This is a genomic window from Aeromonas sp. R5-4 (assembly GCF_040908215.1).
GTDB classification, from domain to species: Bacteria; Pseudomonadota; Gammaproteobacteria; order Enterobacterales; family Aeromonadaceae; genus Aeromonas; species Aeromonas veronii.
Genome location: NZ_JBFODG010000028.1, coordinates 56,476 through 114,146 on the forward strand (window position 1 = coordinate 56,476; position 57,671 = coordinate 114,146).

General features: G+C 53.8%; 46 protein-coding genes, 3 tRNA genes and 2 pseudogenes (2 of these 51 only partly in view). 27 read left to right on the forward strand and 24 right to left on the reverse strand.

Translation table 11 applies throughout. From position 1 onward, the window contains the following. On the forward strand, positions 1–556 hold the 3' portion of the coding sequence (locus AB5Y83_RS13995; protein WP_368175356.1) for a hypothetical protein. It extends 206 nt beyond the left edge of the window; 556 of the gene's 762 nt are visible here — the last part of the coding sequence; its start codon lies beyond the left edge, outside the window; its stop codon occupies positions 554–556. A gap of 140 nt (positions 557–696) precedes the next feature. On the opposite strand, the pseudogene AB5Y83_RS14000 reads toward AB5Y83_RS13995, so the two are convergent. After that, positions 697–1,236: pseudogene (locus tag AB5Y83_RS14000) on the reverse strand (IS5 family transposase); the annotation flags it as partial. 543 nt (positions 1,237–1,779) lie between these two features. Here AB5Y83_RS14000 and AB5Y83_RS14005 point away from each other — a divergent pair. Continuing rightward, positions 1,780–2,256, forward strand: a complete 477-nt coding sequence (locus tag AB5Y83_RS14005) for a hypothetical protein (RefSeq protein ID WP_201923109.1) — start codon at positions 1,780–1,782, stop codon at positions 2,254–2,256. A gap of 1,250 nt (positions 2,257–3,506) precedes the next feature. Here AB5Y83_RS14005 and AB5Y83_RS14010 read toward each other — a convergent pair. From AB5Y83_RS14010 to AB5Y83_RS14035, 6 genes are all read right to left on the reverse strand, one after another. Next, positions 3,507–3,995 carry a hypothetical protein gene (locus AB5Y83_RS14010; protein WP_368175357.1) on the reverse strand — a complete coding sequence of 163 codons (489 nt, stop codon included), beginning with the start codon at positions 3,993–3,995 and terminating at the stop codon, positions 3,507–3,509. Between the two features lie 7 nt (positions 3,996–4,002). Beyond that, a complete protein-coding gene (locus AB5Y83_RS14015) occupies positions 4,003–4,746 on the reverse strand; it encodes a transcriptional regulator (protein ID WP_368175358.1) in 744 nt (247 codons plus the stop codon). A gap of 1,427 nt (positions 4,747–6,173) precedes the next feature. After that, the gene (gene afaD / locus AB5Y83_RS14020) at positions 6,174–6,647 is read right to left on the reverse strand and encodes an AfaD family invasin (protein WP_368175359.1); all 474 of its coding nucleotides are present in this window, start codon (positions 6,645–6,647) and stop codon (positions 6,174–6,176) included. After that, the gene (locus tag AB5Y83_RS14025) at positions 6,622–9,153 is read right to left on the reverse strand and encodes a fimbria/pilus outer membrane usher protein (RefSeq protein WP_368175360.1); all 2,532 of its coding nucleotides are present in this window, start codon (positions 9,151–9,153) and stop codon (positions 6,622–6,624) included. The genes afaD and AB5Y83_RS14025 overlap by 26 nt, the downstream gene beginning before the upstream one ends. Before the next feature lie 35 nt (positions 9,154–9,188). After that, entirely contained in the window at positions 9,189–9,935 is a 747-nt protein-coding gene (locus AB5Y83_RS14030; RefSeq protein WP_368175361.1) for a fimbria/pilus periplasmic chaperone, read from the reverse strand. 94 nt (positions 9,936–10,029) lie between these two features. After that, positions 10,030–10,536, reverse strand: a complete 507-nt coding sequence (locus AB5Y83_RS14035) for a hypothetical protein (RefSeq protein WP_368175362.1) — start codon at positions 10,534–10,536, stop codon at positions 10,030–10,032. Between the two features lie 1,290 nt (positions 10,537–11,826). Between AB5Y83_RS14035 and AB5Y83_RS14040 the strand changes: the two genes are divergently transcribed. Then, on the forward strand, positions 11,827–12,480 hold the full coding sequence (locus tag AB5Y83_RS14040; protein ID WP_368175363.1) for an EAL domain-containing protein: 654 nt from the start codon (positions 11,827–11,829) through the stop codon (positions 12,478–12,480). A gap of 153 nt (positions 12,481–12,633) precedes the next feature. Here AB5Y83_RS14040 and AB5Y83_RS14045 read toward each other — a convergent pair whose 3' ends face one another. Then, the gene (locus tag AB5Y83_RS14045) at positions 12,634–13,065 is read right to left on the reverse strand and encodes an antitoxin Xre/MbcA/ParS toxin-binding domain-containing protein (RefSeq protein WP_368175364.1); all 432 of its coding nucleotides are present in this window, start codon (positions 13,063–13,065) and stop codon (positions 12,634–12,636) included. A gap of 136 nt (positions 13,066–13,201) precedes the next feature. Continuing rightward, positions 13,202–14,446, reverse strand: a complete 1,245-nt coding sequence (locus AB5Y83_RS14050; RefSeq protein ID WP_368175365.1) for a Fic family protein — start codon at positions 14,444–14,446, stop codon at positions 13,202–13,204. A 106-nt stretch (positions 14,447–14,552) separates the two neighbouring features. On the opposite strand from AB5Y83_RS14050, the gene AB5Y83_RS14055 reads away from it, so the two are divergent. The 20 genes and pseudogenes from AB5Y83_RS14055 to tssI form a co-directional block, all read left to right on the forward strand. Then, positions 14,553–14,849 carry a hypothetical protein gene (locus AB5Y83_RS14055; protein WP_368175366.1) on the forward strand — a complete coding sequence of 99 codons (297 nt, stop codon included), beginning with the start codon at positions 14,553–14,555 and terminating at the stop codon, positions 14,847–14,849. Positions 14,850–14,991: 142 nt separating this feature from the next. Beyond that, positions 14,992–15,435, forward strand: a complete 444-nt coding sequence (locus tag AB5Y83_RS14060; RefSeq protein ID WP_368175367.1) for an antitoxin Xre/MbcA/ParS toxin-binding domain-containing protein — start codon at positions 14,992–14,994, stop codon at positions 15,433–15,435. A gap of 143 nt (positions 15,436–15,578) precedes the next feature. Beyond that, positions 15,579–16,496, forward strand: a complete 918-nt coding sequence (locus AB5Y83_RS14065) for an IS5 family transposase (protein ID WP_368175368.1) — start codon at positions 15,579–15,581, stop codon at positions 16,494–16,496. A 1,837-nt stretch (positions 16,497–18,333) separates the two neighbouring features. Next, positions 18,334–18,837 (forward strand): type VI secretion system contractile sheath small subunit, encoded by a 504-nt coding sequence (gene tssB / locus AB5Y83_RS14070; protein WP_021230530.1) that lies wholly within the window; start codon positions 18,334–18,336, stop codon positions 18,835–18,837. A 37-nt stretch (positions 18,838–18,874) separates the two neighbouring features. Then, positions 18,875–20,356, forward strand: coding sequence for a type VI secretion system contractile sheath large subunit (gene tssC / locus AB5Y83_RS14075; RefSeq protein ID WP_064336282.1), 1,482 nt, complete (start codon positions 18,875–18,877; stop codon positions 20,354–20,356). Positions 20,357–20,362: 6 nt separating this feature from the next. After that, positions 20,363–20,794, forward strand: coding sequence for a type VI secretion system baseplate subunit TssE (tssE, locus tag AB5Y83_RS14080; protein ID WP_005299981.1), 432 nt, complete (start codon positions 20,363–20,365; stop codon positions 20,792–20,794). A gap of 3 nt (positions 20,795–20,797) precedes the next feature. After that, entirely contained in the window at positions 20,798–22,564 is a 1,767-nt protein-coding gene (gene tssF, locus AB5Y83_RS14085; protein WP_019444948.1) for a type VI secretion system baseplate subunit TssF, read from the forward strand. Then, positions 22,528–23,526: a type VI secretion system baseplate subunit TssG gene (tssG, locus tag AB5Y83_RS14090; protein ID WP_042053054.1), complete on the forward strand. Its 999-nt coding sequence runs from the start codon at positions 22,528–22,530 to the stop codon at positions 23,524–23,526. Before tssF ends, tssG begins: the two co-directional genes overlap by 37 nt. Before the next feature lie 39 nt (positions 23,527–23,565). Beyond that, positions 23,566–24,801 (forward strand): type VI secretion system-associated FHA domain protein TagH, encoded by a 1,236-nt coding sequence (tagH, locus tag AB5Y83_RS14095; RefSeq protein WP_368175369.1) that lies wholly within the window; start codon positions 23,566–23,568, stop codon positions 24,799–24,801. Next, positions 24,801–25,316, forward strand: coding sequence for a type VI secretion system lipoprotein TssJ (tssJ, locus tag AB5Y83_RS14100; protein ID WP_019444945.1), 516 nt, complete (start codon positions 24,801–24,803; stop codon positions 25,314–25,316). Before tagH ends, tssJ begins: the two co-directional genes overlap by 1 nt. Positions 25,317–25,318: 2 nt before the next feature. Then, complete coding sequence (gene tssK, locus AB5Y83_RS14105) at positions 25,319–26,653, forward strand: type VI secretion system baseplate subunit TssK (protein ID WP_368175370.1); 1,335 nt, start codon at positions 25,319–25,321, stop codon at positions 26,651–26,653. Positions 26,654–26,676: 23 nt separating this feature from the next. Next, positions 26,677–27,456 carry a type IVB secretion system protein IcmH/DotU gene (icmH, locus tag AB5Y83_RS14110; protein ID WP_368175371.1) on the forward strand — a complete coding sequence of 260 codons (780 nt, stop codon included), beginning with the start codon at positions 26,677–26,679 and terminating at the stop codon, positions 27,454–27,456. Between the two features lie 20 nt (positions 27,457–27,476). Then, complete coding sequence (tssH, locus tag AB5Y83_RS14115) at positions 27,477–30,119, forward strand: type VI secretion system ATPase TssH (RefSeq protein WP_252413494.1); 2,643 nt, start codon at positions 27,477–27,479, stop codon at positions 30,117–30,119. A gap of 2 nt (positions 30,120–30,121) precedes the next feature. After that, positions 30,122–31,660 carry a sigma-54 interaction domain-containing protein gene (locus AB5Y83_RS14120; RefSeq protein WP_368175372.1) on the forward strand — a complete coding sequence of 513 codons (1,539 nt, stop codon included), beginning with the start codon at positions 30,122–30,124 and terminating at the stop codon, positions 31,658–31,660. Beyond that, a complete protein-coding gene (vasI, locus tag AB5Y83_RS14125) occupies positions 31,660–32,265 on the forward strand; it encodes a type VI secretion system-associated protein VasI (RefSeq protein WP_219263750.1) in 606 nt (201 codons plus the stop codon). The genes AB5Y83_RS14120 and vasI overlap by 1 nt, the downstream gene beginning before the upstream one ends. Positions 32,266–32,273: 8 nt before the next feature. Then, entirely contained in the window at positions 32,274–33,701 is a 1,428-nt protein-coding gene (gene tssA, locus AB5Y83_RS14130) for a type VI secretion system protein TssA (protein ID WP_368175373.1), read from the forward strand. A gap of 41 nt (positions 33,702–33,742) precedes the next feature. Further along, positions 33,743–37,240 (forward strand): type VI secretion system membrane subunit TssM, encoded by a 3,498-nt coding sequence (gene tssM / locus AB5Y83_RS14135; RefSeq protein ID WP_368175374.1) that lies wholly within the window; start codon positions 33,743–33,745, stop codon positions 37,238–37,240. Between the two features lie 43 nt (positions 37,241–37,283). Then, the gene (locus AB5Y83_RS14140; RefSeq protein WP_368175375.1) at positions 37,284–38,711 is read left to right on the forward strand and encodes a VasL domain-containing protein; all 1,428 of its coding nucleotides are present in this window, start codon (positions 37,284–37,286) and stop codon (positions 38,709–38,711) included. A 294-nt stretch (positions 38,712–39,005) separates the two neighbouring features. Further along, the gene (locus AB5Y83_RS14145; protein ID WP_042023025.1) at positions 39,006–39,293 is read left to right on the forward strand and encodes a type VI secretion system PAAR protein; all 288 of its coding nucleotides are present in this window, start codon (positions 39,006–39,008) and stop codon (positions 39,291–39,293) included. A gap of 11 nt (positions 39,294–39,304) precedes the next feature. Beyond that, positions 39,305–41,218 (forward strand): annotated as a pseudogene (tssI, locus tag AB5Y83_RS14150) (type VI secretion system tip protein TssI/VgrG); the annotation flags it as partial. Here tssI and AB5Y83_RS14155 read toward each other — a convergent pair. The 8 genes from AB5Y83_RS14155 to AB5Y83_RS14190 form a co-directional block, all read right to left on the reverse strand. After that, positions 41,157–41,918: an AcvB/VirJ family lysyl-phosphatidylglycerol hydrolase gene (locus AB5Y83_RS14155; protein ID WP_368175376.1), complete on the reverse strand. Its 762-nt coding sequence runs from the start codon at positions 41,916–41,918 to the stop codon at positions 41,157–41,159. The pseudogene tssI and the gene AB5Y83_RS14155 overlap by 62 nt on opposite strands. Positions 41,919–41,929: 11 nt before the next feature. Beyond that, positions 41,930–44,479, reverse strand: a complete 2,550-nt coding sequence (gene mprF / locus AB5Y83_RS14160; protein ID WP_368175377.1) for a bifunctional lysylphosphatidylglycerol flippase/synthetase MprF — start codon at positions 44,477–44,479, stop codon at positions 41,930–41,932. Between the two features lie 153 nt (positions 44,480–44,632). Further along, positions 44,633–44,815, reverse strand: coding sequence for a hypothetical protein (locus tag AB5Y83_RS14165; RefSeq protein WP_005337116.1), 183 nt, complete (start codon positions 44,813–44,815; stop codon positions 44,633–44,635). A 54-nt stretch (positions 44,816–44,869) separates the two neighbouring features. Further along, positions 44,870–46,195 carry a two-component system sensor histidine kinase RstB gene (gene rstB / locus AB5Y83_RS14170; RefSeq protein WP_368175378.1) on the reverse strand — a complete coding sequence of 442 codons (1,326 nt, stop codon included), beginning with the start codon at positions 46,193–46,195 and terminating at the stop codon, positions 44,870–44,872. A gap of 21 nt (positions 46,196–46,216) precedes the next feature. Then, positions 46,217–46,927, reverse strand: coding sequence for a two-component system response regulator RstA (rstA, locus tag AB5Y83_RS14175; protein WP_108542678.1), 711 nt, complete (start codon positions 46,925–46,927; stop codon positions 46,217–46,219). Between the two features lie 315 nt (positions 46,928–47,242). Continuing rightward, positions 47,243–47,318, reverse strand: a tRNA-His gene (locus AB5Y83_RS14180). A gap of 52 nt (positions 47,319–47,370) precedes the next feature. Further along, positions 47,371–47,447, reverse strand: a tRNA-Arg gene (locus tag AB5Y83_RS14185). 37 nt (positions 47,448–47,484) lie between these two features. Further along, positions 47,485–47,561, reverse strand: a tRNA-Pro gene (locus tag AB5Y83_RS14190). A 213-nt stretch (positions 47,562–47,774) separates the two neighbouring features. On the opposite strand from AB5Y83_RS14190, the gene folD reads away from it, so the two are divergent. Then, on the forward strand, positions 47,775–48,629 hold the full coding sequence (gene folD / locus AB5Y83_RS14195; protein WP_279487821.1) for a bifunctional methylenetetrahydrofolate dehydrogenase/methenyltetrahydrofolate cyclohydrolase FolD: 855 nt from the start codon (positions 47,775–47,777) through the stop codon (positions 48,627–48,629). A gap of 117 nt (positions 48,630–48,746) precedes the next feature. On the opposite strand, the gene cspD is transcribed toward folD, so the two are convergent. Further along, positions 48,747–48,965, reverse strand: a complete 219-nt coding sequence (cspD, locus tag AB5Y83_RS14200; RefSeq protein WP_005300025.1) for a cold shock-like protein CspD — start codon at positions 48,963–48,965, stop codon at positions 48,747–48,749. A gap of 229 nt (positions 48,966–49,194) precedes the next feature. Here cspD and clpS point away from each other — a divergent pair, with 229 nt between their 5' ends. Both clpS and clpA read left to right on the forward strand, forming a co-directional pair. Then, positions 49,195–49,512: an ATP-dependent Clp protease adapter ClpS gene (clpS, locus tag AB5Y83_RS14205; protein WP_005337111.1), complete on the forward strand. Its 318-nt coding sequence runs from the start codon at positions 49,195–49,197 to the stop codon at positions 49,510–49,512. A gap of 59 nt (positions 49,513–49,571) precedes the next feature. Then, positions 49,572–51,827, forward strand: a complete 2,256-nt coding sequence (clpA, locus tag AB5Y83_RS14210) for an ATP-dependent Clp protease ATP-binding subunit ClpA (protein WP_005337110.1) — start codon at positions 49,572–49,574, stop codon at positions 51,825–51,827. Positions 51,828–51,895: 68 nt separating this feature from the next. Here clpA and infA read toward each other — a convergent pair whose 3' ends face one another. The 3 genes from infA to aat form a co-directional block, all read right to left on the reverse strand. After that, positions 51,896–52,114: a translation initiation factor IF-1 gene (gene infA, locus AB5Y83_RS14215; RefSeq protein ID WP_005300033.1), complete on the reverse strand. Its 219-nt coding sequence runs from the start codon at positions 52,112–52,114 to the stop codon at positions 51,896–51,898. Positions 52,115–52,182: 68 nt separating this feature from the next. After that, positions 52,183–52,899 carry an arginyltransferase gene (locus tag AB5Y83_RS14220; RefSeq protein WP_005351203.1) on the reverse strand — a complete coding sequence of 239 codons (717 nt, stop codon included), beginning with the start codon at positions 52,897–52,899 and terminating at the stop codon, positions 52,183–52,185. Next, positions 52,896–53,603, reverse strand: a complete 708-nt coding sequence (gene aat / locus AB5Y83_RS14225; RefSeq protein ID WP_368175379.1) for a leucyl/phenylalanyl-tRNA--protein transferase — start codon at positions 53,601–53,603, stop codon at positions 52,896–52,898. Before aat ends, AB5Y83_RS14220 begins: the two co-directional genes overlap by 4 nt. A 19-nt stretch (positions 53,604–53,622) precedes the next feature. Here aat and AB5Y83_RS14230 point away from each other — a divergent pair, with 19 nt between their 5' ends. Continuing rightward, positions 53,623–54,093 (forward strand): glycine zipper 2TM domain-containing protein, encoded by a 471-nt coding sequence (locus AB5Y83_RS14230; RefSeq protein ID WP_005337104.1) that lies wholly within the window; start codon positions 53,623–53,625, stop codon positions 54,091–54,093. A 108-nt stretch (positions 54,094–54,201) separates the two neighbouring features. Here AB5Y83_RS14230 and AB5Y83_RS14235 read toward each other — a convergent pair whose 3' ends face one another. The 3 genes from AB5Y83_RS14235 to ald form a co-directional block, all read right to left on the reverse strand. Further along, positions 54,202–55,449, reverse strand: coding sequence for a diguanylate cyclase (locus AB5Y83_RS14235; RefSeq protein WP_368175380.1), 1,248 nt, complete (start codon positions 55,447–55,449; stop codon positions 54,202–54,204). Positions 55,450–55,511: 62 nt separating this feature from the next. After that, positions 55,512–56,462, reverse strand: a complete 951-nt coding sequence (trxB, locus tag AB5Y83_RS14240) for a thioredoxin-disulfide reductase (RefSeq protein ID WP_019445530.1) — start codon at positions 56,460–56,462, stop codon at positions 55,512–55,514. Positions 56,463–56,647: 185 nt separating this feature from the next. After that, positions 56,648–57,671, reverse strand: the 3' portion of a protein-coding gene (gene ald, locus AB5Y83_RS14245; RefSeq protein WP_058059143.1) for an alanine dehydrogenase. The gene runs 92 nt beyond the window's last position; 1,024 of the gene's 1,116 nt are visible here — the last part of the coding sequence; its start codon lies off the right edge, out of view — the gene reads right to left on this strand; its stop codon occupies positions 56,648–56,650.

Here is a 57,671-nt window from a genome sequence, read left to right on the forward strand (position 1 = left end):
ATCCTATAACCAACCCATTTTGCTGGCTAAACATTTCAACCAACTGCGACGTGACAGCGTCGAGGCTGGTTTTAATTCTGGCAGTGGTAGCGCCGACGTTCGACACTGCCTGATCACCCAACTGATCCTGCTGGGTCATCCCGATCTGCCGCATCTCGAGTTTATCCCGCAGCCACCCCGGGAGCAGTGCTATACGCAGCCAGAGGATGGGCATAGATGCCAGGAAAACAGACTACTACGGGCTCGTACCTACACCTATCAGGTCAGCGGCTATATCATCGACCCGTCTAGCCATCCACAATCGTTTATGGAGCTGATTCGATTGGACACCCCCCTGTTATCGGGCAAGGACTTTTTCCAGATGACCCAGTATCTGCGTAACCACCTGCTGGGTGCAATCCCACACCATCTGCTGGATCGACTGGATCTACTGGTGACTGAATTTAATTTGCTCCACGATCCGGTTTACGACCTCAGCGATGTGTTTCACTCCACTGTCGCACGGTGTTCGGATGGAATGTTGCGGGATAGCGGGATTTGTGTCGCAAGCAGTTAGTCTAGGGAAGGTGCGAACAACTGGATCGCACCTTCACCACGAGCTCTTTGTCCGCATTTGAAATGCCCATCACTCCAAAAACCTAACTTTTGGCCGCAAGTATTCGGCTATTAAGCGCCATTTAGCCTCATTTTCGAGGCTTATCTCGATTTTGGGGCACAGCTATCCCATGCCCGTATCATCTGGTCCACGCGAAACAGATTCACCAGCGTAAACAACATCGCCAGTTGGTTGTCGTTCTTGCGCAGCCCCTTGAACCGCGCCTTCACAAAGCCAAACTGACGTTTGATGATCTGAAACGGGGGCTCCACTTTGGCGCGGATGCTGGATTTGAGCCTCTCAAAGGCAATCACAGCCTTATTTTTTCGCGGATGCTTGTTGAGCTCCTTGAGCCTGCCAGGTCGCATCGCAATCGCCCATTGTGCCTTTACATCCGCCAGCTCTTCACGATTTTCCGCACCCTGATATCCTGCGTCAGCGAACACAAATGCCTCCTCGCCATGGAGCAGATTTCCCACTTGATTGAGGTCATGCTCATTGGCTGCCGTGGTCTCCAGACTGTGCGTAAGGCCACTCTTGGCATCGACACCTATATGAGCCTTCATGCCGAAGTACCATTGATTGCCTTTCTTGGTCTGGTGCATCTCACCGTCACGCTCGCCACACTTGTTCTTGGTCGAGCAAGGGGTAGTCTGTTAGTAATCGATTTTTTGCTCATGTAGGTTCATAGAAATCTCAGTTTACACACGTAAAAAAGCCACGGTTTTTTTCCAGAACATCTAAGCTTTTTTTTCATGAACTCATGATTTTTTGGCGAGATTTTTATACTGTTTTTTTACTTTTTATGTTGGAAATAATTATGTGAAACCCCATTATTTTTTTTCCACGAAAAAGACTTTTCTCCGTGTGATTTTTTTTGATTTTCATTGTTTTAAACTTCTCACTATAGACAATGAAAAGAGAGCGAAAAATCAGTTAAAATTTAATGGAAAAAATATTTTAGATATTTTTGATAATTGCTATTGCCATTTGCATGAAATCAACCTAAATTAACTGCAACTAGGCGCGCGCTATACATTTACACCTACAAATAGTGAATGTGTTTTGCGTTAACCTATAAGTTTTTATTTGGCAATAAACTCATTGCTTTGGGGTAGGTCTTCAACCTACCAATAGATAAACACAAGTGCTGAAAAATCTTCGTTAATATATGAGGTTGTATTATGATTGAAAAAGTTAATGATGACGTCTGTGCGATTGAATCTGAGGTTATTAATAATGCACTCGTCCTTTTGATGGGGGCCTATAACCTGAATGAAAACACCTGTGCCCTTGATAAGCATGTGGTGCTCAAAAATAGTAACTATATGTATGAACTTCATGATTTTCCCCCGTTTGTCCTTGTAAATAAGGACATTGCAACGCATGTTGCAAGAGCATTAGATGATGTGTCTATTAAGACATATTATGATGATCTCGCTGATGCATTTTACAATGATGAGAATGGTAGTACTGTTACTTATGATCAAGTACATTCTGATTGGGCCCGTAGCAACATGCCTAGTTACTATATGCCAGGTGGAGACTACCAATCTGCTGAGAATTTCCTCGCAGAGATGGGGGCTGACAATGTGAATGAATCTACTATTATAGAAAATTACAAAATGGCGATAAATGTACTCTCAAGAGTAAAAGTATAGCCATTATTGATGTTGGTTCGAGCAAAACTAACTATTGAAAGTTAGTCTGGCTTGCTCCATCAATCTTATTGATGTGTAAGAAGTTTGAACATGATATGTATGAGGTTAAAACACCTTCACCAATAACGTGAAATGCACATCTGATGAAAGTAGTAATCTTAAAATAAGCGGGACTGAAAGCGCAGCGCGTTTGCAGTCCCTTTTTATTTGTTAGATTTGGTATAACGCCTCGATTTTTTTACGAGGCCAAACATTGTCTATCTAGCATCGATTTTCAGTTAATTTGGCTTGATACATTAGCCCCTTTATTGTCTGCCGTTGCCATCAAGAAAAGGCATTGCCCACCACTGGTTTTCTCCCAATGTGCTCCAACTGCTGCTTTCTCCCGACTATCCGCGTTATCTTGCAGGTGTTGACCTTTGTATTCGACAACCAGCAAACGACCATCAGTCAATTCACACACAAAATCAGGATAGAAATAGCCACATGCCACAGGAAGTTTGAAAGAGAGTCGAGGTTCGGCCTAACCAAGTGTCCGGATTTAGTTGACCACTACAATTGTCAGGTGAATACCATCTCCATACAAATAGATTGCATCCAGAATTACCACCCTTACATATCCCCCTTTCATGTACAAGAGCGCCTAGTGCTTATTTTAGAAATTGCATTTAAAATGCATTATGATTCTTAAATAAACAACAGAGCCTTTGTTTTCAATGTAAAATGTGAATCACATTGAAAACAACTAGAACGTGTCATTCAAGCATTGATGTCATTATTTACAATAGAATCAATCAGTTGATTTTCCGTATCAGAATCATATCTATAAAATAGAAGGACAAGAATTGATGTTTATTTATATTGCTCTGCGAGCATATGATCCATATTTGATGGTAGCTTCTTTTATTGGTGATTTATAGTCCCTGCAAGCATTAAATTTCCATGCTTTGATGTTGCAGCTGAATATTTTCCAGTTTACTGACAGCGCAGAGCGTCAGAAAACGGATATGCAAAACCCGAGATCTTTTTGCACCGATATTTTCGATTAGATTGAAGTTCTCTATAAAAGAGAGCGACGCCATAATTATTTTGTTGGTGTAATTAATGAGGCCTTAGAAATAACAGAGTATGTCTAACGTCTTGGGGCTAGTCCACCTTTGCGACAAAGTAACTTCTCTGGAAGATATGAGTCCACATGCATGACCAATTTTCAATCCAGCTTAGCTGTATGAACTTTCTCTTATGTCCCGCTATGGAGTAATAAAAGCATTACCTAGCAGATGACTTATAAAACTCAAATTACCTTCGTAAGTCATCTCATAGACATTTTCTATAGGATTTCCTGTTATAACTAGACACTTTCCATCTATTATACAAATGTTCTTGTTTATATATAGCATATCTCCATCATACAGACTAAACATGTGATGGTGATCTTCAAATGAGTTTTTAACTGACTCGTGGGAGAGTCGTTGTTCAAGACGCTCTTTATTTATTCTTATTAGATATGATGTATTTCCCAAAGTACCATATACGTAACGATTATAAGATGACTTGCCATAACCGGGCACCTGATAAAAGGTAGTTAGTACACCCGCCTTACATTTTCCAATTTGCGTAATGTGCTCTCCTTTTGCTTGAAATGTAAAGTTACAGCCCAAACCATTGATGAATGGTAGGATGAGATAAATGGAAAATGTAATTATTAAACAACCAAGGAGCAATTTAACTTTTTTCATGTAAAGCTCACTCTATATCCCATAAATAAAACTTATAACCATTTTCATGGTGTGGGTTTTTTTCTGCAAAAATGCCACGAACATCATTAAAATCTGACTTTGATAAATATATCTTTATTGCATCTCTCAAATTATCATCAAAGCTATTGGCGCAAACTATAGTCTTACTATAAAATGTATCACATACCAGCCTAGGTGTGTGTGAATTATACGTTGATAAAACGAAAAAATTAAATAGGCATAGAGAAACAATAACCGCATATTTTAATTTTTGTTTGCTTTCTCTTATCACATCAGTTTTTTGAGATGACAAGCCTATCGGCTCTGTAATATGCAATGGATAAGTTTCATGATTTTTTTTATCAACTGTTAATAAATTACTGTAAATTATAGCGTCAGCGTCAGCGTCAGCGTCAGAAATAATGTTTTCATGAACATTAACACATTGGAATAAATTGTGTTGAGCCAAGAGAAATCCAAACCGAGGAACTGTAACTACATGTTCCGATAGCCCTAAAGCATCAAGAGACCTTCTAAGAGATAATACTGCCATGTTCAACGAGTTAGGCACAACAATTTTACCTGGCCACCCAAGAGAAATCAAAATGTCGCGACTTACAGGCTCTCCTTTCGCATCGATCAAAGCCGTTAGTATGGCTATTTCAGCATAACTGAGTCGCTTAACTAATTTACCATCAAGGGACTTTATTTTATTGCCTTCAATAAGAAACTTGACGTTATCACTTAACATGATGAAACCCTCTAGCTTCTGAATTTATTAACATAAAATCATTTTTGGTTGATTGCATTGTCATTATAGTATAGTAAAAAATAAATTATAATGGTAATAAATACAATTCATGCAAAGTAACGGATTGTAACAGGCCTGAAAAAATCAACAATATACATGAATAGTTCTTTCAATAAATGATGAAAGCTGTTTGCATCATAAAATGCCCCCTATTTATATTATGATGTGGCTAGGGACTACCTAATTTATGTAAATCTATATTACAACATCATTAAAATGATGAAATAATATCTCACATTAACCCTTTTAAAAAATTGGTTGGATTTAGTTGTGGTGAACATGTTTTGTTAAAATAACTGGCTATTCAAATTCATATCTAAAAATTAGGATAGATGCTATTTTCTGAATGCGATATATAATTTACATATATTATATCACACACAATGCATGTCTATTGAAAAATGCCTTTGCAATCATCAGGCTGGATTCTTGGTGATGATATGACATTATCTTTTGACTTATTAAAGGAAGAAGGATTATTGATTTTCTTCCCAGAAGATCCAAAAATTTATTTTTTCTAGGCTAACTGACTTTCACATATCATCCCGGTTGCTACGATAAATTTTTAATAAAATCAAGATAATTCTATTATACTAGGCTTCACGTAAGTTAGTTCGGGTGGTGTTGCATCAAGGCTTCAGCTTAGCTGAAGCAACTAGAAGAGAGAGAGAGTCTCTTTCTAAAGATATGATTGTCAATTGCGCCCACTAGATCGAACGAAGCCTAAATGATAGGTATCACCTATATCGTCACCAACGAAGGTTTTCTCCGTCTACCAGATCTCAAGGATATGCATACATGTGAAATAGTTGATTATGCAATGAAAGTTAATGATCGTCTGGTTGATCTGATGAGCCTTTTTCGCAGCAGAAAGCAGAAGCCGGGCACCCATAACACAGACCAGTGTAGTAAATAGTGTGCCAAATCTTACCTAGCTATCAAAGAATAAGACATGTAGACCTCCATATCAGGCAAGGGGGACGTTTAGATGATACCTTACAGGACAACGCCTTATAGAAAGTTTGTGGTAGTCTCTTAAAGACTAATTAGTATACCACAATCGATTCAAGATGAGAACATAGGCCAAGACTGCGATTCAGAAGTACATAAATTTTTCAACGTGCTGACGTCAGTACTTACCTACCGGAAAATCTCAGACTCCTCAAATTCACCAATAGATATTCACTATGGCTAAGTTCGCTCGCCGGTGCTTTCTCATCTTGTCAAAACATGCCAACTGACTTATCTCTCATCTACAGCCACAATAGATTAATTAAGCGCGTGGTACGTGTTGAAAGGCTAGGGGTATTTTACTGTCAACTTCTAGTTCATGATATTAACCTTTCAACACGTTATGTAGATAACACCTAGGTAAAACATTCTCCAGCAACACTTAGAATATAATCGCCAGGTAGAGCATATTGATCGCCGTTAGCTACAATATTAAAACTTGTGCTTACACCTGCATTATTATTGATAATTCCTCCAGCCAAGACAGAAGAGGTACTCCATCCGTCACCTTTCAACTTAACATTCAATCTGGCACGCATGTTATTAATCTGATATACAACATAGCTATCCCTATCTGGAGATAGGTAATCGCTTGCCATCCATAAGCGAGATCGAGTCGTCCCATCAGTGCACACAACTTTGCCATCAGTTATTAAATCTCCATCTTTCAAATACCCTCCTTGTAAAATAGGTGGGGAAAGCGTAATAAATGCACTAGATTCGTCAGCTTTAGCAGATGGAAAATAAAGTAATTCCAATACACATAGCATAAAAACTATATGTGATGGTAAGTACCTCATAACTTTATTGACATACAGCATGCATTTCATAAATGTTACCTAGTTTAGATTGAGATGTTGATAAATCATAGTCAACAAAGCACTTTTCTGTATCTGTGCCCCCCCAGCGTACCAAAAGTCGTCCTGTATTTGAGATACCACTCAAATAGACGTTACCCCGATCACCAACAATGCCCACACTCATACCTGTTCTAACTTCCTTTTCTTTCTCAATTACAGCAACAGAACCAAAGGGAGGCATTGAGCCATCTGCGCGAGAAAGATGAATAATGGCGCTTGCTCCTTTTCTAGTTGTAAACCGCACAGGAACAATAGCCCCAGTCGTTGGCACGACCTTTTTCTCTGTTTCTGAGAGCGTTACATCATCACGCAACGTTGAAGGATCTACTGAGATCTCATTGTAGTGGTACGGTGTTAGAGAGCTTAGCGCAGCATAACCTCTGTCATCTGTGCTAACACCAGGCCATAAACCAACTGCCATATTGTTAGCCTCAGGTGCAACCACAAGCCCTACGGTTTGGCCCAATGGCTGTCCCAGTGTTAGACCATCTTCATGTAGAATAATACCACCAGATATATTGGCGTTCATTTGTTTACTATTGTTCGAGTATCCATAACCTCCATTCATAAGACCATACTTATGATTCCACCCTAAGTTAATTAAGCTGCGCTCGTTTTTTTCTTGTTCTTTTCCCACGGTTATCTGCTCGCGAAAATCCCAGTTCATGCGTCTTTCAAATGCATAACCCTTAACGCCCAGCTCATGTTGTAAAGGTTGTTTGTCGCTGCCTCTAAGCTGATAACTCATATAAACAGGTCGTGAGTATCCAAACGATAATGGATATGAGAGCCGCAATCCAAACAACTGCTCTCGTTGCTCGTTCTGCCAAGATGATGAAGAACGATAATTAGTTGACCAATCTAACGACACTGACGTTTTCTTAAACGACGCACTATAAGAGATGCGTAAGGATTTATCTGCTGGACGTGATTGACGGTAAGAGCTGTAAATAGCCGATACATTAAGGTTACCAAATGATGCTAGAGACTGCCCCATTATTATTGAAGTATTTTCCTTTATAAAATCGTTATACTTGTTCCCTTCAATCGCCTCCTGCTCAGAGTTACTATCCAGAACTTCCCCCATGGTTCGAAATCCTGAGGATGAATAATAGTTTTTTTCTATAGATAACCAGCTGTTTGTTGAATCAATATGTTTGCTATAAAGTAGCCGTAACTTACCCCCATGCTCAGATTTAGAACCGTATTGATCCCAACTTGCTCTGGTTGCATCAACAGATAATGCGCCAAAATTGCCTAATCCACTGCCGATACCCAATGCGTGAGAATAATAGTTAGATGACCACTGACCACCACCATAAAAAGTTATGCCAAGAGGCAGACCATACATCAACGATAATTGCCCAAGAGGGACTTTATCAACCCCTTGGGTTGCTGACCGATAGTGCCCGCCAGCTATATCATATTTAAATGTACCCTCTCGAAGAGCAATAGCAGGTATTGCATAGATAACGTTAAATACCTGAGGTGAACCATCAGTTTCTAATATAGTTACTTCAAGATCACCTTGTGAGCCGCTGATGGGGATATCGCTAAACTCGAAGGGGCCTGGTGAAACTGTCGTGCTATAAATGAGATAGCCATTCTGCCTTACTTCTAGCCTTGCCTGAGTACGTGCTGTTCCACGCACCACTGGACTATAGATGCGCTGCTCATAAGGCAGCATATCATCATCAGTTGCTAACATAGCTCCGGTAAATGGAACTCCATCAAAGATGGTGGAGGATGTAAATCGTTCACCAAGCACTAACCGACTTTGCCATCGATTAATGCCACGCTCTGCATAAGTATATGCATACTGCCATTCGCCTGGTTGCCAACTGCTCGAATTTCGTAACCGCCATGGTCCTAAATTAATGCCTGGCTCCAGAGTTGCTGACCATAAATCATTTTTATATGAAATACTGTTATTATTACGAATGGTTCTATTAAATCCGACCTGGTAGTTCATTAGAAATGCTGGTATACCATCGTCCCACAATTCATTTGGAACAATCGCTAGTGCATCCTGCTTCAAAGCCACTTGCGGCACACTAAGTCTCAGCTGCTGAGCATAAAAATCAAACCATACACTAGCATGTGGAATAGCTGAAATATCAGCGCAACTTTCCGAAGTAGTTCTTTGTAATAATCTAGTATTTTCAAGTCGGAATGGTGTAAACAAGGCTGGGTATTCTTCTATGTTAATACCATAGCTTATTAACTGTGCCTTACTAAGACAAGTATTCAAGTTCCCTTGGTTATCTGATTCAAATACGTACTCACCTGTATCTACCACTCTATCGTTCATTAATATATCAACTAGATAAGTGCCAGGAGGGTGTTGTTTAATAAATTCATTTATATTGATATCTGGATTTTCGCCAAGGAGTTTTAAATCAAAGTTATAATCTGCATGTGCAATCAAAGGAGATATAGCATTTGTGAATAAAAATAAATTGAAGCTGAGTTTCATGAAAACCTGACATGTACTAAAAATTGGGGCGTTAACTAATCAATATGCTTACTAATAACAGGTCCATTACCACCTAAATCATTTATTGCGCTCCACTGTACAGGACCTTTTGACTCTGGTGGTATAGTGAATGTATAACTAGAAAAAGGCGCTATGTGTTGAATATTATCAACTGTCACACCACCAACAGTTAGGGTGCTTAAATTAATATAAAAAGGAGTAGGGTTATTTCCTGTCAGCTTATTTTCTATTCTGTGCCATGTCAGCTTTTCTGCCATAGCTAAAGCATCTTGCCCGCTAATGCTATTAGGACGGACAAACAGTTTAATGCAGTTATTGACTACTACGCTCACATTCAACTTGGGTGTATCTGGCGATAAACTATCTGACCAGCTATCGTTTCCACTAGGTGGGATTCCTTTGACGCAAACCCAATAAAGCGACTCACGGTCGGTTGGAAACGATCCACCAGAGTGAATGATCCTTACTTTTGCTCTCTGCTTACTATCAAGGCGGAATAGTGGTGGCACAGAACTAAACTGTGCGTTTAGATCCTGATTGTCTTTACCTGGTATCACAGATATTTGAGCCAAGATGGGATAGTGATTATCATTGCTAATAGGTAGTACGCTTGCTTTACCATCAGTTTTATGTATTAATCTGGTAACACCAAGTTTCAGAGAGAATGACTTTATTTTTTGTTCTATCACACTTTCATTTGCATGGGTACTAGATATGTAAATCAAACACGCCGACATTAAAATACACAACTTAACCAACATTTAATTCACCTATTAAGACGAAACACACATCTTAACTGTATGTGTGTTTCGTCCGTATTAAATAAAAACGTATGTTATACGTAATATGTTTCTGTTAAATAGTGTAGCTGACCAATTCAACAGACATCTGGTAAGTATCTGCTTGTGGATTAGTTCTTCCATCTTTATTTTTACCACCAGAGCGAACAACAATAGAACCCTTTCCATTGGGGGTTTTATCTACCTTATAATATTTGTTTCCATTTAAATCAACATTTCCCGATTTGTAATTAAAGCATACGTGAACAGTATTTTCCTGATTCAGCTGTCCCTTCAATACAGAGCAGTGAGTTGCTTCTGGATCTGAATCTACAAACCGTATAGCCAAGTTTTTAGCTCCACTGACCTCAATATCTGCAACCTTATTGTCCCAACTTTCTCTGAGATAACTGACATCTAACACCCCAACTGTTTTGATTTCAGCTTTCGTTTCACTAGAGTCTGTAACTGTCAATATCTCTGTAGAAACAGAGGGATTTCCAATAATTTGAGGCTCATTGGCGTAAGTTGCTCCAGAAGAGATGAGCATTGCGGTATAAAAAGCGACTCGTGACAATTTCATTTTTTTGACTCTCTTATTTGTGTTTTCTAGTGCCTAGATTGTTGCATTTGCTGCCGCCTAGACAGTCATACAACATAGAACAAAAGATTTATTGGCTCTATGCATTTAATCGTCTTGCAGCCTTGCAGCGAGACGCATAATCAATGAACAGGGTGGATAAATGAAATAATAAATGATAATAAATTTTTTGGGGGGGCTGAAAATGGGGAGAGGGCGTAATAACAGGAGTAAAACCAACCGAGCGTTTGGTTGTCTGATTGCCGCATTGATTGGTTTATGAGCGCATTTTTACGAAACTGTCAGGCGTGATTTATGGGGGGATGCAAAACGTGTGATATTGCTCATGCGCAACTTTGCTTTTTTACTGTTGTTTTTACGGACACTCAGCGAGCATTGTTACGGAAGTTGGGTCTCATATGGGCGCGTAACAACCTGAGCCTATAAAATTATTTGAAAGCATCAGATGACAAGCTCATATACTAGTGATACCGCTAGTAATAGAGTAATAGAGTAATAGAGTAATAGAGTAATAGAGTAATAAGGCCTTGGCACAATGAAACTTCTTGGGATGAGTAAGCGATTAAACTGTAGAATTGCCAAGTGCACCGCTGTCGCCGAGACCATCATGCAAAAAAGCAGTTGTAGTACTCAGAACCAATGAACTGAAAGGCTCAGATTATCACCGATAGTCAATAGCACATGTATGATTCAAGCAGTTCATCAGACCTACACTGAGCTTAGTAAACCACAATGCCTTAAGGACCAAATGTTTGCTGAAGTGAGGGTTCTGGTCACGTTTATAACGCCTGGTATGTTTGTCAGCAAACCTTTGACCTGAGAGCTCTCGACAGGGGGAGCGACAATCCAGCTTTACACTTGATGATCAATAAGTTCCTTTCTGAGCACACCAAGAGGCCTCGTTCAAAGCCCATTCAGTCGTCAACTGATTGAATACTAACCTATAATGTGTATGCAATATCAAACAAACCAATGCAAATCCTTTAAGCACAGCAAGATCTTAAAGCAATAAATAAATTTTTATTTATTTTTTTTTACGCTCTTTCCGATGTTTTGTACGTATAGTGAAAGTTAACTGACAATCCTCTTTAAAATCCTATGAAGCAAAAACTTCAAAAACTTATTGATTATAAATTTATAAATAGTGGTTTCATTTTATTTTTGCATGTGAGAGATGATCTCAGTCATATAATTTTTAATTTGTACGTCAATAGATAGGGAGCATTTTCAATCTGTACTTGTTATTGCTACTGCTCACTCTGGATAACTTTTATGTATTCATATATAGACCCCAAATTTTACTACAAACTTCAAAAAATCGTTTCTTGCGACAATTCTTTGATTGGATATGAGGTGTTGCTGGATTTTTCAAAAGCAAAAAATTGCATTCCGAACAAGCTAACAACTTATTATGAGTCTATTGATAATGGTACTGCATTGGAGTATCTACTTTATACTCTGTTAAACAATCAACAATTTCTTTTTAATACAAAGTTATTTATAAATGTGGAACGTAGAGAATTATGCAATATCTTTAATTTGATAGCGATTATAGCTGTCTCAAAAAAATTACTGGAAATGAATGCCATTGAGCTAGTGGTTGAAGTCACTGAAAGAAAATCAATTGATTCTGATGCTGTTTATGTCATCTCCAGTTTGAACTATCTAAAAAGTCATAATATTTCACTCGCGGTTGATGATTTCGATATTTACAACGATGATTTTCGCTTCAACGAGGTCAATCTATGCATATATGACATAATTAAGATAAGGATACCTCAATCAGTTGATGAGGCAATTATTTTTAATAGTTTCGTATCAGAAAGAAAAGAAAAGGTCATACTAGAGTTAGTTGAAGACCGTTTTGTTATTGAACAGTTTGGCTTGACATCGGTATATGGATATCAAGGATTTGCATATGGATAATATTGGGTTGTTTGTACAGTTTTAAATAGTTATTCCGAATAGTAGGTCACTGGATGTGTTATTCATAGAGATCGTTTCAATTTGCTAAGCTGCAAATCTGTACAGATCTAGTTATCACCTGACACCGGCCTTAAATTGGTGCGAGATTCCGCTTTAGTTTAGGACGCCGTGCTCGATGCGCCCGATAAGATCGAGCACGGCCTGGATGTGGTCGGCGCTATCCTGGTAGTCAACCGGACGCCTGCCCCCAAGTGCTATCGCAGGTTTCTGCAACCATCGTAGTGCACGTGATGCATTACCATCATGTAATGCTATGGCCGCAGCCATTACTGCGGGGGCTACTGGTGGATCTTGACTAATGAGTGGATATCGAGCCGGATCCTGAATACTGGCCAGATGTAGATCAATGTCCAGATCAGGCCACCGTACTCCGTCATCCCCTAACGGTTCAACACTAAACACCGATGCTACTGGAGCTCCGCTAAACCACGGAAAATGTCTAAATTCCAAAAAAAACTTTTTTCCGTCCGCGTACAACCACAGTCCCAGTGGCTCAATGCTCAAAACAGCTATCGTTTGGTCCATTGTTTTGCTCCCCAATTCTCTACCTGGCGTCAGGCATCCTATATAAAGAAACCAATCTGACGGTGGTCAATCACACATGCTCATAATCGATGGGTTTTTCGCTATACCTGTGAAACTAGTCACATTTTGAATCGTCTTATAGGATATTTGTCAATAAGAGCCTGTAACGTGTGCTTCTACCTCCAGCAGATATTTTCTCAAGGCAATTTTTTTCAAGTAAATCAGTGATATGGCGTGTTGCCGTCGCTTTGCTAACCTGAGCTATAGCTTGATACTGGCCAGCACTAATGCTCTGCAAACAGTGCACGTCATCAGTGTCTAACATACGGTGTAGGATCATTACCTGTTCAGGGCACAGTTGGTCACTAGCGTGTCGCAGCCAGAAACGGTTCCGGGCCAGAGTATGGGTACATGATTGTTGGGCCTGTTCCAGCGTGACGTTGAGTGTGTCCAAAAACCAAACCAGCCACTCTGTGACATCCACGCCTCCTCTCTGAGTCTGCTCCAGAGCGCGATAGTAATCGGCTCGGTGTTCGAAAATCACGGTCGACATTGCATACAGAGTGATGCTCTGGTTGTCGGCCTGAGAGAGTGCAAGATCGGTTAGGGCTCGGGTGACTCTCCCATTACCGTCATCAAACGGATGCAAAGTGACAAACCATATGTGGCTGATGGCGGCCCTTAGTAATGGGTCTAGGCAGGGGTCATCGAGACTGGTTCTGAACCAGTCGATGAAAGTGGCCAATTCCTGCTCCAGCCCCTCTCGTGGTGGGGCTTCGAAATGCACGATGAGTCGATCACGTGCTCCGGATATCACCTGCATCAGCTCATCACCACGCAGTTGGCCAACGCGTATCTGATGCAATCTCCGGTCATCTGCGGGAAAAAGCCAGCGGTGCCATTGCAGCAAGCGTTCCAGCGTCAACTGCTCATCGGTGTTATAGATTGCATCAACAATCATGGCCGCCAATCCATCAGAGCGATCTGAGGTGGGGTAAGGTGCCTGTTCCGATATGTCAAGGTGACGAGCCAGCGATGTACGTAATGATTGCCCATTAAGTCGTTGATTCTCGATGGCCGATGAAGCAATAAGATTGGCAAGTAGCGTATCAAGCACATGTGATTGATGCGCTAGTTTTGTGTTGTGGGCTGATAAGTGAAGGCCCTGGAGTAGTCCCAGATTGCGGTACACCATGCGTAGCCGTGGCAGTAACGGCTTATCTTGCCAGCAAAAATTTGGCCACTCATCGTGTTGCCAGATCCAGTTTGCTGCCATCGATATCCTCGTTGATTCTGTGTCGCGGGCAAGTAGTGCAATGCCACAAATGAGCCGAATTGACACCTTATTCGGCTCACAGTATGAACCGATAATAGCCATCATTCGGCTCATGACACAACTAGTACCATTGAAAGAACCCGCTGGGGATGTCGTTTGTCGGAAGATGCTGCACAATAAGTGACTAACCGCACAAATGGAGCTGCAAGATATGAAAATTATGGCAATAAAAGAGGTAGAGGTAGTCAGCGATGTCCGCTGTGATGTCTGTGAAAAGAGCTGCCAAACGGACTGTTCAAACATCTCGTTTGGAACATTGAGTGCCCAATGGGGTTATGGCTCTCAGCACGATGGTGAACAGTACGAGGTCCATCTGTGCGAGTGCTGCTTCTTTCAAGTCATCGCAAATATGAAAGAGGAACGGCGTGGGGCCATGATGTTTTCAGAAAAAGAATATGATCTAGAACGGGATTTTGGGTTGATCAGTCGGAACCTAGAGCTTATCTGACCCCCATACAAGACAGATTTTGTGTTAAGCAGTTTCTCCAAGTGTACAGATCTCTCAAACTAGACGATGACCCAATGAACTCTTGAATGATGATTCGCATTGGCTGCCATCAACAACCCCCAAACGGAGGCACAGACTCATCATGACTTATGTTGGGCAATCTCCCACAACCAGCAATCTATCTGTTCTAGAGTCGCTAGGTCTACCACGTAACTGGTTAGCCGCTCATCAACACATAGTGTCTGGTGTATCTCCTGAGATCGTCGTCAAACTGAGCAAGCTATTGGGGTCTAATACCCGAACAATTTGCCAGATGATTGGCATTAGCCGAGACACACTGAATCGCCAAATCAAACGGGGCAATAGCTTATCGACAGCTCAGGGAGATCGCGTTTACTGGGTGGCCTTAGCAGTGGATGCAGCCATATCCCTACATCGGGGAGATACTGCTAAAACGATGAGATGGCTCACCCGCTCAGCGTGGGGATTAGGTGGTGAAAAACCGGCTGATGTGATTACTACGCCTATGGGAGCGCAGGCAGTCATCGAGCTTGTCGGCCGGATTAGGCATGGCATCCCCTGTTGATTAAATGGTCATACGTGACCATAAAGAACCAACAATAGGCTCATTTGGTGAGCCGGGCGTTGTTTCCCAAATCAATGCAGCTTGAATGGAACTAACTGAGGGTTCGGTGATCTGATCACCACCATCCCCTTCAAGTCTGCATCATGGGCACGTCGCTTCACCCCATCACCAACTGGCCTCAATACAACAAGTCTTTGATTAACCGTGGTTCACTCACTTTCTGGGTTGATGCCGAGGCCATGAGCAACTGGTTTCACCACGACTATCATGGGCGGCGGGGCCTCAGCCAGCTTTACACTGACCAGACCATCGCAACCTTCCTGATGCTCAAGGGGATTTTCAACCTCACTCTGCGAGCAACACAGGGACTACTCGACTCCCTGTTCGAGTTGATGAACGTACCGCTGTGTGCGCCGGACTATAGCTGTGTCAGCAAGCGAGCACGCACGGTGACAGTGGCTTATCGACAGCCACCAAAGGGAGGCATTACCGACCTGGTTATCGATTCAACCGGGCTGAAGGTGTTTGGCGAAGGCGAGTGGAAGGTCAGAAAACACGGCGCCGAGAAGCGGCGAGTGTGGCGCAAGTTGCATCTGGCGGTAGACCCGGTGGCCCACGATATCGTGGCGGCGGAAGTGTCGTTGGAAAATGTCCATGACGCCGAGGTGTTGCCGACCTTGCTCAACCCTCTGCGGCGCAAGCTGGGACGTGTTTATGCGGATGGCGCCTACGACAGCAAAGCCAGCCATCAGCTTATCTCGCGCAAAGGGGCGACAGCCAGTATCCCGCCTCGCAAGAATGCAGGGCTCTGGAAAAAGGGGCACCCAAGAAATGAGGCCGTGCTGGTGATGCGCAAAGAAGGGTTGGCGCACTGGAAGAAGATATCGGGGTATCACCGTCGCTCACTGGCCGAGACGGCGATGTATCGGTTCAAGCAGTTGCTGGCGGGAAAAATCAGTCTGCGTAACTACAACGGCCAAGTGGGAGAAGTCATGGCGTATGTCAGCGCCATAAATAAACTGAATACCCTTGGCCTACCTGTCAGAAAGCCCCGAGTGTAGCGGTCACCTGGGGCTGGCGAAGTCATGACTTGCTGGCTGATTTGGGAAACAATGCCGCTCACTTCTTAACAGAGCGTTCACGGAGATGTGAATCGACTTGTCATTTTGAGGAAACGATAACATGATTCCGATAGTCAGAAAGCATGTTCTTGACATTCCAGAGTTTCTCTTTATAAATGATATAGAAATCTAATGGCAATAACTTGAGTCAATCTCGCTGCTTTTATGAACGATGTTGATAGCGTAAGTCATTGAATATAAAGGTTATATTTGTGCTGTGATATACAAAAGTGAGGGTTCGAATCCCTCCCTCACCGCCAAATTGCAAAGCCCTGATGGAAACATCAGGGCTTTTTGCTATACGGAACTCTTATACCGACGAGGGGAATAATCCACACGGGAGTCGTTCGGGGTTATGCATGGCTGCCAACGGCCGCTTCGAAGCGGTGAGCCACTGAGCTGCAAATAATCCAGTTCTAACCCGGAAAAGGAACAAAAAGAACCTGTCGCAAAGTTGGTCTTTATGCGTTGTACAACGGGATAGAAACGCTCGCTCTCGAAATAGCCTGTCATGCCACTTGGGTTATGAATACTCTTCTCCCATCTCATATCCACGCCTTCACTAGCCAATCAAATACTACCTGATGCCAAATCGCGTCATTCTCTTCAAATCAACACTATGGGAACGCGTCTCGGCCTATCACTGAATGGCCTCGGCGCAATAGGCTTGTGAGCGATCATGGCTCACAGGTTGATAGCAAGGCTACGTAGCAGGTGCTGCCACGTCCACAGGTACGACGTATCCGAGTTTTATCAACTCCCTCTACACCGATCAGGCCATTTGGGATGCGCAGGGTTTTCTGCCTCATCTTGAGAGGCAGTGAAGGGGGACTAGATACCTTGTTAGAGTTGATGAATGCGCTGAGGATTAGCAAGGATGCTCTCAATGTGAAGGGAACGGGGGCGTTATCAATGATGGTGCAAACGTGTGGGTTGTTTAGCGAAAGTTGCATTTAGTAGTTGGTCTGGTGGGGCATGCGCCTAAACAAGCGAAATGCTCCAGTGTAGCGGTTATGCAGGACATGGCGTTGTCAGCCTAATAGCTTGTTCTGGTCTCAACGCGATTCAATGTTGCATAACTTGTAGATTAGGGGGGGCTTGTACGCTACGGCTGGATTTATGAGGGGAGTGATGACTACGGATTGTCATTTATGTTTTCGATAAATAGTTGTTTGTTTTTTAAACTGGCCATAAATGCAAGCAAGCCATATGAATCAAATTATTAGCGTTACTTAATTCAATTCATTCGATTGGCTTAACGACTGATTTTGACGCATGCACTCGCATAGCGATCAAGGCGGTATCAATAATGTGATTCGATGGCGCATTCTTCTAATGCGACCCTAGGTCAACTGTAATAAATGACAGGTTGTTATTGTGAAGTCATCGTGCGAGCGTCTTTATTGTTGCGAAGATTGATTTCTCTATTAAGTATTTGTTTTTTAATGGTTTTAATGTTTTTTATGTGTTCGAGTTAGAATTATTCGTTGACCATCAAATTCTCTCTATATACCATGCCGCTCAAAATAGGCATTAATGCCAATATGACCTCACACCATTGAGTTGAGGCATCGGGTTGTAGATAAATAACAAGAAATATTGTGCTTTTGATAACTAGAGCTTTTGCTTGAAATATATCAAAAGTGCATCGTTGGTGAGTGCCTCTTTGACAAGAACGTCCATAGGATGGCTCAACTGTAATATCTTACAGTTGAGGGGAGGGGTATAAGCTATAAGCTATAGGGTCTTGGGTGACCCTTAACTTGGTATTTAGAGCATGGGAAAAGGAATTGACGGCGCCACAGTTGCGCCCAAAGAACGTATCAATATCAAATATGTACCGGCAACCGGTGGTCAACAGGCGGAAATTGAACTTCCGCTGACTATGATGGTGGTTGGTAATATGAAGGGCCGTACCGAAGAAACGCCGATCGAGGAGCGCCAAACCGTTTCCATCGACAAAAACAACTTTTCTTCCGTCATGAAAGAATCTGCACTGGAACTGAACTTCTCTGTTCCCAATCGTCTGGAAGAGAACAGCCAAGACGAGATGCCGGTTTCGATCAAAATCCAGTCTCTGGAAGACTTCACTCCTGACAGTGTTGCCCAACAGGTCCCCGAGCTGCGCAAGCTGCTTGAACTGCGTGAGGCGCTGGTTGCCCTGAAGGGGCCATTGGGCAATATCCCTTCTTTCCGCAATCGTTTGCAGGATCTGCTGTCCAGTGATGAGGCTCGTGAGCAACTGCTCAAAGAGCTGGATTTGATCAAGCCTGCCGAGTGATCGGCGGGTTGTATTGACTGACGAGAAAGGAACAAACATGTCTTTGGTCGAAGAACAGGTTCAAGCGGGGGCGGGTGCAGCCTCCTCGTCCTCTTTGCTGGACGAAATCATGGCGCAGGCTCGCATCACACCGGTTGATGAGGGGTACAGTGTTGCCAAGCAGGGTGTGGCTGCGCTTATCGCCAACATTCTGGACAGCGGTACCACCAGCGAGCCGGTCAACAAGGCATTGGTTGACAGCATGATTGTCGAGCTCGACAAGAAGCTGAGCAAGCAGATGGACGTCATCCTGCATGCCAAAGAGCTGCAAGAGATGGAATCCTCCTGGCGCTCCCTCAAGCTGTTGGTAGATCGCACCGATTTTCGTGAAAACATCAAGATCCAGGTGCTGCACGCTACTAAGGAAGAGCTGCTGGAAGATTTCGAGTTTTCCCCGGAGATCACCCAGTCCGGTCTCTACAAGCATGTCTATTCTACCGGCTACGGCCAATTCGGCGGTCAGCCGATCGGTGCCGTGATCGGTGACTACGCCTTTACCCACAGCTCCCCTGACATCAAGCTGATGCAGTATGTCAGTGCCGTCGGTGCCATGGCCCACGCCCCCTTCATCTCCTCTGTCGCCCCCGCTTTCTTCGGCGTTGACAGCTTCACCGATCTGCCCTCCATCAAGGATCTGAAATCGGTGTTCGAAGGACCGGCCTACACCAAATGGCGTTCCCTGCGTGAATCGGAAGATTCCCGCTATCTGGGTCTGACTGCGCCGCGTTTCCTGGCCCGTCTGCCCTACGATCCGACCGAGAACCCCATCAAGGGCTTCAACTACAAGGAAGATATCAGCTCGGATCACGACCACTACCTGTGGGGCAATACTGCCTATCTGATGGGCACTTCCCTGACCGACAGCTTCGCCAAGTACCGCTGGTGCCCGAACATCATCGGCCCGCAGAGCGGTGGTGCCATCCACGATCTGCCGGTGCACGTCTATGAGGCGATGGGTCAGCTGCAGGCGAAGATCCCGACCGAGGTGCTCATCACCGACCGTCGCGAGTATGAGCTCTCCGAAGAGGGTTTCATCACCCTGACCATGCGCAAGGACAGCGACAACGCCGCCTTCTTCTCTGCCAACTCGGTACAAAAGCCCAAGGTGTTCCCCAACACCAAAGAGGGCAAAGAGGCAGAGACCAACTACAAGCTGGGTACCCAGCTGCCCTACATGTTCATCATCAACCGTCTGGCGCACTACATCAAAGTGCTGCAGCGCGAGCAGATCGGCTCCTGGAAGGAGCGTCAGGATCTGGAGCGTGAACTAAACGGCTGGATCAAGCAGTACGTTGCAGACCAAGAGAACCCGCCGGCAGACGTCCGTAGCCGTCGTCCGTTGCGCGCCGCCCAGATCAAGGTGCTGGATGTGGAAGGGGAGCCGGGCTGGTACCAGGTTGCCATGGCCGTGCGCCCGCACTTCAAGTACATGGGGGCGAGCTTCGAGCTCTCTCTGGTAGGTCGACTGGACAAGGAATAAGGCCCGATGCCGCATCTCTCTTCCTGGGATAGAGGAAATGCGGCCAGCCTGTTTGATCGCATCCGGGGGGAGGGGCTTGGCTCCTCCCCTCGTTCGGAAGTTGATGAATTGGTCGACTCTGTCAAACGTCAGCTCGACCAGATCCTCAACACCCGTCCCGGCAATTGCCGCAGTGCACCCGATTTGGGGGTTATTGATCTCAATGACGCCACTCAGGGCAGTGCGGATATCAAGGGGCGGATCCGGGAGGCGATCCGGCAATGCATCCGTCGTTATGAACCTCGGATCATCCATGTGGATGTCCGTTCACCCGACTATCAGGCAAGTCCGCTTGAGATGTCGTTTCAGGTGACGGCCCATGTGCGGCTGGAGCATATCGAGCAAGTTACCTCGTTCAACGTCCATATGGACAGTCACCGTCACTACCGCATGGTCTGATCAATGTCGCTGGAACATTACTTCAGGGATGAGTTGGCTTTTTTGCGCCTGCAAGGGCGCGAATTTGCCGATAGCTATCCCGAACTCACCCGCTTTTTGTCGGAGCAGAATACCGACCCGGATGTGGAACGCCTGCTGGAAGGCTTTGCGTTTCTTACGGGCAACCTGCGCGCCAAAATCGAGGACGAGTTCCCCGAGCTGACTCACGGTCTGCTCAATATGCTCTGGCCGAACTATCTGCGCCCCGTCCCCAGCATGACCATCATGCAGTTTTCGGTCATTCCGGGTGCCATTGCCCAACCGGCACTGGTCAGGCAGGGTTGCCAGCTGGACAGTCTGCCAATCGACGACGTAACCTGTCATTTTCAGACCTGTCACGATGCCTGGGTCTATCCGGCCGAAATGCGCCAGATAACGGCGCAAAGTGGCAATGATCTCTCTACTATCTCGCTCGATATTGCGCTGCATGCCCCCCTGCCGCTTAGCGAATTGCAGCTGGACAAGCTGCGCTTCTTCCTCGGTGGCGACAGCTACACCGCGTATGAGCTCTACTTCTGGCTCTCCAACCAGCTCTCCCATATCGAGCTGGAGATCGACGGCAAGCGCTTTCGTCAGGAGGCCAAGGCACTCAAATCGGTCGGCTTCGAGCGCGACGATGCGCTGCTGCCCTATCCGAATAATGTCTATTCCGGCTACCGGATACTGCAGGAGTATTTCTGCTTTCCGGAGAGCTTTCTCTTCTTTGAACTTTCCGGTGGCGAGTGGCCCAAACAGCCGCTGCCGGTGAGTGAATTCAAAATCCATTTCTGTTTCGACCGGCCCTTGCCGGCGGAACTCAAGATCCGTCCCGACTCTTTCATGCTCAACTGCGTGCCAGCTATCAATCTGTTCCAGCACGACAGCGAGCCGGTCAATCTCAACGGCCGTCAGGCAGAATACCCGCTCAAGGCGAGCTATCGCTATGCCGACAGTTTCGAAATTTTCTCGGTGGATCAGGTTGAAGGCTGGGTTGAGGGCAATATGGGCCGCTCCCGCGGTACGCCACGCATCTATCAGCCGTTTGAAAGTTTTCAGCATCAGATTGAGCGGGCCAAACAGCGGCTGGCGCTCTATTACAGGGTGCGGGTCAGGGAGTCGGTGAGTGGTGATGGCTTCGAGCACAGTCTGTCGTTTGTGCGGGGGGATGAAACCACTACGGTCGATCTGGATGAATCCATTTCGGTGACGCTCACCTGCACCAACCGCTCCCGCGCAGCCCGCCTCAAGGTGGGCAGTATCTGCGTGCCGACCGGCAGTTCACCGTCGTTTGCTACCTTCCGCAACCTGATCCGGCCGACCCGGCCGCTGCGTCCGGCACTGGATGGCAGCCTGCATTGGACCCTGATTTCCAACCTGTCGCTCAACTATGTCTCTCTGCTGCGCCGGGATGCCCTGGTGCAGGTGCTGCGTACCTATGACTTTCCCGCTTTGCACGACAAGCAGGCAGAGCAGGCGTCGCGCAAGCGGCTGGCGGGGATCGAGGAGATCGAGACCAAGCCGGTGGACAGGCTGGTGCGCGGCATGCCGGTGCGGGGGCTCAAGTCTGTACTCTCCATCCGTCAGTCCGCCTTTGGTAGCGAAGGGGAGCTCTATCTCTTCAGCACCGTACTGGCCCACTTCTTCTCGCTCTATGCCAGCGTCAACGCTTTCCACCTGCTTGAGGTGGTCAATCTCGATAACAAGGAGCGCTATCAGTGGCCAGTCCAGATCGGTCAGCACTCCCTGATGTGAGTGCCGCCAACGAGGCGCCCCGTTTCAATTTCTTCCAGCTGGTTGAGCTGCTCAACCGGCTGGATGGTGCCGATCAGGAGCGTGGTCTCGACCACCTGCCGAGTGACGAGAATATTCGTTTCAAGGCGACAGCATCGCTGGGATTTCCCACCAGCGACGTGCTGCAAATTGGTCGTGACGAGAAGGGGCGTCACGAACTGGAAGTGGCCTTTCTGGGTCTGCACGGCAGCCAGTCGCCGATGCCGGGGTATTACCTCGACTCGCTGGCGTGGGAGTACGCCCAGGGTGAACAAAAGCTCGGTCTTTTCCTGGATTTCTTCCACCATCGCCTGCTGACCCTGCTGCACCGGATCTGGCGCAAGTATCGCTACCACGTCCGTTTTCAGGATGACGGTGAGGATGGGTTCTCCCGTCTGATGTTTGCGTTGGTGGGGCTTGGCAACGATGCCGTCTGTCAGAGTTTGCCGGTCAACCGCGCCAAGATGCTCTCCTATGCGGGCATGCTGGCCAGCCCCAGCCGCTCTCCAGAGGTGGTCGCCGGTCTGGTGGCACACTGCTTCGATCTGGCGGATGTGGAAGTGAGTGCCTGGCAGTGGCGCAAGGTGCCGATCCATCCGGAGCAGCAAAACCGCCTGGGCGGTGCTTGCGCTACGTTGGGGCACGACTTCGTCATCGGTGACAAGGTCAATGATTGTGCCGGCAAGTTTTTATTGAAAATCAATGATCTGAGTTTTAGCCAGTTTCTCGGATTTCTCCCGAATGGGGAGCATTTCCACGCACTGGTGACCTTTGTCTCCTTCATCTTGCGCGATCAGCTGGCTTGGGATCTGCGGCTTGGCTTCGGCCAGGAGCAGGCCAAGGGGCTGAGATTGGGGGAGGAGCAGAGTGCCCGTCTGGGGTGGAGTACCTTTCTCGGCCAACCGCCGAGTGATCCGTTCGTGACGATCTGTGTACAGGAATAAGCACAGAAATTCAGTGTAGGAATACGTGCAGGAGTGAATGTGGACGACTTTAACCAGCAACTATCTCTGGTGGTGCTCAACAGCGAGCAGCTCGACGGCAGCCAGCAGGTGCAATATCGCTTCGACGAGATGGGGGGAACATTGGGCTCCTCCGAACAGGATGACTGGCAACTGCGAGACAGGTTGGGGGCGGTGATGCCAGCCCATGCCCGGGTCGAGCTCAATGACGGTCGTTTCTGCCTGTGCGATCTCAGCGGCCAGACCTACATCAATGGTGCCACCTCGCCCATTGGGCGGGCTCGCAAGGTCAACCTCGAGCAGGGTGACGAGCTGATTGTCGGCCCTTTTCGCCTGAGAGCCTATCTCGGTGCCATCTCCCCCGAGCAGAGTTTGCAGCAGGTGCTGGGCAACCGTCCGACCGAGCAGCTTGATGAGTGGCTGGCAAGCGATCCTCACCACTCCCAGACCCTGGATGATCCACAGGCCCTGGCGGTCGACCCCCTGCTGGCATTGCAGCAGGAGCGTGCGGCCCCGAGTCCCTTGGTGGATGCTCGCCTGCAGGCTCAACCGCAGTTTCAACCGGATATGGACACCGTATCCCTCGCTCCATTTTCAGCCGTCGAGAACACCATGAACCAAGAATTTCTGGATATGCCCACCATCGAGAACCACCCCGATTTTCAGCCACTGGAGGGCGTTGATCACGTCGCCCTGACTCCGCTGATGCGTGGTCTGGGCCAGCCGTTGCAGCTGCAAGACACCCAGCAAGCCCACGACATGCTCGAAGAGATGGGCAAGACAGTGCGTGCCATGGTGGAGGGGTTGCTGCAACTGCAAAGCGATCAGGCTGCGCTGGCAGACAAGCACCTGCGCCCCATCGAGGACAACCCGCTGCGCCTTGGTCTCGATTATGACGAGACCCTGGCGGTTATGTTTGCCGAGCAGAAGAGCCCGGTGCACCTGAGCGCGCCGGCCGCGGTGGCCGAGAGTCTGCGCAATGTGCGCATTCACCACGTGGCGAACCAGCAGGCTATTGGCGCTGCGCTCGACAGCATCCTGCAGGCCTTCTCGCCCGAGGTGTTGCTCGGTCGTTTCGAGCACTACCGTCGTACCGGTACCCCGGGTGTGGCCGATGAAGGCTGGGCCTGGAATATGTACCAGCACTACTACCGCGAGCTCACCTCCGCCCGTCAGCAGGGGTTCGACAAGCTGTTCCATCAGGTTTACGCCCAGGCGTATGACCAGGCCGTGCGTCAGCAACAGGGACTGATTTGATGATACGTGCACTGTGGTTTGGGGCCTGTCTGCTGGCCCTGGCCGGTTGTACCACCATGGGCAAGATGGCCGATGTGGCCATGAACCCGGATATCCAGGTGGGGAGCAACGATGATCAGCCTTCCACTTTGGGGCTGAGCCTGTTGGCTGAGCCTGACGTCAACCCCAACGAAAGTGGGGAGGCGGCGCCTATCGAGTTTCAGGTGGTGCTGCTGGCTGAAGATTCCAAGCTGCTCGCTACGGACTATGACCAGGTGACGGCGGATGTAGAGAAGGCCCTTGGCAAGAACTACCTGGATCATCAGGACTACACCCTGCTGCCCGGCCAGTTCAAATACCTGCCCCCCGTCAAGCTTGACGAGAAGACCCGTTACATCGGCGTGATTGCACGGTACGCCGATCCGGACAGCGCCGAGTGGCGCAAGGTCATCAAGGTCAAGAGCAAGGGAACGGCCTATCAAATCCTGGTGCACCTGCGCCTGGATGAAGTGGAACTACAAAAAGAAGAAGAATAATCATGTCGAGTCGAAATCGGGTTATCTGGCGTGAAGGGCTCTTTATCAAGCCCCAGCACTTCCAGCAACAACAGAGACATTCAGATTACGCGCTGCACGCGCGTTTGAGCGCGCTGTCCGACTATTTCTACGGGTTGCAGTCGCTTGCCATCAACGAGGATTACCTCGGCTTTGGCCGCATCGCGCTGGTGGGGGCCACCGGTATCCTGCCGGACGGCACCGTCTTCAACATTCCGAACGATGATGTGCTGCCGACCCCGCTGGAGATCACCGATGCCTCGGTGGCCAACCAGAAGGTCTATCTGGCGCTGCCGCTCTCGGTGAGCGGGGTCAACGAGGTCAATCAGGGCGGTCAGGTAGCAACCCGGCTGCAGGCTCATCGCCACGATGTGCGGGATCTGCACAGCGAAGGGGGCGACGTGGTCTCCCTCGAAGTGGGGCGGGTCAGCCTGCGCCTGATGCTGGAGCGGGAAGATCGCAGCGCCTATGCGTCCCTCGCCATCGCCCGCATTCTGGACAAGCGCCCGGATGGCGGTCTGGTGCTGGATCTCAACTTCATGCCTTGCAGTATCAGTGTCTCTGCCATTCCGCCCCTCAAGCGCTTCCTCGGCGAATCGGCGGGTCTCGTGGCCGAGCGGGCTCGCAGCCTCTCCCAGCGCATCGCTGCGCCGGGACAGCAGGGGGTGGCCGATGTGGCCGAGTTCATGATGCTGCAACTGCTCAACCGGGCTCAACCACAGCTCTCCCATCTGGCGCGTCTTGGCACCCTGCACCCCGAGCGGTTGCACGAGGCGCTGGTGCAGCTTTGTGGCGAGTTGATGACCTTTACCGACGAGTCCCGTCTGCCCCCCGAGTTCCCCGCCTATCGTCATGACGATCAGCAGGTGAGCTTCGAGCCGGTGATGTTGGCCCTGCGTCAGGCGCTCAGTACCGTGCTGTCGCCACGTGCCGTCTCTATCCAGCTGCGCAAGCACCAGTACGGCGTTATGGTGGCCATGGTCAACGAGAGCGAGTTGATGCAAAGCGCCGACTTCGTGCTGGCAGTGCGTGCCCGCATGCCGCAGGAGCAGCTGCGCAAACAGTTGCTGCAGCAGACCAAGGTGGCGTCGAGCGACAAGATCCGCGAACTCATCAGCCTGCAGCTGCCCGGTATCCCGCTGTTGCCGCTGCCGGTGGCGCCGCGCCAGTTGCCCTATCACGCCGGTTACAGCTACTTCCAGCTCGACCGTCAGAGCCCTGCCTGGCAGATGCTGGCGGTCAGCAACACGCTCGCCTTCCACATCGCCGGCGATTTCCCCGAGCTCGACATGCAGCTCTGGGCCATCCGTAGCCAGTGATCGCATCAAGGAAACAAGCAGAGATGACCACGGACATTATCAACAACGAGCAACTGAGCGACCTGCTGTTCGATCACGCCGAGCAGCTGGACATGGATTCGGACTACTGGTTCCGCCTGCGTGGCCAGAGCATCAACCCGATGATCGATGCGGTGACCCCGCTGCTGGGGCTGGTACAGCGGGTGCGTCTGTTGTCGCGCTACGACCGGGTGCCCGAGCTTTATCAACGGGTGGTGACCGAGATCCAGGCCATCGAGCAGGAGTTGATGGCGCAGGGTTACGAGAATGGCGTCGTCCTCTCGTTTCGCTACATCCTCTGTACTTTCATCGATGAGGCAGTGATGGGGCGCGACTGGGGCAGCCAGAGCGAATGGTCCCAACACTCCCTGCTGGCTCGGTTTCACAACGAGACCTGGGGGGGCGAGAAGGTATTCGTGCTGCTGTCGCGTCTGCAGGAAGATCCGGTGCGCTATCGCGACATTCTGGAGTTCATCTATCTCTGCCTTTGCCTCGGTTTTGAGGGGCGCTACAAGGTGATGAGCCAGGGCCGTGACGAGTTTGAACGGATCGTCAAGCAATTGCACAAACAGTTGTCACTCGAACGTGGCGGTGAGGCACCCAGCGTGTTTCATCTCGATCTCGGTCAGCAGGCGTCTCGCTACCAGCTGCGCACGCAAGTCTCCCTGCGCACCCTGTTTATGGGCGGCGCGTTGACCCTGGCCATCATCTTTGGCCTCTATCACCACCAACTCAATAACCAGACCCAGGACGTACTGCGTCAACTGGGCGAATTATTAAAATAAATACTTAAGGAGAGCACGCCTTGATTCGTATAGAGCTACCGGTACTGGTGGAAAGACTCAACCCCATCTGCCGTCACATGCTGGAGGAGGCCGCGGCCCTCTGTGTCAATCATCAGGGTGCCGAGATCCGCATCGAGCACCTGCTGCTCAAGATGCTGGAGACCCCCCTCAGCGATGTACGCCAGATCCTCAAACGGGCTGAAGTTGAGGTTGAAGAGTTAAAGAGCCTGCTGCACCCCTCGGCGGCCGATAACGGTTATGGTCAGGGTTATCCCTCCTTCTCGCCGCTATTAGTGGAATGGCTGCAAGACAGCTGGCTGCTCGCCTCTGCCGAGTTGCAACACGGTCAACTGCGCAGCGGCGTCATGCTGCTGGTGCTGCTGATGACTCCCCAGCGTTACTTGCCGGGCTCGGTGACCCGTTTGCTTGCCAACATCAATCGCGAGCTGCTGCGCCAGCAGTTCGACGAGTGGGTGAAAGAGTCTGCCGAGACCCAAGTGACTGTTTCTGCCAACGGTACTTCTACTCAGGCCGCGCTGCCCGCCGATGCCAGCCTGCTGGCCCGCTTCACCGTCAACGTCACCGAACAGGCCCGTCAGGGAACCCTGGATCCGGTACTCTGCCGGGATCACGAGATCGATCTGATGATCGACATCCTCTCCCGTCGCCGCAAAAACAACCCCATTGTGGTGGGTGAGGCGGGTGTCGGTAAAAGTGCCCTGATCGAAGGGTTGGCGCTGCGCATCGTCGCAGGCCAGGTGCCGGAAAAATTGCGCGATGTGGAGCTGATGACCCTGGATCTGGGCGCCATGCAGGCCGGTGCCTCGGTCAAGGGGGAGTTCGAGAAGCGTTTCAAGGGGGTGATGCAGGAGGTCAAGGATGCCGTGCGACCTGTCATCCTCTTTATCGATGAGGCCCACACCCTGATCGGGGCGGGCAATCAGGCGGGCGGGCTGGATGTCTCCAACCTCATCAAGCCTGCGCTGGCCCGTGGCGAGCTGCGCACCATCGCCGCCACCACCTGGGGCGAGTACAAGAAGTACGTGGAAAAAGATGCCGCCCTGTCGCGCCGTTTCCAGTTGGTGAAAGTGGGTGAGCCTAATGCAGATGAAGCCACCGTAATCCTGCGCGGTCTGCGCAGCATCTACGAAAAGGCCCACGGGGTGCTGATCGATGAGGAAGCGCTGCAAGCCGCCGCCCAGCTCTCCGCCCGTTACATCTCCGGTCGTCAACTGCCGGACAAAGCGATCGACGTACTCGATACCGCCTGTGCCCGGGTGGCCATCAACCTCACCACGCCGCCGCGCGCCGTCAGTCACCTGCAAAACGAACTGCGCCAGCGTGAGCTGGAGATCCGTCAGCTGGAGCGCCAGAGTCTGATCGGTCTGGGTGACAACGATGAGCGACTCACAGAACTGAAAGCAGCCCAGCAGACCTGCCGTGACACTCTGCGTGAGCAGGAAGCACAGTGGCAGCAACAGCAGGGATTGGTGCATCAGATTGTCGAGCTGCGTGCCGCCCTGCTGGCCGATCAGCAGGATGAGATGCTGGCCAGAGAAGCGCTGGATCTCGCCGATGCGCCGCTCGATCCGCAAGCGGCTGCCGAGCAGCTGGCAGGGCTCGAGCGCGAGCTGGCCGAGCTGCAACAGGGTAAGGTACTGGTCTCTGCCCATGTCGACAAGACTCAGATCGCAGCGGTGATCGCCGAGTGGACCGGGGTGCCGCTTAATCGCATCTCCCAAGGGGAACTCGATGTAGTGACCCGTCTGCCGGAGTACCTTGGCGAGCTCATCAAGGGGCAGGATGTGGCGGTGGCCCATCTGCACAAGCACCTGCTGACCGCCCGCGCCGATCTGCGTCGTCCAGGCCGTCCGCTGGGCGCCTTCCTGCTGGTGGGGCCAAGCGGGGTCGGCAAGACCGAAACCGTGTTGCAGATTGCCGAACTGATGTTTGGTGGTCGCCAGTATCTCACCACCATCAACATGTCCGAGTATCAGGAGAAGCACACCGTCTCCCGTCTGATCGGTTCGCCTCCCGGCTATGTCGGCTTTGGTGAGGGTGGTGTGCTGACCGAGGCCATTCGGCAGAAGCCCTACTCGGTGGTGCTGCTGGATGAGGTGGAAAAAGCCCATCCTGACGTGCTCAACCTCTTCTATCAGGCGTTCGACAAGGGCGAGCTGGCCGATGGGGAAGGGCGGATCATCGACTGCAAGAACGTGGTCTTTTTCCTCACCTCCAACCTTGGTTTCCAGACCATCGTCGATCATGCCGAGCAGCCTGATGACCTGCTGGATGCACTCTATCCGGAGCTGGCCGCCTTCTTCAAACCGGCCCTGCTGGCGCGGATGGAGGTGATCCCATACCTGCCGCTCGGTCACGACACCCTGGTGCAGATCGTCGGTGGCAAACTCAACCGGCTGGTCAAGCTGCTCAAGGAGCGTTTCGGTGCCGAGGTGGTGCTGGAGAGCGAGGTGGCCGAGGAGATCCTGCTGCGGGCCAACCGCAGCGAGAATGGCGCGCGGATGCTGGAGTCCGTCATTGATGGAGCCCTGTTGCCGCCGGTTTCCCTGCAACTGTTGCAGCGCCTCTCGGCCGGTGAGCCCATCAACCGGGTGCGCTTCTCGGTGGCCGATCACCAGTTTGTGGCCGAGGTGGAGGGCTGACCATGGAGCAAGCCCTCACATTCGCCCTGGCCCTCACCTCGCAACGGGATGAACAACATCTCTGCCACTGGTGGAGCTCGACCCTCCATGCCAGCTTCCAGCCCAAAGGACTGCTGCTTGGCATGCTGGATGTGAGCGGCCGCCAGCTGGAGTGCAAAGGGTGGGTAAAGGGGCAGGAGGTTGCGCTGGCGCTGGCGGTAGATGATTTCTCTCATCCACTCGCCTATGTGCTGCACAAGGCGCAATCCCGCACCTGGGATTCCCTCCATGGCGGTGCCCGCATTGAGCACGCCGGTTTTCGCGCACTGCTGGCCAACCTTGGCCAGCAGTGCGGCCTGCACGCCTTTCCGCTCAATGATGGCAACGGCAAGCCGTTTGCCGTGCTGGCGATGATGGACAGTGGCGATGTGTTGCAGGAGTGGGCGGCTCGCCCCGAGCTGGCCAGTCTGGCGCAGGTCTTTTGCAACCAGCTTACCCTGATCCGCGATCTGGGTCGTAGCCGCCGGGATCAGAACGTGTTGCGCGACTCGCTGCGTCAGATCAAGGGGGAGGGGGAGCGCCAGCGCCAGCACGAGAAGTTGCTGGGGGATCAGCTGGTTGGCCAGTCGGCGGTGATCCGCGGCTTGCGCGAGCAGATCGCCCAGGCGGGCCAGCACAAGCTGACCGTGCTCATTCAGGGGGAGACAGGCAGTGGCAAGGAGGTGGTCGCCCGCTTGGTGCACCAGTGCTCCGAGCGCGCCGCCAAGCCGTTCGTCGCCATCAACTGTGCCGCCATCCCCGAGAATCTCATTGAGAGCGAGCTGTTCGGTTATCAGAAGGGGGCCTTCTCCGGCGCCCTCTCCAAAAAGACCGGACTGGTGGCGCAGGCCAATGGTGGCACCCTGTTTCTCGACGAAGTGGGCGACATGCCCGCCGCCATGCAGGCCAAGCTGCTACGGGTGCTGGAAACCCGCAGCTACCGGCCGCTTGGGGCAGAGCAGGAGTATCACTCCGATTTTCGCCTCATCGCGGCCACCCATCAGCCGCTGACCCGCCATGTGGAGGAGGGGCGGTTCCGTGCCGACCTCTACCACCGTCTCTGCCAGTGTCTGCTGCTGATCGCCCCCTTGCGCGAGCATATCGAGGATGTGCCGCTGCTCTGTCAGCACTTCATGGCCCAGTTTGCCGCGCAGGATGACAAGGGTCTGGCTGGCTTGCAGCGCAAGTTCCTCAAGCAACTGCAAAGTTACGATTTCCCCGGCAACGTGCGCGAACTGCGCAATCTGCTGGAGGTGGCCTGTGCTCACACCCGTCACGGTGAAGAGGTGGGGCTTGGCGCCTTGCCGCCGGAGCTGCGGGATCGGGTATGTGCCGAATTGCCCGATGCGCTGGACGATTACAACCATATCCGCGATCTGCGCCGTGCCATGCAGCAGTACGAGGCATCGGTGATTGAAGCGCGCCTGCGCTACTTTCAGGGCAATCGCATGCTGGTGGCCGAGAGCCTCAATATTCCCAAGCGCACCCTGGATCACAAGTGCCAGAAACTGGAGGTGAACTGATGAGCATCATGGGTTTGTTGCCCCTGCTGCTGGCGACCGGCAATGCGGTGCCTCCCCTTGATATGGCGGCGTGGCAAGCGTGTCGTCGCGAGCCATCCCCTCTGATCCGGCTCGCCTGCTATGACGCCCTTGGCAATGAGGCGACGCAATCAGGCAACAAGGAGAGCACCAAGTCTCCGGCCTGGCTGGCGATAGCGGAGCAGGAGTTGGCCCGAGTGCCGGATAGCTCACCCTTCCTGTTGCGACAGGATGAGGAGAGTGGCACGGCGGTATTGACCCGTCCGGCCCTGCGCGGTGCCACCCTGGCGATCGGTTGTGTCAACAGCATCACCCATATTCGCTTGCGGCTGGATGCGCCGTGGCGCGGGGAGAGTGTCGAAGTCGCGCTGGATGGACAAGCAACTCGCAGCAGTCAGAGCTGGTTTATCCGGGATCAGGGATGGCTGCTCGAATATGGCCGCGGTCTGCCCGCCATCGAGGAGCTAAAACGCTGGATCGGTCATCGTGAATTGCAGGTTCAGGCGGCCAACGGCGCCTTGCTGCGGGTCGATCTCAGCGGCCTGAAAGAGGCGCTGATACCGGTGCGCCAACAGTGTCGCTGGTAGGGGGGAAGATGAGCTATCAACACCCCTGGTGTAGCCGTCTGCTCACCAGCTTGCCGGATGAACAGATCAAAGGGGCCGTGCTGGCCGATGAGCCTCGCTGGGACTATGTGGAGACCGAGCTGGTCAAGTTGGGCTCCCTTGCCCACAGCCAGGTCGATCTCAATGCGGTCGCCGAAGCCTGTCTGGGGTTGCTGGAGAGCCGCACCAAGGATATGCGGGTGCTGGCACAGCTTTTGCGCTGCCTGCAGCACCCCGCCAAGGCGACCCCGATGGGCGCTGCGCTGAGCTTGCTGGAAGCCTGGATCAAGGCTTACTGGCTGTTGGCCTGGCCCGGGAATGCGACCCAGAAGCAGCGATTGATGGTGCAGATCATCAAGCGCTTCGAGGGGGCCCTGCCGAGGGTGAGCGAAAGCGCCTCGGCGGCGGAACTGGCGCAGTTGCTGGCGCAGGCAGAACAGCTGGAGGCCGTCTGGCTGGCCCAGAGCCCTGACAAGGGAGAACTGCTGGATCCTCTGGTGATGGGGTTGAAGCGGGCTCAGCGACAGCAGGTTGCCCAAGCCCAGGCAGATGCCGGGGGTCAACCTGCAAGCAGCGCTGCTGCAGCCACCGCCAGTGCGAGCGGGATGGCGGGCACCATGGTGCTCAGTGGCAGCAGCAAGGGCTCCGGGGTCGAGATTGACAGCTCCAACGATCGGGCATGGCGACAGACCCAGCTCAAGGTGGCGGAGCTGCTGATTGAGCGCCAGCCGGAGGCGGCGATCGGTTATCGGTTGCGTCGTCACGCCATCTGGGCCGGTATCACGACACCTCCCATGGCTGCGCAGGGCAACAAGACCCAGCTTGCGCCCATGTCGGTTGACATGGTGGATGAGTATCGCGCAGCCATGGGCACGCCAGATCTGGCGCTCTGGCAGCGCATCGAGCAGAGCCTGACGCTGGCCCCTTACTGGTTCGAGGGGCACAGGCTCTCGGCCGAGGTGGCCCAGAAGCTGGGATATGGCGCGGTGGTGCAGGCGATCATGGCGGAGCTGGATGCGTTTTTGCAGCGCCTGCCAGCGCTGCGGGATCTCACCTTCAGCGATGGTTCCCCGTTTCTCTCCCCCGAGTGCAGCCGCTGGTTGCAGCCTGCCAAGAGCAGTGGGGGCGGCAGCGGACAGGCCGAACTGGCCGAGGAGGTCGCCTTGCGTCATGGGGAGCAGGGGATTGCCGCCGCGCTCGCCCTGCTTGATGAGCGGATGGCACAGATGAAAGAGCCAAGAGCCCGCTTCCATGCCTTGCTGGTGCAGGCGGAGTTGTTGGAGCAGGAAGGCATGGAGGCGCTTGCGCGCCAGCAATATCAACACTTGTGGCAAGAGGCAGATCGCCTCGGGTTGTCGCAGTGGGAGCCCGGGTTGGTCAGCCGCCTGGCCCCCTATGCCACCCATTTGCCGAAATAAGTGCCGAAATGAGTCATTGAGTCGGAGTTGGATCACATTTTATGTTCAAAACCATCTTTACCTTTCTGCGGCAACAGCTGCCGAAACTGAAACCCTCCTGGCCCCTGCTCGGTGTGGTGCTGTGGGTTGTCGCCCTGATCCTGGTGTGGTGGCTGGGGCCTCGCATCGAGATCCGTGATGCCAAGCCATTCGAGTCCTTGTGGGGGCGGGTGGTGTTTACCCTGCTCTGGCTCTGGTTGCTGCTGGGGGTACTCTCCTGGCGGGTATGGCGCAAGATGAAGCAGCTCAAGGCCGAGCGCCAGCATGAGGTGCTGCTGGAACAAGATCCGGTCAAAGGGCTCATCGACAAACAGGCGCAGTTCCTCAATCGTTGGTTGCAAGCCTTGAATGAACACCTTGGCAAGGGGGCGCTCTACGCCATGCCCTGGTATCTGGTGCTGGGTCTGCCCGGCAGCGGCAAGAGCAGCCTGATCCACCGTGCCAATCCGGCCAACAAGCTCAATCCCAGACTCGATACCGAACTGCGGGACGTGGTGCAAGGCCAGCTGGTCGATTGCTGGCTGGGGGAGCAAGCCGTGATGCTGGATCCGGCCGGTGCACTGTTGTCACAAGCTGAGCCCGAGCTGGATCCGCAAGCTCGCAAGCATGAGCGGCTCTGGTTGCATCTACTCAACTGGCTCAACGAGCACCGTCGTCGTCAGCCCCTTAATGGTCTGGTACTGACCGTTGATTTGGCGTGGTTGTCTGCGGCCAGCGTGGCCGAGCGCAAGGCGTATGCCCAGCTGATGCGTGCCCGGTTGCAAGAGGTGTCGGCCACCATGAATACCCGGCTGCCGCTCTATGTCACCTTCACCAAACTCGACATGCTGCGCGGCTTTGATGTGGTCTATGAACAGCTGGATAAAGAGGCCCGTGACGCCGTGCTGGGGGTAACCTTCAACCCCGGCAGCAGTCAGGGCAAATCCTGGCAGCAGGATCTGGCGCTGTTCTGGGATCAGTGGGTCGACAATCTCAACCGCAATCTGCCGGAGATGATGCTGGCCCGGCTCGATGCCGCCCAGCGCAACGCCCTCTTCTCGTTTGTTCGCCAATTGGCGGGTCTCAAGGATTATGTGACCAGCCTGCTCGATGAAACCCTGACCATTGAAGAGAGCAAACCACTGCTGGTGCGCGGCGTCTATATCAGCTCCGTTTATCAGCAAGGTGTCCCGTTCGATGCCTTTGCTCAGGCCGCTTCCCGGCGTTACAGCTTGCCCGAGCCTATTCACTCCGCCCTGCGCGGGGAGTCCAACACCTATTTTGTGCGCAAGTTGTTCTCTTCGATCATCTTCCCCGAGGCCCATCTGGCCGGAGAAAATCGGCTGCATACCCTCTATCGTCGTCGCCGGATGGCCATTGGCTTGAGTTGCTTGTCGCTCTTCTCTGCAGCCCTGATCGGTGGCTGGCACTACTTCTACCGGGTCAATGAGGAGGCGGGGCGCAATGTACTGACCAAGGCGCAAGCGTTCACCGAGACCAACGAGGTCGCTGATGAACATGCCTTCGGTGTCAGCCAGTTGCCACGTCTCAACCTTATTCGCGAGGCGACCCTCTCTTTTGGCAACTACCGCGAACGGATGCCGCTGGTGGCAGACCTTGGTCTCTATCAGGGGGATGAGATTGGCCCCTATGTGGAAGGCTCCTATCTGCAACTGCTGGGGCTGCGTTTCCTGCCTGCCCAGATGCAGGGACTGCTGGAGGATCTCAACCGTGCACCGGCTGGCAGCGAGGAGAAGCTCTCCATCCTGCGGGTGATGCGGATGATCGATGATGCCTCCGGTCGCAACAAGGAGCTGGTGGAGCAGTACATGGCCAGCCGATGGCAGAAAGCGTTCCCGGGGCAGGGGGCGGTGCAGGAGCAGTTGATGGGGCATCTTGACTATGCCCTCGATCACACCGACTGGCACGCTGCTCGTGCCGCCCGGGATCAGGCCGCCATCACGGCATTTGTGCCATTCAAGGAGCCGGTGTATGGCGCCCAGCGTGAACTGGGCAAATTGCCCATGTATCAGCGGGTCTATCAGAATCTGGTGGTGAAGGCGGGTGATGTGTTGCCGCCGGATCTCAATGTCCGTGACGAGGTGGGCCCCACCTTCGACACCGTGTTTGCCCTGCGCAACGAGAGTGCTGGTCAGGTGCCGCGTTTGCTGACCTGGCCCGGGTTCAGTGACTTCTTCCTTAAGCAGGACAAGGCGCTGATCGATCTCACCGCCATGGATGCCTGGGTGCTGGGCCAGCGCAAGCTGAGCCAGTTGAGCGAGGCCGATCGCAAGGAGATCACCCGTCAGGTCAACGATCGCTATGTCACCGATTACGTCAACCAGTGGCAAAAATTGCTGACCAATCTGGATGTGCAGACCCTTGCCAGCCCCGAGCAGGCGCTCGATGTGCTCTCTGCCATCACCGGCAACGACCAGCCATTCCAGCGGGTGCTCGCAGCGCTGGATGACAATACCCGTATTCGCAAGATCTCCGATGCGGAAGGAGATCCGGCGCAGGCGATCACTGCCCGGATAGGTCGCCCCTTTATGGCCACCAATGGCGTCTTGACTGGCCGTGGGGAACAGGGGCCGCTGATTTCGGAAGTGAACCAGAAGCTGATTGAGCTGCAGCACTATATGGAGCTGATCGTCAATGCCACCGAGCCGGGACAGTCAGCCCTCAAGGCGGTGCAAGTGCGTTTGACCAACAAGTACGCTGATCCGGTCTTTGCATTGCAGCAATATGCTCGTGGTCTGCCCGAACCGCTAAATCGCTGGGTGGGTCAACTGGCGGATCAGAGTTCGCAACTGGTGATTGATCTGGCGATGTCATCCCTCAATCAGGAGTGGCAGGCGAAGGTGCTGGCACCGTTCAACAGCCAATTGGCGGATCGCTATCCGTTCAATCCGGGTTCTGCCAAGGATGTGCCGCTCTCCGAGATGGAGCGCTTCTTTGCGCCGGGCGGCACCCTGGACAGCTTCTATCAGGTCAACCTGAAACCCATGGTGGAGGGGGGCTTGATGGAGGGAGAACTGAGCTCACCCATTCAGGCTGAGCTTATCAAACAGCTGGATCGCGCTGCGCGGATCCGCCAGATCTTCTTCAGCCAGCAGGGCAATCTGGAGGTGCAATTTGCCCTCGAGCCCATCGAACTCACCGCCAACAAGCGGCGTAGTGTGCTCAACCTGGACGGCCAGTTGCTGGAGTATGCCCACGGCCGTCGCAACAAGATCCCGCTGGTGTGGCCAAACACCATGCGCGACGGGGCCGAAAGCAAGATCACCCTGGTACCGGCTGCCCGCGAACGTTCACCGCGCAGCGAGGGCTTTGTCGGTCCCTGGGCCATGTTCCGCCTGATGGACAAGGGGGAGCTGACTCAGGTCAACGAGGCCACCTTTGATGTGCGCTTCCCGGTGGATCAGGGTGCCATGACCTATCGGGTCTATACCGACAGCGCCCAGAACCCCTTCACCGGCGGCCTGTTCAGTCAGTTCAGCTTGCCTGAATCCCTCTATTGATCATGTTGGGGGGCGTCATGCCCCCCGCATTTTGGAATCTGATATGTCACAGAATCAACAAGGTCAGCAGGCATTGAAAGTGGGGCGTGACCCCAGAATGTTGCCTGAGTACGAGGCGCTGCGCGCCGAGATCAACAAGCTCAGCCACGCCTCCCGCCCCGAGGTGGATTGGGTCAGGATCCATCAGCTCGCCAGTCAAATCTTTGAAAAGCACGGGGTGGATCTGCAAACCGCCATCTACTTCACTCTGGCGCGCTCCCGCATTCAGGGGCTGAGCGGCTTTACCGAAGGGGGCGAGTTTCTCGCCAACCTGATCGTCACCCAGTGGGAGAGTTTCTGGCCACCGGTGCATCAGGAGCGGGCCCGCATCGAGATGCTCGACTGGTTTATCGCCCGCATCAGCGACGTGATCCGCCAGTACCAGATCAGCCACGAGGACAAGCGGTTGATCTACCGCTGCGAGCGGGCGCTGCAACTCATCAGCGAGAAGCTGCACAACGCCGGTTTGAGCCGCATCCCCCGGGTCGAGAATTTGGTGCACTTTATCGAGGGGTACACCCATCTGTTTGACGAGACCGAGATCGTCATCGTCTCCGATGAGCCGGGCCTCAAGGATGAGCTGCAGATCCCGCCGATGGTCTTCTTCAAATCCGACATGGAGAGCGACCACGGCGCCTCTGTCGGGGCAACCCCGCACCTGCCTCAGGGCAGTATCCTAGTGGGGCGTGAGAAGGGGCAGATGAAGCCGACCGTGCTCAAGATTGAGCAGCACCGCAAACAGCGGCCGGCCTGGTTCTGGTTTGGCTGTGGCCTGCTCGCCTGCGCCTTGCCCATGATGGGATGGCTTGGCTGGCAACATCAGCAGCAGGAGAAGGTCATCGCGGCGCAACGGTTGCAACAACCCGCTGCAGCGTTACCGCAGGCCCTGAGTTATGACGACATTCGGCAGGCGCGCATCGTGTTGGGGGAGCAGACCCTGCAGGGGATGGAGAGCGAGCTGGTGTCGCGTTATCAGGCACAGCTGGACCGGCTTGAGCAGACCTCTCCCCTCTACTGGTACCGCTATGGCGAGGGGCTGCGCAATTCGCTGCAGATGCTCTATCCCGACTCGCTGGCGGTAAAGGCCCTCGACAAACAGTGGCAGACCGCGCTGGCCGGCCAGCAGGGGGATCTCAACCGGGTGCCGACCTATCTGGAGGCGCGCGCCGGGGTCGATGCCCTGATCGATCAGCTGCTGGAGCTGGAGCGTCAGCGCAAGACGGTCACAATTTCCTACCTCAAGTCTCAGCTCTACGAGGTACAGAAGAACCTGATGCAGGAGGTCCCGTTCAGCTTGCGCCTGAGCGAACTGGAGGCGCGAAAAGCGTCGCAGGAGCCTATTACGGCCGCCGAGCTGAAAGGGATAGAGAGTGACTTGAAAGCACTCAATATCCGGCTTTACCAACTGCAACAGGGGCTATCCGGTAGCTGATTGCTCTGTTATGCGCAACCAGTTGCGCATATTCCAGAGAGTTGCACTGCAGATGCAATGTTTGGCAGGGGGATTGCCCAGTTTGCGCAATCCCTTGCGAATGGATAACTCTATCATCTATCGAAAGAGGCTAACCATTTGATTTTATTTGGCTAATTTCGCCAGTGCTGAATGGCATAGCCTGTGCTGCGGCCTGTTCTGTTTATCAAAGTCGCCTGTGCCTGGTGCGTTCCACCGGGCACAGGGGCAGAGGGATGATGTCTGTGCGTCTCCCCACTCATATGGAGAATGACTATGTGCCCCGCTATCGCACTGCTCGGTGACATCGGCACCGACCACGATGGCTTTCCACCGACCCCGGTGATAGCTGCCAGTCCCGACGTGTTCCTCGATGGCAAGCCTGTAGCTCGTCAAGGTGATCCACTGGCGCCCCATGACAAGCCCAACAACCCGCCGCACCCACGGGCCATTGCCAGTGGTGTTGGCTCTGTGCTGGTGAATGGCAAACCCATCGCCGTCACCGGCACGGCAGTGGATTGTGGTGGCGTGGTGATTGGTTCCGGTAGCGGACAGGCAGGATAAGGAACAGAGTCATGGCACAAAGCACAGGATTACAATTTACGGTCAAGGTGGGGGCGCTGCCCGAGAGCACCTTTGTGGTGGCCAGTTTCCAGCTGGATGAGGGGCTGAACCGGCCGTTCAACCTGCAGCTGGAGTTGGCGAGTAGCCAGCCTGATGTCGACTTTGGCGCCGTGCTGGACCAGCCCTGCGAGCTGATGGTGTGGTACAACGGCGAGCTGCAACGCCGGGTCTGCGGGGTTGTGAGCGAGTTTGCCCAAGGGGACAGCGGCTTTCGCCGCACCCGTTACAGCCTGCAAGTCAAACCGGCCCTCTGGCGATTGGGGCTGCGCCAGAACTCACGCATCTTCCAGGCGCAGAAGCCCGATGAAATCCTCAGTATCCTGCTGCAAGAGCACGGTATCACCGACTACGCCTTTGCCCTGAAAAACGAGCACGCCCAGCGCGAATACTGCGTGCAGTATCGGGAGACCGACCTCGATTTCGTGAATCGCCTCGCTGCCGAAGAAGGGCTGTTCTACTTCCACGAATTTGAGCAGGGCAAACATCGCATCGTCTTTGCTGACGATGCGGCAGCCCTGACCGCTGGCCCCGAGCTCTTCTTCAACCTCGGCAACCGTTCGCTGGAGCAGGGCCCCTATGTGCGCCAGTTCCACTACCGCGAGGCGGTACGGCCAAGCGATGTAGAGCTAAAGGATTACAGCTTCAAGACGCCGGCTTATGGCCTCTCCCATAAAAAGCAGGGCGCAGAGCTTGAGCACCAACGAGACACTTACCAGCACTTCGACTACCCGGGTCGCTACAAGCAGGACCCGAGTGGCAAGGCGTTTGCCCAGCATCGGCTCGATGCGTTGCGTAACGATGCGGTGGCGGGCAGTGGCAAGTCCAACAGCGCGGCGCTCTTGCCAGGTCAGCACTTTTCACTGACCGAGCATCCTAACAGTAGCCTTAACACCGACTGGCAAATCGTCCATATCCGCCACACTGGCGAACAGCCACAAGCGCTGGAGGAAGAAGGTGGGAACGGCCCGACCGTCTACCACAACGAATTTGGCGTGGTGAAAGCGAGCACCACCTGGCGGGCCCGCATCGGCAGTCCCGAGGCACCCCACAAGCCGATGGTGGACGGCCCGCAAATCGCCATCGTGGTTGGCCCAGAAGGGGAGGAGATTTACTGCGACGAACATGGCCGGGTGAAGCTGCAGTTCCCGTGGGACCGCTACGGCAGCTCCAACGACCAGAGCTCCTGCTGGGTGCGGGTGAGTCAGGGCTGGGCTGGTGGCCAGTACGGCATGATGGCCATCCCGCGCATCGGCCACGAGGTGATTGTCTCGTTTCTGGAGGGTGACCCCGACCAGCCCATCGTCACCGGCCGTACCTTCCATGCCACCAACCGACCGCCGTATGAGCTGCCCGCCAACAAGACCCGCACCGTGCTGCGCACCGAAACCCACCAGGGCGAGGGCTTCAACGAGCTGCGTTTTGAAGACCAGGCGGGACAGGAAGAGATTTATATCCACGGTCAGAAAGACCTGAACGTGCTGATAGAGAACGATGCGGCGTGGCATATCAAGCACGACCAGCACACCGACATCGACAACGAGCGGGTGACCCGCATCAAGGCCAATGACCACCTGACGGTGGAGGGTGAAAAACGGGATCACATCAAGACGGACTATTCGCTGACGGTGGATGCCTCCATGCACCAAAAACTGGGACAAAGTTGGCTCACCCAGGCCGGGCAGGAGGTGCACGTCAAGGCTGGTGCCAAGGTGGTACTGGAGGCGGGATCTGAAATTACCGTCAAGGTGGGCGGCTGCTTTATCAAGGTGGATGGTGGTGGCGTCACACTGGTTGGCCCTACGATCAAGATGAACTCGGGTGGCAGCGCCGGTTCTGGGTCGGGGTGGGCCGGTAAATCTCCCAGAGGCCCTTGGGGGTGAGTGTTCCTGTGATGGCCTGATAGAGCTGGGGGTAGTTATCGTCAAAATGGTGTCCTCCCGGCAGAGTGACGGTGGTGACGTTGGGCTGGTTGAGACGGGGGCAGAGGCGGTCGCCGTCATCGTCATCGGCGCCTTGCAGGCAGAGCATCGGCAGATCGCGGATGGTCTTCACCTGCGGCTCGGTCGGGTAGCTACGTGTCTTGTGGGTCAGCATGTCGCTGACGTGGATCTCGAAATCCGAGCTGGTGGAGGGGGAGAGCATCACGGCCCCGACCAGCCCCTGACGATAGTGCTCCGGTAACCGGTTGATGACGAAGGGGACAATCTCGGCACCAAACGAGAAGCCGACCAGCAGCCAGCGGGGACGCTGCCAACGAGTCTGGTAATCATCAAGGATCCGCTCCAGATCGGCGGTCACCTGCTCCGGGGTTTTCTTCTTCCAGTAGTAGGTGAGGGAGCTCCAGCCCACGACCGGCATGCCGTGCAGCTGAAACTGGGCGCTTAACCCCTTGTCGAGGGCCGCCCAGCCGCCATCGCCGCTGAGAAAGATCACCATGGGGGTGTCGGATGGCTGCTTGACCGGCAGCTCAATCAGGCTCAGGTCATCCTTGACCGGGGCGGCGTGCGCCGCAAAAGACGAAACGGGCAGTACGAGACTGAGTAACAGCAATATCAGGGCTCTCATTGGCCATGCTCCTATTTCTTGATCAGCCCCAACGGGCCGCGGCTAATCAGGGTGATCAGGTGAGTCAGGGTTCTGGGCAGTACCAGCTTGCTGCTGCAGAGCAGGTAGCGGGGTTCCCAGCGGGGCGAAAATTTCTCCTTGTAGCGTCTGAGCCCTTGGAAGTTGTAAAAGCGGCTGCCACGGACGAACAGGGTATTGCCAAGGCGGGCCCAGTAGCTGTTGAGCGGGTGATCGTTGAAGCCGGACATGGGGGCCATCCCCAGATTGAAGCTGGCGTACCCCTGCGCCTTACCCCACAGCAGCAGCTCGACAAAGAGAAAATCCATGATGGGGGCGGTGCCGGTATCCAGGCTGTAGCGCATCAGATCGATGGAGAGGGTCTCCTTGTTGTCGCTCACCCAGAGGTTGGCAAAGCCGACAATCTGCCCCTCGTGCCACACCAGTGCAGCCGGGCTCAAGGTCAGGTAGTCAGGCTCGAAGCGGCCGACCGAGAAGCCCTTCTCCTTGCCCATCTTGCTCTGCAGCCAGGTATCGGAGACGGTCTGCAATCTGGGCAGCAGGGGGGCCACGGCACTGGCATCGACCACCTCGAAGGTCAATCCTTCCCGTTTGCCCTTGGCGTGGCTCTGACGCAGGTTGCGCAGCCGGCTGCCCGCCAGATCGAAGGTAGCCAGATCGACCATCGCCTCTTCACCAAGCTTGAAGGGGATCAGCCCCAGCTCCAGATAGAGCGGCAGATAGCGGGCCGACACCTGATAGAAAACCGGATTGGCGTCGTGCTCGTCGCAGCGCTCGCGAAATTGCCAGAGCAGCTCTTCGATCTGCTCGGGGCGACCGACCGGATCCCCCATCACAATCCAGCTGTTGCCCTCGATGCCATACATCAGGAAGGCGTCGCCGGCGGGATGGAACAGCAGGGACTTGTCCTGCAGCTGGGCCAGATAACCGTGGATCCCCCCTTCGCGCACCACCAGCTCGTGAGCGCGCGCCAGCGTCTCCTTGTCCGGCTTTTCACCGACCACGCGCAGCGGTGCAAGCAGCTGGGCAACCCCGGCCACGGCCAGCACGGCCACCACGCTCCCCATGGCGCGCAGGCCGCGGGCAGCCCCGCCGTGGGGCGAGAAGTGGAACCAGAGGGCGTGGTCATACTCCACCTGACGGTAGGAGAAGAGCAGCAGCCACAGGGCTCCCAGCAGCACGGCGCCGACCGAGATGAGCCAGCCCGGGGTGTACTGGGGATAGAGCAGCGACCCCTTGCGATAGAAGAGGGTGCGGCAGGGTGTCATGATGAGCAGGAAGCTGCCGAGCAGCAGGGCTGACTCCCAGTCTCCCCCCTTGAGCAGGGAGAAGGCGATCCCCAGAGCCAGCAGCAGCTGGGTGATGCGAAACGCGGCGTCGTGACGGCGATAGAGGCTGCGTGCCAGCAGGATCAGGAGGATACCGCTCACGCTGCCGAGCACGTGGGAGATCTCCAGCAGATGGAGCGGTAACACCTGCAGCCACACTTCAATGTGGCTGCGCATGGTCGGGATCATGCCCGAGCAGAGCAGCAGGCTGCCGGCGGCGAAGGTGCCCATGCTGATAAGGGCAGGCAGAAATTCGCGCACCGCGCTCATCAGCCCCTGTAGCCGCTGCCAGCGTGCTTTTTGTTGCAGCATCTCCTGACTCGCAAAGAGCAGCAGGGCACAGAGAAAGGGAAGCAGGTAATAGATGCAGCGATAGAGCAGCAGCGAGGCGAGCAGCTTGTCGGTTGGCAGGTAGTTAGCCAGCAACAGGCTCATGCTCGCTTCGAACACGCCGATCCCGCCCGGCACGTGGGCCAGTACCCCGAGGAAGCTGGCCAGCACGAAGGCACTGAGCAGCACAGGGTAGGGGACGCTATCTGCAGGCAACAGCACAAACAGCACTGCGGCGGCGGCCATCCAGTCGGCCAGCGCGACCAACAGCTGCAACAGACGAACCTTGAAGCCGGGCAGGATCAGGCTGTGTTCGCGCCAGGAGAGACGGTGTGTGGGCCAGCAGAGGTAGCAGGCCACCAACAGCAGAGCCATCATGCCCGCCAGCCTGAGCAGGGTATCTGCCCATTGCGGCCAGTCAGGCAGCAACTGTGATACATCGCAGGTCAGTAGGGCGCCACCTCCCCACGCCAGCAGGCCGAGGAAGAAGGTGATGGAGCAGAACAGCACCACGCGGGCTACCTCACCGGTCGCCAGACCGAGGGCTGAGTAGAGGCGATAGCGTACCGAGGTGCCGGTCAGCAGGGCAAATCCCAGGGTGTTGGAGAAGGTGTAGGCGATAAAGGAGGTGATGCTGACCTGTTGCCAGGGAAGGCGCTTGCCCAGCGCATGGAGCGCCAGCATGTCATAGCTGCAGAGGCAACCATAACTGAGCAGGGTCAGCAACAGGGCGCCCGCCAGTCGCGGCAGGGGTTGGGACCAGATGGCCACACGAATATCGTGCCAGTGCCATGCCTGAGTCAGGTGATACAGCACGGTCAGTGCGGTGCCGAGCAGCAGCAAGCTGCACAAGGGGCCTAGCCATTTAAGCAGATGACGCCACATGCCATGTTCCTGTGGTCATTGACCGTTTCCCGCAAAGGGGGAGCCGGGTCGTGGATCCGGTTTGGACGAGGGAGGCGCTCGTCAGGAAAATTTCGGGAAGAGATGGAAAGGGAGGCGTCAGCCTCCCTCTGTGCTATCCCGTGACCGGTTGGATCACTTGGTTTTCGGCGCGACTTTGACGGCAGGGGTCTTGGCGTGGGTGGCTTTATGGTGTTTTTTCACCACCTTGGTCTGGGTCGCCTGCGGTGTGGCTGTCTTGGTCGGGGTGGCCGCCATGGTGAAACCGGAGGTGAGAGCGAAGACGGCAGCCAGGGTCAGGGGAATGATCTTTTTCATGTTCAATTTCCTTATTCGGGTGGATGTTATGGAGCGTTCTCCATGACAGTCATCCTATGACGGTTGCGGCGACCCTTCAGTGAGCGGTTGGTGACGGTTTGTATCCAAATGTACAGGCAGGGTGAGGCAGAAGCGGGCGCCGTGGTCACTGGCCAGCAGCGCTACATCCCCCCCGTGATGACGAGCAATGCTGCGCACGATGGCCAACCCCAGCCCGGTGCCGCCGGTGCGACGATCCCGGCTCTGATCAAGGCGCACGAATGGTTCGAAGATCTGGGGCGCCAGCGCCGGATCGATCCCCGGTCCATCGTCGCTCACCTCCAGCAGATAGTTCTCCTGCAGCCGCGAGATGGAGAGGGTAACCTCGCTCTCGGCGTAGCGCAGAGCATTGCCGATGAGGTTCTCCACCGCGCGCGCCAGCAGACGCTGATCGCCGCACCAGGGCATGTGACGTGGCGGCAGATCGAGGGTGAGCTTCTTTTCGGGGGCCAGCGCTTGCCAGTCGCCGAGATGCGCTTGTGCCCAGTGGCTGAGCTCCAGCTCGTCTTGCTGCAGCGGCAGCTCGGGTCTATCCAGCTTGGCGTAGGTGAGCATCTCTTCGATCAGGGCGTCCAGCGCCCCCAGATCTCGCTCCAGCGCCTGCTGCTCCTGCTCGGCAGGGGCAGGATCGAGCATGGCAAGCCGATAGCGCAACCGGACCAGCGGGGTGCGCAACTCGTGGGCGATGGCATCGGTCAGTTGCTTGCGGCTGGCAATCATGGCTTGCAATTGGGTCGCCATTTGATCGAAGGTGCGTCCCACCCGGGCCAGACTGCTGCCCGGTGGCAGATTGGTTCGGCAGGAGAGATCCCCATCGCCTACGCGACGTGCGGTTTGCTCCAACTGCTGCAAGCCGCGCCAGTGGGGACGCAACCAGAGCAGAATGGGCAGGCCGAGGGATAGGCCGATCATCAGCAGCAGCCCCACATCGACCCAGTGCAGCTCGTGCAGGTAGGAGAGGTAGGGAACCGGGCCGACAATCAGCACCCGATCGGTATCGGGGATGCGCTGCAGGAAGGTGTCATCCTCCTCGACGATGACAATATTGCCGGCGGCCAGAAAGGCCTGATCCTCGCTGGTCAGGGGCTGGCGCACCAACTCGCCGATCCTGAGGGGGAGGGTAAACTGACTGCTCTGCTCGGCCAGCCGATCGGGCCAGCGCTCTGGCGGGGTTCTTGCCAACTCGCCGGTCAACAGGCCAAGAGAGCCTTGCATCATGCGTTCGAGATAGCGATCACCCGCCCGTTCGGCGGTCACCTGATAGACCACGCCCACCAGCAGGATGGCCAGGGTGAAGCAGCTGATCAGCAACAGATAGAACTGGATAAAGAGACGGCGCATGGCGGTGCTCCCGAAAGAGGGTTATTCCCAGGCGTGGGGGACGAAGAGGTAGCCTTTCTGGCGCACCGTCTTGATCCGGGTCGGGTTGTCGGGGTTATCACCCAGTTTGCGGCGCAGGCGGGAGATGGCCACATCCATGCTGCGATCCTGACCGTCGTACTCCCGGCCGCGCAAGCTGCGAAAGAGAGCTTCCCGTCCTAGGATCTGGCCGGCGTGACAAGCGAGTTCCCACAACAGATCAAAATCGGCGGTCGAGAGAGCAATGCTCTCGCCATCGAGCCGCACATCTCGTCCCGGACCATCCACCCGTAGCCGACCAAATTGCAGTTGCTGGGGAACGCTGCTGGTGGCTGCCGGTTGGGTTGATGCTTGCTGGTGCTGGCGAAACTGCACCCTCAGTCTGGCCAGTAGCACGGGGGGCGGGGTGGTTTTAAGGATGTAGTCGTTGGCGCCCAGCTCCAGACTCAGGATCTGGTTCATGTCGCTGTCCAGCGAGGTGAGCATTACGATGGGGCCGTCGAAGCGTGGCCGAAGATCCCGACAGAGGGACATGCCATCTTGCCCCGGCAACATGATATCGAGCAGCACCAGATCGGGCTGCTCGGCCTCTACCCGGGCCAGTGCCATATCCCCTCTGGGCTCGAGGATCACGTCCATATCGTGGCGACCGAGCCAACTGCTAATGAGCTGGCCAATCTCGGGATCATCTTCGACAAAAAGAATGCGTTGCATAGAAAAGCTCCAACGGAAAGCAGGAGAGAAGAAGAGCGATCAGCATATCAATGGCGCTTGGGAAATACAGAAAAAGAACCGGGCAGGCTGATGTGCGGGGGAGAGTGGCCGTGTGTATCGATGAGGAAGGGCGAATCGTGACAATGGGCGGAGCCGCGTTTATCGATCTGGAGGATGATGGCCTTGTAGACAAGGCAAGGTGCTGTCGGGCGCAAAAACAAAAAAACCGGCCAAGGCCGGTTTTTCGCGAAGCAGACCAGAAGTCACTGCACCAAGTCGATGGACATCACCTTGCGGCGATTATCGACAGAATAATGGGGTGGCTGATGGGGCTCGAACCCACGACAACCGGAATCACAATCCGGGACTCTACCAACTGAGCTACAGCCACCACTGAAATTTTCATCAACGCTCGCCAATCCAGAAGGATTGGGGAACATTAATGGCGCGCCCTGCAGGATTCGAACCTGCGACCCACGGCTTAGAAGGCCGTTGCTCTATCCAACTGAGCTAAGGGCGCTTTGTACCAACACGTCTTGAGGACGAGTCGATGAACATGGTCGGTGATAAAGGATTCGAACCTTTGACCCTCTGGTCCCAAACCAGATGCGCTACCGGACTGCGCTAATCACCGAAAATCCCTGACCAGCATATCGACATGAGTCGTACTGGGCAACGGGCGGGCATCATAGCCAAGCGTAAGGGCCAGCGTCAACGACTTTTTCCCCCTGTAAATTCAAGTGCCTACTTATTGCCCGCTACAGGTCTGGCGTGCGTCTGCTGCTAACATCCCGGCTAAAAAAATGCGACAATGCGCGGCAGTTGAACACATGGTGAGTGGAGAACGATGTCTGCCAAAATCATAGATGGAAAACAGGTTGCGCAAACGATTCGCAGCCAGGTCGCGGCGCAAGTCCAACAGCGGTTGGCGGCAGGGAAACGGGCTCCAGGGCTGGCAGTCATTCTGGTGGGGGCGGATCCAGCCTCTCAGGTCTATGTCGGCAGCAAACGCCGGGCATGTGAGGAGGTGGGGTTTCTCTCCCGCTCCTATGATCTGAGTGCCACTGCCAGTCAGGAAGAGTTGCTGGCGCTGATTGACCAGCTGAATGCGGATAGCCACGTAGATGGCATTCTGGTTCAGTTGCCCTTGCCGGATCACTTTGATACCACTCAGGTGCTGGAGCGGATCCAGCCTGACAAGGATGTAGATGGATTCCACCCGTATAACGTCGGTCGTCTGGCCCAACGTATTCCGGCGCTGCGCCCCTGCACTCCGAAAGGGATCATGACACTGATAGAGGCCACCGGCGTGAAGACACATGGTCTGCATGCGGTCGTGGTGGGAGCGTCCAACATAGTGGGGCGTCCCATGACCCTCGAATTGTTGCTGGCGGGCTGCACAACCACGACCTGTCACCGTTTTACGCGGGATCTGGAAGAGCAGGTACGCCGTGCCGATCTGCTGGTTGTTGCAGTCGGCAAGCCCAACTTCATCCCAGGGGAGTGGATCAAACCGGGGGCTCTGGTGATCGATGTGGGCATCAATCGCCTGGCTGATGGCTCGCTGGTCGGGGATGTGGAGTTTGAAACGGCGCGCAGACATGCCTCCTTCATTACTCCGGTACCCGGTGGTGTGGGCCCGATGACGGTCGCCAGCCTGATGGAAAATACCCTGATCGCCTGCAGTGAATATCACGACTGATCATGGCTGGTGATAACCCTGTGATCCCGTGAGGAGGCAGGATTCGCCAGAAATCTGACAATAAAAAACCGGTTGCTCAGAGAGGAACCGGTTTTTTATTTATCCAACGGGTGTTATTTACATATTTTGTGCTTCGTTTGGCACAATCACAGAGGCGTGATTTCCTTTCGGCCCCTGTTGCAGTTCAAAATTGACAGCCTGACCCGCTTTCAGGGTCTTGTAGCCCTCCATTTGAATCGTGGAGTAGTGAGCGAAGATATCCTCACCGCCCCCTTCCGGACAGATAAACCCAAATCCTTTTGCGTTGTTAAACCACTTAACTGTGCCGGTTGCCATACTTCTACATCCTTTTATTGATTACCCAGAAGTCGTTGAGTAACCTGCGCCAGCCCTTTATAACTAGGGACATGGGCCCATAGCAGACGGGCACAGATTAGCAAGTAACCAATCTAGTCTAACTTTTAAGCGAGTCAAGAAGTTGTTAACAGCTGATGTGATCTGGTTAACAAGTCTATTGACAACCTTGTGTTAGACGGTAGTAATCTAGAGGTACCAAAGCGCGATTATGAGCAAGCAGAAAGAACTCTTTGCTAATGAAGAGATTGCAGAAGCAGAGAAAACAAAGCTGCAGCCGCCACCCATGTATAAGGTTGTGTTGAACAACGATGACTACACCCCGATGGAGTTCGTGGTGGAGGTGCTGCAAAAGTTCTTTGGTATGGATTTGGACAAGGCGACTCAGGTCATGCTGAGTGTGCATTATAGTGGTAAGGGTGTCTGCGGCATGTTTACCGCAGAGATCGCCGAAACCAAGGTTGTCCAGGTCAACACCTATGCACGTAACAACGAACATCCACTGCTCTGTACTATGGAAAAGGCTTGAATCTGATGACTTGATGGCGAGTGTGACACCACATTGTAGCTGTACTAGGGGAGGTGCCTATGTTGAATAAAGATCTAGAAAAGACGCTGAACGAGGCTTTCAAACTGGCCCGTGACGAGCGCCACGAATTCATGACCGTCGAGCACCTGTTGTTAGCCCTTCTGGATAACAGTTCAGCCCATGAGGCGCTGAGCTCCTGTGGTGCTGATGTCGAGCAGATGCGCAAGGAGATCCGCGCATTCATCACCCAAACCACTCCGCTCATACCGCGCGACGATGAAGATCGTGAAACCCAGCCGACACTGGGCTTCCAGCGCGTGTTGCAGCGTGCCGTCTTCCATGTGCAATCCTCCGGCAATACCGAAGTCAGCGGCGCCAATGTGCTGGTCGCTATCTTCAGTGAGCAGGAGTCACAAGCTGCCTATTTCCTGAAAAAAGCCGAGATCAGCCGTCTCGACGTCGTCAATTTCCTCTCCCACGGGGTGCGCAAGGACAGCAAGCCTGATCTCGGCAGCAATAACAATCCCGAGTCTGATGATGATGTCTCGGCCGCACAGATCGAGAGCTTTGCCACCAACCTGAACCAGCTGGTGCTGGAAGGGCGCATCGATCCACTGATTGGCCGTGATCAGGAGCTCAATCGTACCATTCAGGTGCTCTGCCGCCGTCGCAAGAACAACCCGTTGCTGGTGGGTGAAGCGGGCGTGGGTAAAACCGCCATTGCCGAAGGGTTGGCTTACCGTATCGTTAAAGGCGATGTGCCCGAGGTGATTGCGGGCAGTACCATCTATTCGCTGGATATGGGTTCTCTGCTGGCGGGCACCAAATACCGTGGTGATTTCGAGAAGCGCCTCAAGGTACTGCTCAAGCAGATTGAGCGTCAGGAAGGGGCCATCCTCTTTATCGACGAGATCCATACCATCATCGGTGCCGGTGCGGCATCCGGTGGTCAGCTGGATGCAGCCAACCTGATCAAGCCGCTGCTCTCCAACGGTTTGCTCCGCTGTGTGGGATCCACCACTTATCAGGAGTACGCCCAGATCTTCGAGAAAGACCGTGCGCTGGCCCGCCGCTTCCAGAAGATCGATATTGTCGAGCCGACTATCGATGACACCACGCGCATACTGATGGGGCTCAAGAGTCGCTACGAAGCTCACCACGGTGTGCGCTATACCGCCAAGGCGATCCGTGCAGCTGCCGAACTCTCTGCCAAGTACATCAATGACCGTCATTTGCCCGACAAGGCGATCGACGTGATCGACGAAGCGGGTGCCGGTCAACGGTTGCTGCCAGCGAGCAAGCGCAAGAAAGTGATCAATGTGCAGGAAATTGAGTCCATTGTTGCCAAGATTGCCCGCATTCCGGAGAAATCAGTTTCTTCCTCGGATAAAGAGGTACTGAAGAACCTGGAGCGCAATCTGAAGATGGTGGTCTTTGGTCAGGATAAAGCCATCGAGGTGCTGACGGATGCAATTCGCCTCTCTCGTTCAGGTTTGGGTAACGAGCGTCGCCCGGTAGGTTGCTTCCTCTTCGCTGGCCCGACCGGGGTGGGCAAGACCGAGGTTACCCAGCAGTTGGGCAAGGCGCTGGGGGTGGAGATGCTGCGCTTTGATATGTCCGAGTACATGGAGCGTCACACCGTCTCACGTCTGATTGGTGCGCCTCCCGGCTATGTTGGTTTTGAGCAGGGTGGTCTGCTGACTGATGCGGTGATCAAGCATCCTCATTCCGTTGTGTTGCTTGACGAAATTGAGAAAGCTCACCCGGACGTATTCAATCTGCTGTTGCAGGTGATGGACAACGGCACCCTGACCGACAACAACGGGCGCAAGGCGGATTTCCGTAACGTGATTTTGGTCATGACTACCAACGCCGGTGTGCAGGAGACCCAGCGTAAATCGATTGGCTTCCAGCAACAGGATTTGAGCCACGATGCCATGGCGGTGATCAACAAGACCTTCAGTCCGGAGTTTCGTAACCGGCTTGATCACACCATCTGGTTCAACCATCTCGATATGACGGTGATTCATCAGGTGGTCGACAAGTTTATTGTCGAATTGCAGGTTCAACTGGATGCGAAGGGAGTTTCTCTCGAGGTGTCCGAGCGTGCCCGCCACTGGTTGGCAGAGAAGGGATATGACAGAGCCATGGGCGCCAGACCTATGGGGCGGGTGATCCAGGAGCACCTCAAGAAACCCCTGGCCAACGAGATCCTGTTCGGTTCACTGGTTGACGGGGGAATTGTGAAGGTTGAGTTGGTAAATGACAGCCTCAGCTTTGATTTTCAGGTCAATGTTGAAGCTGTTTCCCACTAAGCGTCAGTGATCAGAAAACGACAAAAAACCCCAACCGAAAGGTTGGGGTTTTTTGCTGAATTCCTGGCTTAGCGAGAGCGGAAAACAATACGTCCCTTGGAGAGATCGTAGGGAGTCAGTGCTACCGTTACTTTGTCTCCAGTCAGGATACGAATGTAGTTTTTGCGCATCTTGCCTGAAATATGAGCGATAACCACGTGACCATTCTCCAGTTCCACACGGAACATGGTATTGGGCAGGGTTTCGAGAATAGTGCCCTGCATCTCAATACTGTCTTCTTTAGCCATTGAATCCTCTTGATAAGCCACAACAAAAAACCGCTGGATCATGCCGGATTTAAGGCTATGTGTAAAGTTTACTCGGGCTTGGTGTCGATATTTTTCCATTCCCCCTGAATTAACAGCTCATGAGGGAGGTAATTGCGTTTGTAATTCATCTTGCGACACGCCTCTACCAGATAGCCAAGATAGAGCCAGCTTCGCCCGGTTCGCCTGGCCAGATCGAGCTGGCAAAGGATGGCAAAGGTGCCCAGGGAGCGATCGGCATAATCCGGATCGAAGAAGGTGTACATGGCGCTCAAGGAGTGGGGTAGCAGGTCTGTGGTGGCCACGCCGATAAGACGGCCCTCCTTGCGCATCTCCAGATAGAGTGGCGGCATCCAGTCACAATGGAGAAAACCGCGATACTGGCTGCGGTTGGGGGGATACATGCTGCCATCGTGGTGGCGTTCGCGGATATAGCGTTCGTAGAGCAGGTAATACTCGGGTTTGTCATCGTAGCTCAGGACGATCTCGATATCCCTGTTGAGCTGGCGGATCCGCTTCTGGCCGCGGCTGGGACGAAAGTGTTCACTGTGAATACGAAGGGATTGGCAGGCATGGCACGCCGGGCAGTGGGGACGATAGATGTCGTTGCCACTGCGGCGAAAACCGGCAGTCAACAATCGCTCGTAACCGTTGGCGTTGAGCAGATTGTGATCCATCAGCACCAGCAACTGCTCCTGTTCATGGTCCAGATAACTGCAGGGATGCTTGGGAGTCAGCCCTACTTTGAGGATCACTTCTTCAGTCATAAGCTGATCTCCCCCTCTTGCCAGCAGGAAGCCAATAGTGGTTGATGGCCAAGGCGCGCCAGCTCGGCCAGAAAACGGGCCCTTGGCCACTCCTCGATACCCAGGGTCGCCAGAAACGGGTTTTGCATCTGGCAATCGATGAGGGCGCCGTGATGGCGGGCGAAGTGGCGACAGAGTGCCACCATGGCAAGTTTGGCGCCGTTATCAATCCGGCTGAACATGGATTCACCGCAAAACATTCGGCCGATAGAGAGGCCATACAGTCCCGCTTGCAGCTCTCCCCCTTGCCAGATCTCGATAGAGTGGGCATGACCCAGCCGGTGCAACTGCTGGTAGGCATCGATCATGGGTTGGCTGATCCAGGTGCCATCGGCAGTGCGACGAGGGGCGGCGCAGGCAGTAATGACTTCATTCAAGGCGCGATTGACGGAAATATCGAATGGGGTTCGGCGGATAATCTTCTGCAGTGTCCGCCCCACATGGAGTTGGTCGGGACGGATCACCCCGCGGGGATCCGGTGACCACCACAGGGTCGGTTGGTGGGGTTCATTCCACGGGAAGATCCCCTTGTGGTAAGCTGCCAGCAATCTGGCAGGGGAGAGATCCCCGCCGATCGCCAGCAAGCCGTTGGGCTCTTCCAGCGCATGGCTGGGGTCGGGAAACCAGCAAAGCTCATCATCCAGTTGGGTAAGATAGCGAGACATAAGGCAACGAGGTTCATAGATGAAGGCCATTATCCTGATAGTATCCAGCTTGCTCTGCTTTGTCACGGCGCCCGCCGGGGCGGAGGTCTACCAGCGCAATACCGCGCGGCCGGTCAATCAGGTGGTGTTTGGTCAGGTCGAAACGGTGCGCAATATTACCCAGCGCCAGATCCTGGAGTCCGAGCACTCTGGCTGGAAGACGCTGGGTGGTGCCGTGTTGGGCGGTCTGCTGGGCAACCAGTTTGGTGGCGGTCATGGTCGTGAAATCGCCACCGCCGTCGGGGCGCTGGCGGGAGCTGCGGCTGCGCAGCAATACCAGTCCGGGGGAACCGTGGTGGAAAACAAGCTGGTGGAGCTGCTGATCCGCAACGAGCAAAATGCCCTTATCAACGTGATCCAGGATTATGATCCCGCCATGGTCTTTGCCAATGGAGACAAGGTGCGCATTCTCTACTTCGATGATGGGGTGCGGGTCGACAAGACTTACTGACTTTCGATAGTCATGGTGATGGGGAGACTGTGGCAGGAAAGGAACCCGCAGACTCTCCTGTCGGAAAGTCTGTCGGGCGGTAATACACGGGACAGATGCCCTGAGGATTCAGATATTTATCTCTTGAGAGACTATCTTGTCGCGACCGGTGTTCTTTGCCTGATAGAGCAGCCGATCCGCTACGCTCAGCGCCTCGTCCATGGATATCCGCCCGACGCTGATCACGCCGTAACTGGCGCGAACAAAGAGCGGGGTTTCCGGTGACAAGGGTTGCTGGCGCAGCTGCTGACGCAGCCCTTCAAGACGCTTGATCAACACGGGGACGGTACAGTGAGGCACCATCATGGCAAACTCCTCTCCGCCAAACCGGGCGATCATGGCATCGGGGAAGAACTGGGTCAGTAGCCGGGTCAGATGGCAGAGCAGTTGATCGCCGATGGCATGGCCCCAGTGATCGTTGACCTGCTTGAAGTGATCCACATCGAGCACACAGAGTGCCAGAGGCGTCTGCTGGCGCTGATGCTCTTCAAACCATTTTTGCCCTTCGTTGAACCAGTAGCGCCGGTTGTAGAGACCGGTCAGGTAATCACGATTGGCTGACTCCTGAATGCTGTTGAACTGCTCGAGCGCTTCCAGATTGTGGCTGACCCGACACTGCAGCTCTTCCGGCTCGAACGGCTGGTTGAGAAAGTCGTTGGCGCCTTGCTTGAGGTAGCGAGCAGAGAGACCGCGCTTGTCCGAGACCGAGATCCCGATAATCGCGAGCTGCTGCTTGCTGTATCGCTCTCTCAGCATCCGCACCAGACTGATGCCATCGATTTCCGGCATATAGTAGTCGACCAGTGCCAGCCGGATGCCGGGGTATTGCTCCAGCATCGCCATCGCTTCGCGCGCGTGACTCGCCTCGTGCACCTGCAGCAATTGCTTGCGCAACTGGGCCATGGTGCGGTGGCGGGAGGTGCGCGAATCATCGACGACCAGCACTTCGATGGACTGGTTGAGATAGAGACGGTGCACCAGGCTGACCGCATATTGCAGCGAGTGGCGCGAATCCTTCATCACATAGTCCAGTACGCCGGTTTCCAGCCAGGCCGCACGTTTATCCTCGCTGATATCGGCGGTGAGGATCACCACTGGCAAGCCGCGCTCCAGCAACACGCTGACCGCTTCTCCGCGAGGTGCATCCGGCAAGGTCAGATCCACCAGGGCGACCACATACTCCTCTCCCCGACAGTGACGGGCGCCCTCGAGGGTATCAAAGGCATCGATCTCCAGACCGGTCTGCTGGGCTATCGCCTGGGTCAGCATACGGCGGATCGTCAGGCTATCTTCGACAATCAATATCTTTTGTTTCATTAGACTCCTTAAATGAAAAAAGGCATACCGACTGGTATGCCTTATATCACATCAGCGCTGGTTTATTGCGCGTCGAGGTAGCGTTCGGCATCGAGGGCCGCCATGCAGCCGGTACCGGCCGAGGTGATAGCCTGACGGTAGTTGTGGTCTGCCACGTCACCGGCGGCAAACACTCCTTCAATGCTGGTCTGGGTGGCAAAGCCGTCCAGTCCGCCACGAACCTTCAGATAGCCGTTTTGCATCTCCAGCTGGCCATCGAAGATCTGGGTGTTGGGCTGGTGGCCGATGGCGATGAACACGCCCATCAGTGGCAGCTCGCTGGTGCTGTTGTCCTGGGTGTTGCGCAGGCGCACACCGGTGACCCCCATCTGATCGCCCAGCACTTCATCCAGGGTCTGGTGGGTATGCAGCACGATGTTGCCGCTTGCGACCTTGTCGTGCAGACGTTTGATCAGGATCTTCTCGGCACGGAACTCGTCGCGGCGGTGGATCAGATGCACCTTCTTGGCGATGTTGGCCAGATAAAGGGCCTCTTCCACGGCGGTATTGCCGCCACCGATCACCGCCACTTCCTGATTGCGGTAGAAGAAACCGTCACAGGTGGCACAGGCGGAGACGCCGCGACCCTTGAAGGCCTCTTCAGAGGGCAGACCCAGATATTTGGCGGAGGCGCCGGTCGCGATGATCAGGGCATCGCAGGTGTATTCGCCGTTGTCGCCCTTGAGGCGGAACGGGCGCTGAGTCAGTTCGACACTGTTGATGTGATCAAACAGGATGCGGGTATCGAACTTCTCTGCATGCTCTTTCATGCGCTCCATCAGGGCCGGGCCGGTCAGCCCTTCCGGATCACCTGGCCAGTTTTCCACTTCGGTGGTGGTGGTCAGCTGACCCCCTTGCTGCATGCCGGTGATGAGCAGGGGATTGAGGTTGGCGCGGGCGGCGTAGACGGCCGCGGTGTAACCAGCTGGGCCTGACCCTAAGATCAGCAATTTGCTGTGAGTGACTTGGCTCATGATGTCATTTCCGGGATGTGATGAGTTTGCGCGATTGTAGGTAATTCGTGATCCGGGGTCAAAGGCTGGCGAGTCGATTGCACTAATCGTGTTCACAAGGGGTGACATGCAAAATAAAGGAATAAAAAAACCGCCCATCGCGGGCGGATTTTCACTCATCTCCAACTGGCGCAGGCCAGCGCAGATCAGTTCAGCAGGGTCAGGGGATCCGTGTAGGCAAGGCCATGTGCCACGGCCACTTCCTTGCAGGTGAGTTTGCCCTCCATCACGTTGAGCCCGTGCAACAGGTTGGGATCGCTCAGCAGTGCCTGACGATACCCTTGCTGGGCCAGCTTGATAATAAAAGGGAGGGTGGCATTGTTGAGCGCCACGGTCGAGGTGCGGGCCACCGCCCCCGGCATGTTGGCGACACAGTAGTGCACCACCTCATCGACGATATAGGTCGGATCCTGGTGGGTGGTGGCGTGGGAGGTTTCCACACAGCCGCCCTGATCGATGGCCACATCGACGATGGCAGAACCCGGCTTCATGCGCGCAATGTGGTCACGGCTGACAAGTTTTGGCGCAGTGGCACCCGGTACCAGCACACCGCCGATGACCAGATCGGCCGCCAGCAGATGGCGTTCCAGGGTTTCGCTGTTGGAGTAGACCACCTTGGCCGCTCCCTGGAACTCGTTATCAAGACGGCGCAGGGTATCGACGTTGTTATCGAGGATGGTCACATCCGCGCGCAGGCCAATGGCCATGCGGGCTGCATTGGAGCCGACCACGCCGCCGCCGATGATCACCACCTTGGCCGGTTCGACACCGGGTACGCCGCCGAGCAGCACACCGCTCCCACCGCGCGATTTTTCCAGCGCTTGGGCACCCGCCTGAATAGACATGCGTCCGGCCACTTCCGACATGGGGGCCAGCAGGGGCAGGCCGCCACGGCCGTCGGTGACGGTTTCATAGGCGATACAGATGGCGCCGCTTTTCAGCAGGGCTTCGGTCTGGGGCAAGTCTGGCGCCAGATGCAGATAGGTGAACAGGGTCTGACCCGGACGCAGCATGGCACATTCGACAGGCTGAGGTTCCTTGACCTTGACGATCATCTCGGCTTTGGCGAAAACCTCTGCTGCAGAGGCCAAAATTTCGGCTCCAACAGCGATATAATCTGCATCGCTGAAGCCAATGCCGTTTCCGGCACCGCTTTGGACGAAAACAGTA

Excerpts from the sequence above, each read along its gene's own strand:
- tssC (WP_064336282.1), top strand. The coding sequence starts at position 18,875 with ATGTCTTTGGTCGAAGAACAGGTTCAAGCGGGGGCGGGTGCAGCCTCC.
- AB5Y83_RS14165 (WP_005337116.1), bottom strand. The coding sequence starts at position 44,815 with ATGAAAAAGATCATTCCCCTGACCCTGGCTGCCGTCTTCGCTCTCACC.
- AB5Y83_RS14155 (WP_368175376.1), bottom strand. The coding sequence starts at position 41,918 with ATGAGAGCCCTGATATTGCTGTTACTCAGTCTCGTACTGCCCGTTTCG.
- AB5Y83_RS14045 (WP_368175364.1), bottom strand. The coding sequence starts at position 13,065 with ATGGACCAAACGATAGCTGTTTTGAGCATTGAGCCACTGGGACTGTGG.
- AB5Y83_RS14060 (WP_368175367.1), top strand. The coding sequence starts at position 14,992 with ATGACTTATGTTGGGCAATCTCCCACAACCAGCAATCTATCTGTTCTA.
- AB5Y83_RS14140 (WP_368175375.1), top strand. The coding sequence starts at position 37,284 with ATGTCACAGAATCAACAAGGTCAGCAGGCATTGAAAGTGGGGCGTGAC.
- AB5Y83_RS14145 (WP_042023025.1), top strand. The coding sequence starts at position 39,006 with ATGTGCCCCGCTATCGCACTGCTCGGTGACATCGGCACCGACCACGAT.
- AB5Y83_RS14065 (WP_368175368.1), top strand. The coding sequence starts at position 15,579 with ATGGGCACGTCGCTTCACCCCATCACCAACTGGCCTCAATACAACAAG.
- folD (WP_279487821.1), top strand. The coding sequence starts at position 47,775 with ATGTCTGCCAAAATCATAGATGGAAAACAGGTTGCGCAAACGATTCGC.
- AB5Y83_RS14030 (WP_368175361.1), bottom strand. The coding sequence starts at position 9,935 with ATGTTGGTTAAGTTGTGTATTTTAATGTCGGCGTGTTTGATTTACATA.
- rstA (WP_108542678.1), bottom strand. The coding sequence starts at position 46,927 with ATGCAACGCATTCTTTTTGTCGAAGATGATCCCGAGATTGGCCAGCTC.
- AB5Y83_RS14035 (WP_368175362.1), bottom strand. The coding sequence starts at position 10,536 with ATGAAATTGTCACGAGTCGCTTTTTATACCGCAATGCTCATCTCTTCT.
- AB5Y83_RS14015 (WP_368175358.1), bottom strand. The coding sequence starts at position 4,746 with ATGTTAAGTGATAACGTCAAGTTTCTTATTGAAGGCAATAAAATAAAG.
- AB5Y83_RS14235 (WP_368175380.1), bottom strand. The coding sequence starts at position 55,449 with ATGAAACAAAAGATATTGATTGTCGAAGATAGCCTGACGATCCGCCGT.
- AB5Y83_RS14005 (WP_201923109.1), top strand. The coding sequence starts at position 1,780 with ATGATTGAAAAAGTTAATGATGACGTCTGTGCGATTGAATCTGAGGTT.
- tssM (WP_368175374.1), top strand. The coding sequence starts at position 33,743 with ATGTTCAAAACCATCTTTACCTTTCTGCGGCAACAGCTGCCGAAACTG.
- AB5Y83_RS14010 (WP_368175357.1), bottom strand. The coding sequence starts at position 3,995 with ATGAAAAAAGTTAAATTGCTCCTTGGTTGTTTAATAATTACATTTTCC.
- tssE (WP_005299981.1), top strand. The coding sequence starts at position 20,363 with ATGCCGCATCTCTCTTCCTGGGATAGAGGAAATGCGGCCAGCCTGTTT.
- AB5Y83_RS14040 (WP_368175363.1), top strand. The coding sequence starts at position 11,827 with ATGTATTCATATATAGACCCCAAATTTTACTACAAACTTCAAAAAATC.
- AB5Y83_RS14120 (WP_368175372.1), top strand. The coding sequence starts at position 30,122 with ATGGAGCAAGCCCTCACATTCGCCCTGGCCCTCACCTCGCAACGGGAT.
- AB5Y83_RS14055 (WP_368175366.1), top strand. The coding sequence starts at position 14,553 with ATGAAAATTATGGCAATAAAAGAGGTAGAGGTAGTCAGCGATGTCCGC.
- cspD (WP_005300025.1), bottom strand. The coding sequence starts at position 48,965 with ATGGCAACCGGCACAGTTAAGTGGTTTAACAACGCAAAAGGATTTGGG.
- tssB (WP_021230530.1), top strand. The coding sequence starts at position 18,334 with ATGGGAAAAGGAATTGACGGCGCCACAGTTGCGCCCAAAGAACGTATC.
- aat (WP_368175379.1), bottom strand. The coding sequence starts at position 53,603 with ATGTCTCGCTATCTTACCCAACTGGATGATGAGCTTTGCTGGTTTCCC.
- infA (WP_005300033.1), bottom strand. The coding sequence starts at position 52,114 with ATGGCTAAAGAAGACAGTATTGAGATGCAGGGCACTATTCTCGAAACC.
- AB5Y83_RS14230 (WP_005337104.1), top strand. The coding sequence starts at position 53,623 with ATGAAGGCCATTATCCTGATAGTATCCAGCTTGCTCTGCTTTGTCACG.
- AB5Y83_RS14025 (WP_368175360.1), bottom strand. The coding sequence starts at position 9,153 with ATGAAACTCAGCTTCAATTTATTTTTATTCACAAATGCTATATCTCCT.
- vasI (WP_219263750.1), top strand. The coding sequence starts at position 31,660 with ATGAGCATCATGGGTTTGTTGCCCCTGCTGCTGGCGACCGGCAATGCG.
- tssF (WP_019444948.1), top strand. The coding sequence starts at position 20,798 with ATGTCGCTGGAACATTACTTCAGGGATGAGTTGGCTTTTTTGCGCCTG.
- mprF (WP_368175377.1), bottom strand. The coding sequence starts at position 44,479 with ATGTGGCGTCATCTGCTTAAATGGCTAGGCCCCTTGTGCAGCTTGCTG.
- AB5Y83_RS14050 (WP_368175365.1), bottom strand. The coding sequence starts at position 14,446 with ATGATGGCTATTATCGGTTCATACTGTGAGCCGAATAAGGTGTCAATT.
- tssJ (WP_019444945.1), top strand. The coding sequence starts at position 24,801 with ATGATACGTGCACTGTGGTTTGGGGCCTGTCTGCTGGCCCTGGCCGGT.
- trxB (WP_019445530.1), bottom strand. The coding sequence starts at position 56,462 with ATGAGCCAAGTCACTCACAGCAAATTGCTGATCTTAGGGTCAGGCCCA.
- icmH (WP_368175371.1), top strand. The coding sequence starts at position 26,677 with ATGACCACGGACATTATCAACAACGAGCAACTGAGCGACCTGCTGTTC.
- rstB (WP_368175378.1), bottom strand. The coding sequence starts at position 46,195 with ATGCGCCGTCTCTTTATCCAGTTCTATCTGTTGCTGATCAGCTGCTTC.
- tssK (WP_368175370.1), top strand. The coding sequence starts at position 25,319 with ATGTCGAGTCGAAATCGGGTTATCTGGCGTGAAGGGCTCTTTATCAAG.
- clpS (WP_005337111.1), top strand. The coding sequence starts at position 49,195 with ATGAGCAAGCAGAAAGAACTCTTTGCTAATGAAGAGATTGCAGAAGCA.
- afaD (WP_368175359.1), bottom strand. The coding sequence starts at position 6,647 with ATGAAATGCATGCTGTATGTCAATAAAGTTATGAGGTACTTACCATCA.
- AB5Y83_RS14220 (WP_005351203.1), bottom strand. The coding sequence starts at position 52,899 with ATGACTGAAGAAGTGATCCTCAAAGTAGGGCTGACTCCCAAGCATCCC.
- tssA (WP_368175373.1), top strand. The coding sequence starts at position 32,274 with ATGAGCTATCAACACCCCTGGTGTAGCCGTCTGCTCACCAGCTTGCCG.
- clpA (WP_005337110.1), top strand. The coding sequence starts at position 49,572 with ATGTTGAATAAAGATCTAGAAAAGACGCTGAACGAGGCTTTCAAACTG.